General features: G+C 73.9%; 42 protein-coding genes and 2 pseudogenes (2 of these 44 only partly in view). 17 read left to right on the top strand and 27 right to left on the bottom strand.

Annotated features, from left to right (window positions below; translation table 11 throughout):
- The 3 genes in view from ACZ45Z_RS12615 to ACZ45Z_RS12605 are tightly spaced (at most 46 nt apart) and all read left to right on the top strand, a layout consistent with a single transcriptional unit that may run on beyond the window.
- Positions 1–7,488 carry the 3' portion of a type I polyketide synthase gene (locus tag ACZ45Z_RS12615; RefSeq protein ID WP_468360495.1) on the top strand. The gene continues 1,686 nt to the left of window position 1, outside the view, so only the last 7,488 of its 9,174 coding nucleotides appear in the window; the start codon falls outside the window, past its left edge; it ends in the stop codon at positions 7,486–7,488.
- 25 nt (positions 7,489–7,513) lie between these two features.
- Positions 7,514–14,209, top strand: coding sequence for an amino acid adenylation domain-containing protein (locus tag ACZ45Z_RS12610; RefSeq protein ID WP_468360492.1), 6,696 nt, complete (start codon positions 7,514–7,516; stop codon positions 14,207–14,209).
- A 46-nt stretch (positions 14,210–14,255) separates the two neighbouring features.
- Entirely contained in the window at positions 14,256–15,386 is a 1,131-nt protein-coding gene (locus tag ACZ45Z_RS12605; RefSeq protein ID WP_468360489.1) for an acyl-CoA dehydrogenase family protein, read from the top strand.
- Between the two features lie 20 nt (positions 15,387–15,406).
- Here ACZ45Z_RS12605 and ACZ45Z_RS12600 read toward each other — a convergent pair whose 3' ends face one another.
- On the bottom strand, positions 15,407–15,778 hold the full coding sequence (locus tag ACZ45Z_RS12600; RefSeq protein WP_468360486.1) for a hypothetical protein: 372 nt from the start codon (positions 15,776–15,778) through the stop codon (positions 15,407–15,409).
- Positions 15,775–15,954 carry a hypothetical protein gene (locus ACZ45Z_RS12595; RefSeq protein ID WP_468360823.1) on the bottom strand — a complete coding sequence of 60 codons (180 nt, stop codon included), beginning with the start codon at positions 15,952–15,954 and terminating at the stop codon, positions 15,775–15,777. Before ACZ45Z_RS12595 ends, ACZ45Z_RS12600 begins: the two co-directional genes overlap by 4 nt.
- An 87-nt stretch (positions 15,955–16,041) precedes the next feature.
- Here ACZ45Z_RS12595 and ACZ45Z_RS12590 point away from each other — a divergent pair, with 87 nt between their 5' ends.
- Complete coding sequence (locus ACZ45Z_RS12590) at positions 16,042–16,755, top strand: TetR family transcriptional regulator (protein WP_468360483.1); 714 nt, start codon at positions 16,042–16,044, stop codon at positions 16,753–16,755.
- Here ACZ45Z_RS12590 and ACZ45Z_RS12585 read toward each other — a convergent pair.
- Positions 16,725–17,981 (bottom strand): M6 family metalloprotease domain-containing protein, encoded by a 1,257-nt coding sequence (locus ACZ45Z_RS12585; protein WP_468360480.1) that lies wholly within the window; start codon positions 17,979–17,981, stop codon positions 16,725–16,727. The two genes, ACZ45Z_RS12590 and ACZ45Z_RS12585, sit on opposite strands and share 31 nt — an antisense overlap.
- A 231-nt stretch (positions 17,982–18,212) precedes the next feature.
- On the opposite strand from ACZ45Z_RS12585, the gene ACZ45Z_RS12580 reads away from it, so the two are divergent.
- Both ACZ45Z_RS12580 and ACZ45Z_RS12575 read left to right on the top strand, forming a co-directional pair.
- A complete protein-coding gene (locus ACZ45Z_RS12580) occupies positions 18,213–18,881 on the top strand; it encodes a TetR/AcrR family transcriptional regulator (RefSeq protein WP_468360477.1) in 669 nt (222 codons plus the stop codon).
- A gap of 205 nt (positions 18,882–19,086) precedes the next feature.
- The gene (locus ACZ45Z_RS12575; RefSeq protein WP_468360474.1) at positions 19,087–20,643 is read left to right on the top strand and encodes an MFS transporter; all 1,557 of its coding nucleotides are present in this window, start codon (positions 19,087–19,089) and stop codon (positions 20,641–20,643) included.
- A gap of 145 nt (positions 20,644–20,788) precedes the next feature.
- Here the strand turns inward: ACZ45Z_RS12575 and ACZ45Z_RS12570 are convergent, their stop codons facing one another.
- Entirely contained in the window at positions 20,789–21,286 is a 498-nt protein-coding gene (locus tag ACZ45Z_RS12570; protein ID WP_468360472.1) for a MarR family winged helix-turn-helix transcriptional regulator, read from the bottom strand.
- A 190-nt stretch (positions 21,287–21,476) separates the two neighbouring features.
- Between ACZ45Z_RS12570 and ACZ45Z_RS12565 the strand changes: the two genes are divergently transcribed.
- Positions 21,477–22,244 carry a dioxygenase family protein gene (locus ACZ45Z_RS12565; RefSeq protein ID WP_468360803.1) on the top strand — a complete coding sequence of 256 codons (768 nt, stop codon included), beginning with the start codon at positions 21,477–21,479 and terminating at the stop codon, positions 22,242–22,244.
- A 26-nt stretch (positions 22,245–22,270) separates the two neighbouring features.
- Here ACZ45Z_RS12565 and ACZ45Z_RS12560 read toward each other — a convergent pair whose 3' ends face one another.
- Complete coding sequence (locus ACZ45Z_RS12560) at positions 22,271–23,971, bottom strand: PQQ-binding-like beta-propeller repeat protein (protein WP_468360469.1); 1,701 nt, start codon at positions 23,969–23,971, stop codon at positions 22,271–22,273.
- A gap of 159 nt (positions 23,972–24,130) precedes the next feature.
- A complete protein-coding gene (locus ACZ45Z_RS12555; protein ID WP_468360466.1) occupies positions 24,131–24,754 on the bottom strand; it encodes a hypothetical protein in 624 nt (207 codons plus the stop codon).
- Between the two features lie 493 nt (positions 24,755–25,247).
- Here ACZ45Z_RS12555 and ACZ45Z_RS12550 point away from each other — a divergent pair, with 493 nt between their 5' ends.
- The 4 genes from ACZ45Z_RS12550 to ACZ45Z_RS12535 all read left to right on the top strand — a co-directional run bounded on the left by ACZ45Z_RS12550 (position 25,248) and on the right by ACZ45Z_RS12535 (position 30,405).
- Positions 25,248–26,249 carry a sigma-70 family RNA polymerase sigma factor gene (locus tag ACZ45Z_RS12550; RefSeq protein ID WP_468360463.1) on the top strand — a complete coding sequence of 334 codons (1,002 nt, stop codon included), beginning with the start codon at positions 25,248–25,250 and terminating at the stop codon, positions 26,247–26,249.
- A 244-nt stretch (positions 26,250–26,493) separates the two neighbouring features.
- Positions 26,494–27,261 carry a DeoR/GlpR family DNA-binding transcription regulator gene (locus ACZ45Z_RS12545; protein ID WP_468360460.1) on the top strand — a complete coding sequence of 256 codons (768 nt, stop codon included), beginning with the start codon at positions 26,494–26,496 and terminating at the stop codon, positions 27,259–27,261.
- On the top strand, positions 27,258–28,205 hold the full coding sequence (pfkB, locus tag ACZ45Z_RS12540; protein ID WP_468360457.1) for a 1-phosphofructokinase: 948 nt from the start codon (positions 27,258–27,260) through the stop codon (positions 28,203–28,205). Before ACZ45Z_RS12545 ends, pfkB begins: the two co-directional genes overlap by 4 nt.
- A 166-nt stretch (positions 28,206–28,371) precedes the next feature.
- Entirely contained in the window at positions 28,372–30,405 is a 2,034-nt protein-coding gene (locus tag ACZ45Z_RS12535; RefSeq protein ID WP_468360454.1) for a PTS fructose transporter subunit IIABC, read from the top strand.
- Between the two features lie 80 nt (positions 30,406–30,485).
- Here the strand turns inward: ACZ45Z_RS12535 and ACZ45Z_RS12530 are convergent, their stop codons facing one another.
- From ACZ45Z_RS12530 to ACZ45Z_RS12520, 3 genes are all read right to left on the bottom strand, one after another.
- A complete protein-coding gene (locus ACZ45Z_RS12530; RefSeq protein WP_468360451.1) occupies positions 30,486–30,788 on the bottom strand; it encodes a DUF397 domain-containing protein in 303 nt (100 codons plus the stop codon).
- Positions 30,789–30,919: 131 nt separating this feature from the next.
- The gene (locus ACZ45Z_RS12525) at positions 30,920–32,269 is read right to left on the bottom strand and encodes a L,D-transpeptidase (RefSeq protein WP_468360448.1); all 1,350 of its coding nucleotides are present in this window, start codon (positions 32,267–32,269) and stop codon (positions 30,920–30,922) included.
- A gap of 81 nt (positions 32,270–32,350) precedes the next feature.
- A complete protein-coding gene (locus ACZ45Z_RS12520) occupies positions 32,351–33,544 on the bottom strand; it encodes a CaiB/BaiF CoA transferase family protein (RefSeq protein ID WP_468360446.1) in 1,194 nt (397 codons plus the stop codon).
- A 282-nt stretch (positions 33,545–33,826) separates the two neighbouring features.
- Here ACZ45Z_RS12520 and ACZ45Z_RS12515 point away from each other — a divergent pair, with 282 nt between their 5' ends.
- On the top strand, positions 33,827–34,087 hold the full coding sequence (locus ACZ45Z_RS12515; RefSeq protein WP_468360443.1) for a hypothetical protein: 261 nt from the start codon (positions 33,827–33,829) through the stop codon (positions 34,085–34,087).
- A 19-nt stretch (positions 34,088–34,106) separates the two neighbouring features.
- Here ACZ45Z_RS12515 and ACZ45Z_RS12510 read toward each other — a convergent pair whose 3' ends face one another.
- From ACZ45Z_RS12510 to ACZ45Z_RS12485, 6 genes are all read right to left on the bottom strand, one after another.
- Positions 34,107–34,709 (bottom strand): YIP1 family protein, encoded by a 603-nt coding sequence (locus ACZ45Z_RS12510; protein WP_468360440.1) that lies wholly within the window; start codon positions 34,707–34,709, stop codon positions 34,107–34,109.
- A gap of 24 nt (positions 34,710–34,733) precedes the next feature.
- Positions 34,734–35,915 carry a P1 family peptidase gene (locus ACZ45Z_RS12505; RefSeq protein ID WP_468360437.1) on the bottom strand — a complete coding sequence of 394 codons (1,182 nt, stop codon included), beginning with the start codon at positions 35,913–35,915 and terminating at the stop codon, positions 34,734–34,736.
- 32 nt (positions 35,916–35,947) lie between these two features.
- The gene (locus ACZ45Z_RS12500; protein WP_468360434.1) at positions 35,948–36,763 is read right to left on the bottom strand and encodes a L,D-transpeptidase family protein; all 816 of its coding nucleotides are present in this window, start codon (positions 36,761–36,763) and stop codon (positions 35,948–35,950) included.
- A 424-nt stretch (positions 36,764–37,187) separates the two neighbouring features.
- Complete coding sequence (locus tag ACZ45Z_RS12495; protein WP_468360431.1) at positions 37,188–38,345, bottom strand: low temperature requirement protein A; 1,158 nt, start codon at positions 38,343–38,345, stop codon at positions 37,188–37,190.
- 14 nt (positions 38,346–38,359) lie between these two features.
- Positions 38,360–38,704, bottom strand: a complete 345-nt coding sequence (locus ACZ45Z_RS12490; RefSeq protein WP_468360428.1) for a nuclear transport factor 2 family protein — start codon at positions 38,702–38,704, stop codon at positions 38,360–38,362.
- A gap of 237 nt (positions 38,705–38,941) precedes the next feature.
- Entirely contained in the window at positions 38,942–39,973 is a 1,032-nt protein-coding gene (locus tag ACZ45Z_RS12485; RefSeq protein ID WP_468360425.1) for a methyltransferase, read from the bottom strand.
- A gap of 190 nt (positions 39,974–40,163) precedes the next feature.
- Here ACZ45Z_RS12485 and ACZ45Z_RS12480 point away from each other — a divergent pair, with 190 nt between their 5' ends.
- The gene (locus ACZ45Z_RS12480; RefSeq protein WP_468360422.1) at positions 40,164–41,423 is read left to right on the top strand and encodes an amidohydrolase; all 1,260 of its coding nucleotides are present in this window, start codon (positions 40,164–40,166) and stop codon (positions 41,421–41,423) included.
- Between the two features lie 69 nt (positions 41,424–41,492).
- Here the strand turns inward: ACZ45Z_RS12480 and ACZ45Z_RS12475 are convergent, their stop codons facing one another.
- Genes ACZ45Z_RS12475 through ACZ45Z_RS12465 form a run of 3 tightly spaced genes read right to left on the bottom strand, consistent with a single transcriptional unit; the run spans position 41,493 to position 44,357 of the window.
- The gene (locus tag ACZ45Z_RS12475; RefSeq protein ID WP_468360419.1) at positions 41,493–42,707 is read right to left on the bottom strand and encodes an NAD(P)/FAD-dependent oxidoreductase; all 1,215 of its coding nucleotides are present in this window, start codon (positions 42,705–42,707) and stop codon (positions 41,493–41,495) included.
- Positions 42,708–42,741: 34 nt separating this feature from the next.
- Positions 42,742–43,566: a sulfite exporter TauE/SafE family protein gene (locus ACZ45Z_RS12470; protein ID WP_468360416.1), complete on the bottom strand. Its 825-nt coding sequence runs from the start codon at positions 43,564–43,566 to the stop codon at positions 42,742–42,744.
- Positions 43,551–44,357 carry a GntR family transcriptional regulator gene (locus ACZ45Z_RS12465; RefSeq protein ID WP_468360413.1) on the bottom strand — a complete coding sequence of 269 codons (807 nt, stop codon included), beginning with the start codon at positions 44,355–44,357 and terminating at the stop codon, positions 43,551–43,553. Before ACZ45Z_RS12465 ends, ACZ45Z_RS12470 begins: the two co-directional genes overlap by 16 nt.
- 194 nt (positions 44,358–44,551) lie before the next feature.
- On the opposite strand from ACZ45Z_RS12465, the gene ACZ45Z_RS12460 reads away from it, so the two are divergent.
- Positions 44,552–45,937 (top strand): rhodanese-like domain-containing protein, encoded by a 1,386-nt coding sequence (locus ACZ45Z_RS12460; RefSeq protein ID WP_468360410.1) that lies wholly within the window; start codon positions 44,552–44,554, stop codon positions 45,935–45,937.
- Between the two features lie 174 nt (positions 45,938–46,111).
- Positions 46,112–46,633: an AMP-binding protein gene (locus ACZ45Z_RS12455; protein WP_468360407.1), complete on the top strand. Its 522-nt coding sequence runs from the start codon at positions 46,112–46,114 to the stop codon at positions 46,631–46,633.
- A 10-nt stretch (positions 46,634–46,643) separates the two neighbouring features.
- Here ACZ45Z_RS12455 and ACZ45Z_RS12450 read toward each other — a convergent pair whose 3' ends face one another.
- From ACZ45Z_RS12450 to ACZ45Z_RS12440, 3 genes and pseudogenes are all read right to left on the bottom strand, one after another.
- Entirely contained in the window at positions 46,644–48,446 is a 1,803-nt protein-coding gene (locus tag ACZ45Z_RS12450; protein WP_468360800.1) for an ABC transporter ATP-binding protein, read from the bottom strand.
- A 107-nt stretch (positions 48,447–48,553) separates the two neighbouring features.
- A pseudogene (locus ACZ45Z_RS12445) lies at positions 48,554–49,096 on the bottom strand (ABC transporter permease); the annotation flags it as partial.
- Positions 49,097–49,107: 11 nt separating this feature from the next.
- A pseudogene (locus tag ACZ45Z_RS12440) lies at positions 49,108–50,235 on the bottom strand (ABC transporter substrate-binding protein); the annotation flags it as partial.
- On the opposite strand from ACZ45Z_RS12440, the gene ACZ45Z_RS12435 reads away from it, so the two are divergent.
- Positions 50,132–50,953 carry an alpha/beta hydrolase gene (locus ACZ45Z_RS12435; protein ID WP_468360404.1) on the top strand — a complete coding sequence of 274 codons (822 nt, stop codon included), beginning with the start codon at positions 50,132–50,134 and terminating at the stop codon, positions 50,951–50,953. The pseudogene ACZ45Z_RS12440 and the gene ACZ45Z_RS12435 sit on opposite strands and share 104 nt — an antisense overlap.
- 1,078 nt (positions 50,954–52,031) lie before the next feature.
- Positions 52,032–52,334, top strand: a complete 303-nt coding sequence (locus ACZ45Z_RS12430) for a hypothetical protein (protein ID WP_468360401.1) — start codon at positions 52,032–52,034, stop codon at positions 52,332–52,334.
- A gap of 40 nt (positions 52,335–52,374) precedes the next feature.
- On the opposite strand, the gene mscL is transcribed toward ACZ45Z_RS12430, so the two are convergent.
- The 6 genes from mscL to ACZ45Z_RS12400 all read right to left on the bottom strand — a co-directional run.
- Complete coding sequence (mscL, locus tag ACZ45Z_RS12425; RefSeq protein WP_468360398.1) at positions 52,375–52,878, bottom strand: large conductance mechanosensitive channel protein MscL; 504 nt, start codon at positions 52,876–52,878, stop codon at positions 52,375–52,377.
- A gap of 165 nt (positions 52,879–53,043) precedes the next feature.
- A complete protein-coding gene (locus tag ACZ45Z_RS12420) occupies positions 53,044–53,238 on the bottom strand; it encodes a hypothetical protein (RefSeq protein ID WP_468360395.1) in 195 nt (64 codons plus the stop codon).
- 352 nt (positions 53,239–53,590) lie between these two features.
- The gene (locus ACZ45Z_RS12415; protein ID WP_468360392.1) at positions 53,591–54,436 is read right to left on the bottom strand and encodes an S-methyl-5'-thioadenosine phosphorylase; all 846 of its coding nucleotides are present in this window, start codon (positions 54,434–54,436) and stop codon (positions 53,591–53,593) included.
- Between the two features lie 282 nt (positions 54,437–54,718).
- Positions 54,719–55,060, bottom strand: coding sequence for an FmdB family zinc ribbon protein (locus ACZ45Z_RS12410; RefSeq protein WP_468360390.1), 342 nt, complete (start codon positions 55,058–55,060; stop codon positions 54,719–54,721).
- 68 nt (positions 55,061–55,128) lie between these two features.
- Entirely contained in the window at positions 55,129–56,487 is a 1,359-nt protein-coding gene (locus tag ACZ45Z_RS12405) for an MFS transporter (RefSeq protein WP_468360387.1), read from the bottom strand.
- Between the two features lie 287 nt (positions 56,488–56,774).
- Positions 56,775–57,671, bottom strand: the 3' portion of a protein-coding gene (locus tag ACZ45Z_RS12400) for a potassium/proton antiporter (RefSeq protein WP_468360797.1). The gene runs 663 nt beyond the window's last position; the window shows 897 of its 1,560 coding nt (coding positions 664–1,560); its start codon lies off the right edge, out of view; its stop codon occupies positions 56,775–56,777.

The following is a 57,671-nucleotide window of genomic DNA, read 5'->3' as shown; positions in this document are numbered from 1 at the left end:
TGGTCGCCGATCGATGTCCTGCGCGGTGTCCCCGGTGCGCCGCCGCTGGAGGGCGACGAGGTGATCCAGCCCGCGTTGTGGGCGGTGATGGTGTCATTGGCCGCGCTGTGGCGCTCGGCCGGGGTGGAGCCCGCCGCCGTGGTGGCCCACTCGCAGGGCGAGATCGCCGCCGCCACCGCCATGGGCGCCCTGTCGCTCCAGGACGGCGCGCGGATCGTGGCCCTGCGCAGCCGGGTGCTGAACCGGATCGCGGGCCGTGGCGGGTTGCTGTCGGTGGAACTTCCCGCCGAACGCGTGGGGCGGGACCTCGCGGTGGTGGCGGCTTCGCTGTCGATCGCGGCGGTCAACGGCCCCGCGCACACGGTGGTCGCGGGTCCGGTCGCAGCGCTCGACGCGCTGGCCGCCCACTACGGGCAGGAGGCGCGGACCCGTCGGCTTCAGATCGACTACGCCTCGCACAGCGCGGACGTCGAGGAACTGCGGGAGGAACTGCTCACCGCCTTCGCCGGGACAGCCCCGCGCTCCATCGGCGTGCCGTTCTACTCGACCGTCACCGCCGCATCGATCGACACCGCCGAGCTGGGCCCCGGGTACTGGTTCCGCAACCTGCGCGAGCCGGTGCGGTTCGGACCGGCCGTCGAGGAACTGCTGAACGCGGGCCACTCGACGTTCCTGGAGATCAGCCCGCATCCGGTGCTGGCGATGGGCATCCGACAGGCGATCGACACGTACGGCGGGGACGGCGCCGCGCTGAGCACGCTCCGGCGCGGCCACGGGGACCGTCACCGGTTCCTCACGGCGGCGGCCGAGGCGTTCGTGCGCGGCGTCGCGGTGGACTGGGCCGCGCTGCTGCCCGGTTCGGCGCCGCTGACCGACCTGCCGACCTACCCGTTCCAGCGCCGCTCCTGCTGGCCGTCCGGGATACCCGGGGCCACCGAGCAGATGCCGGACGCGACCCCGGCCCCGGCTCCGGTCGTGGACCGGCGATCGGCGCTGGAGCTCGTCCGAAGCCTCACGGCGGTCGTGCTGGGCGCCGGGTCGGCCGGCGACGTCCGGCCCGGCCGGACGTTCCGGGAGATGGGCCTGGACTCGGCCATGACGCTCGAACTGCGCGACCGGCTGTCGGCGGCCACGGGGCTGAAGCTGGAGAGCACCGTCCTGTACGACCACCCGAGCCCGGCCACCCTGGCCCCCGCCATCGATGCGCTGAAGGCGGGCGCGTCCACCGGCGCCTCCCCCGCGGTCGCGCGGGAGCGGGCGGACGCCGACGACGCCGACGACCCCGTGGTCATCGTCGGCATGGCCTGCCGGTTCCCCGGCGGGGTGCGCTCGCCCGATGATCTGTGGAACCTGGTCGACTCCGGAACCGATGCGATCGGCGACTTCCCCGACGACCGCGGCTGGGACCTGGCGACGCTCCATCACCCGGATCCGGAACGGATCGGGACGTCCTACGCCCGCCAGGGCGGCTTCGTACCGGACGTGACGGACTTCGACGCGGAGTTCTTCGGGATCAGCCCGCGCGAAGCCCTTGCCATGGACCCGCAGCAACGGCTCCTCCTGGAAGTCGCGTGGGAGGCGCTGGAGCGTGCCGGGATCGACCCGTCGACGCTCAAGGGCAGCCGGACCGGCGTGTTCGCCGGGGCGATGCACTCCGGCTACGGGCCGAGCATGGAGGCGGCCGGGCACGGCGTCGCGGGACACCTGCTGACCGGCACCAGCGCGAGCGTGATCTCCGGGCGGATCGCCTATGTCCTCGGCCTGAACGGGCCCGCGCTGACCGTGGACACCGCTTGCTCGGCGTCGCTGGTCGCCCTGCACCAGGCGGTGCGGGCGGTGCGGGCCGGAGAATGCTCGCTCGCCCTGGCCGGCGGGGTGACGGTCATGGCGACCCCCGGCATGTTCGTGGAGCTCTCCCGCCAGCGGGTGCTGGCCGCCGACGGCCGCTGCAAGGCGTTCTCCGCCCAGGCGGACGGCACCGGGTGGGGCGAGGGCGCGGGCATGCTCGTGGTCGAACGGCTCTCCGACGCCCGGCGGCACGGCCACCCCGTCCTCGCGGTCATCGCCGGAAGTGCCATCAACTCCGACGGCGCCTCCAACGGCCTGTCCGCGCCGAGCGGCGTCGCCCAGCAGCGCGTCATCGCGGACGCCCTTGCCGACGCCGGGCTCGCGCCGCGGCAGGTCGACGCCGTGGAGGCGCACGGGACGGGCACCGCCCTCGGCGACCCGATCGAGGCCAACGCCCTGCTGGCCGCCTACGGGCGTGAGCGGGACCGGCCGCTGTGGCTGGGGTCCCTCAAGTCCAACATCGGACACGCACAGGCGGCGGCGGGCGTCGGCGGCGTCATCAAGATGGTCCAGGCCCTCCGGAACGCGGCCCTGCCCGCCACCCTGCACGTCGACGAGCCGTCCCCGCACGTGGACTGGTCGGCCGGGGCGGTGGCCCTGCTCGACCGGGCCCGTCCCTGGCCGGACACCGGCGAGCCCCGGCGCGGCGGCGTCTCCTCGTTCGGAATCAGCGGCACCAATGCGCACGTGATCCTGGCGGAGCCGCCGGCCGAGCCCGAGCCCGCCGTGGAGCCGGTGCGGCCGCCCGTGGTGCCGGTCGTCCTGTCGGCCCGGACACCGGACGCGCTGCGGGAGCAGGCCCGGGTGCTGGCCGCCGGGCCGCTCGACCCGGTTGGCGCGGCGCCGGCCCTGACCGCGAGGGCCTCCCTCGCCGAGCGCGCGGTAGTGATCACCCGGGACCGGCACGAGGCCGGCCGGGCCCTGGACGCGCTGGCCCGTGCCGAAGAGGTCCCCGGCGTCGTCACCGGCCGTGCGGGCGAGCCCGGCCGGACCGTTCTGGTCTTTCCCGGACAGGGCGGCCAGTGGCGGGGCATGGCGTCGCGACTCGCCGCCGAAAGCCCCGTCTTCGCCGCACGTCTGGCCGAGTGCGAGCGCGCCCTCGCGCCGTACATCGACTGGTCGCTGGCCGATGTCCTGGACGGGGCGCCCCTGCTCGACCGGATCGACGTCGTGCAGCCCGCTCTGTGGGCCGTGATGGTGGCGCTGGCCGAGCTGTGGCGGTCGGCCGGGGTCGTCCCGGACGCCGTGGTCGGCCACTCCCAGGGCGAGATCGCCGCCGCCGTCGTGGCCGGCGCGCTCTCTCTTGACGACGGCGCCCGCGCCATCGCGTTGCGCAGCGGCATGGCCGTCGACCTGATGGGCAAGGGGGCGATGGCCGTGATCCCGCTGCCCGCGGAGCGGGTGCGGGAACGGCTCGGCACGCTGAGCATCGCCGCGATCAACGGACCGGCCACCACGGCCGTGGCCGGGGCCCCGGACGCGATCGCCGAGCTCGTCGCCACCTATCAGGCCGAGGGCGTCAACGCCCGCGTGATCCCGGCGGCGTTCGCCTCGCACTGCCCGGCGGTCGAACCGCTCCGCGAGAAGATCCTGGCCGAGCTGGCGTCGCTGGCGCCGCGCACCGGCGAGATCCCGCTGATGTCCTCGGTCACCGCCGACTGGCAGGAGGGCGGTGAGCTCGACGCGGCCTACTGGTACCGGAACCTGCGGCACACCGTGCGTTTCCAGGAGGCGGTCGAAGCGCTCATCGCGTCCGGCCACACCACGTTCGTCGAGGTCGGGCCGCACCCGGTGCTGGCCGGCAGCATCGGCCAGATCCTTGAGGAGGCCGAAGCCGACGGGATCGTGACCGGTTCGCTGCGCCGCGACGACGGGGGCCTGCGCCGGTTCCTCACCTCCGCCGCCGAGGCGTACGTCCAGGGCCTGCCCCTCGCGTGGGAACGGCTCACCGGAACCGCCGTCGCCCGCGTCGACCCGCCCACCTACCCCTTCCAACGGCGCCGCTACTGGCTCACGAGCACGGCCGGGCCGTCCGCTACGGCCGACCTCGGCCAGGCTCCGGCCGGTCATCCCCTGCTCGGCGCGGCCGTCGAACTCGGCGACGGTGAGACGGTGTTCACCGGGCGGCTGTCCACCCGCACCCATCCCTGGCTGGCCGACCACACCCTGTCGGGGACGGTCGTCGTACCGAGCACCGCGCTCGTGGAGATGGCGCTGCACGCGGGCGCGCGGTCCGGCACGATGGGGGCACCCCCGGCCGAAGGCTGGGGGAGGATCGAGGAACTGACGGTCTCCACGCTGATGGAACTCCCGGCGGACGGCGCCGTCGACCTGCGCGTCCGGGTGGCGGGCGAGGACGGCGACGGGTCGCGGACCTGCCGGATATCGGGCCGGGCCACTGGCGGGGAGTGGATCGAGCACGCCACCGGCACCCTCGGCCCCGACACGGCCACGGCACCGGCCCCCCAGGACTGGCCTCCGGCCGGTGCGCGGCCGGTATCGCCGGCCCGCGTGCGGGAGGACCTCGGCCTGCGGGGGTACGAGCACGGTCCGGTGTTCCAGGGGCTGCGAGCCGCCTGGCGACTCGACGGCGAGCAGTTCTCCGAGGCCGCCCTGCCCGAGCCGGAGGCCGCGCACGCCGGGGCCTACCACCTGCACCCCGCCCTGCTGGACGCGTCCCTGCACGGCCTGATCGCCGACGCCTCGGGCCGCGAGGGGCAGCGCGCGGCGCCGCTGCGCTGGCGCGGAGTGTCCTTGTTCGGTACGGGTGGCCGCGCGTCCCTGCGGGTGCACGCGGCGCCCGCCGGGGACGGAGGCCGCCCGCTGACCCTGTTCGACGCCTCCGGAGACCCGGCGGGCCTCGTCGATTCGCTGGAGTTGTGCCCGGTCGCTGCGGGCCGCCCGGCCGATCCCGCCGCCGTGGCGCGTGATTCCCTGTTCGCGCCGGCCTGGGAAACGCTGCCCGGGCCGGCGGCCGGAGCGCCGGGCGGAGAGGTTCCGGTCCCCTGGGACGCCCTCGGCCCGGACGCGCTGCTCGCGGCGGGCGAGGCGCCCGAGCACGTCGTCGTGGCCTGCCCGGCCGGCGAGGACGCGACCGACGCGGCGACGGCGGCGAGGAACGCGGTCCACCGGACGCGGGAGCTGCTCGGCCGATGGCTTGCCGACGACCGACTCGGCGGCTCCTGCCTGGTGCTGGTGACTCGTGGGGCCGTTGCCGCCCGGCCCGGCGAGACGGTCCGGGACCTCGCGCAGGCGGCGGTCTGGGGCCTGGTGCGGACCGCGCAGGTCGAGCACCCGGGCCGGTTCGCCCTGGTCGACCTCGCTCCTGAGGCGGCCGAGGTTCCGGCCGGGGCACTGGCGGCGGACGAGAACCAGGTGGCGGTCCGCGACGGCGCCGTCCTGGCGCCCCGGCTCGTGTCCGCAGCGGGTGACCCCGCGCTCCGGCTCCCCGAGGACACCGGTGCCTGGCGACTCGACCTCACCGAACGCGGCACCCTCACCGCCCTGGAGGTCCGGCCCTCCCCCGAAGCCGCCGCCGAACCCGGCCCCGGCCAGGTCCGGATCGCGGTGCGCGCCGCCGGGCTCAACTTCCACGACGTCCTGGGCGCGCTCGACATGCACCCCGGCGACCCCGGCCCACTCGGCCTGGAAGGCGCGGGCGTGGTCACCGCGACCGGGCCCGGTGTCACCGGCCTGGCCACAGGCGATCGGGTCATGGGCCTCTTCCCGGCCGCGTTCGCCAACGTGGCCCGGGCCGACCACCGCACCCTCGTCAAGATGCCCGACGGCTGGTCGTTCACCCGGGCCGCGGCCGTACCGGTCGCCCACATGACCGCCCTGCACGCTCTGACCGAGCTGGGCGGCGTGAGCGCCGGCGACCCCGTCCTGATCCATGCCGGGGCGGGCGGCGTCGGCATGGCCGCCGTCCAGTTGGCCCGGCACCTGGGCGCGGAGGTCTACGCGACCGCGAGTCCCGCCAAGTGGCCCGCACTGCGGGCCCTCGGCGTCGACGACGACCACCTCGCCTCGTCCCGCGAGCCCGGATTCGGGACACGCTTCGGCGCAACCGGCCGGCGCATGGCGGTCATCCTGAACTCGCTGACCGGCGAACTCGTCGACGAGTCGCTGCGGCTGCTGCGTCCCGGCGGGCTCCTGGTCGAACTGGGCAGGACCGATCCGCGCGATCCGGCCGAGGTGGCCGCCGCCTACCCCGGTGCGCGCTACGAGGCGTCCAACCTCCTCCAGTTGCCGCCCGAGCACCTCGCCCGCCTCCTGAACCGAGCGGTCGAGCTGTTCGCCGAGGGCGCGTTCACCTGGCCCGCCGTCACCGACATGGACGTCCGGCACGCACCCGAAGCCTTCGGCCTGCTGCGTCAGGGCACCCACGTCGGCAAGGTCGTGCTCACTGTCCCGCCGATCCTCGACCCGGACGGAACCGTGCTGGTCACCGGCGGGACCGGCGCCATCGGCCGGGCCGTCGCACGGCACCTGGTCACCGAACACGGCGCGCGACGGCTCCTGCTGGTCGGACGCCGGGGCGGCGACGCGCCCGGAGCGGCCGAGCTGGCGTCCGACCTGAACGGGCTCGGTGCCGAGGTGACGTTCGCGGCCGTGGACGTCGCCGACCGGGACGCCGTCGCCGCGATGATCGAGGCCGTCCCCGACCGGCACCCGCTGACCGCCGTGATCCACGCCGCGGGCGTCGTGGACGACGCGCCGATCACCTCGCTCACCGCCGAACAGATCGACCGGGTGATGCGGGTCAAGGCCGACGGGGCCTGGCATCTGCACGAGTTGACCGCGGGCCACCCGCTCACCGCGTTCGTCCTGGTCTCCTCGATCATGGGGACGCTCGGCGGGGCCGGGCAGGGCGGCTACACCGCCGCCAACGCGTTCCTCGACGCGCTCGCCCGGCACCGCCGTACGCGGGGCCTGCCCGCCCTCGCGCTGGCCTGGGGCCTGTGGGACGACCCGGACGGCATGATCGGCGCCCTCACCGCCGCCGACCGGGCCCGCTTCGCCCGGGCCGGACTCGTGGAGATCGCTCCCGACCACGGCCTGGCTCTCCTGGGGGCGGCACTGCCGTCACCGCACGCGGTCCTGGCGCCCGCCCGGCTCGACCGCGAGATCCTGCGCGACCTCGGAGCGGACCTTCCGCCGGTCCTTCGCGGGGTCGTGGCGGCCGCCGGAGCGGGGCGTCCCGGGCACGTACCGGAACACCGGCAACGCCGGCCGCTGCGGGACGAGTTGGCCGGTCTGACCGCCGGTGGACGCGCCGGGATCCTGGCCGACCTGGCCCGGACCCACCTGGCCGCCGTCCTGGGTTCCCGGCCCGAGGCGATCCCGGACGACAGGCCGTTCGGCGAGCTCGGGCTCGACTCGCTCACCTCGGTCGAGTTCCGCAACCGCCTCAACACGGCGACGGCCCTCAAGCTGCCCGTCACCCTGCTCTTCGAGGCGCCGACGCTGCCCGAACTCGTCGCCGTCCTGGACGCCGAACTCCTCCCCTCCCAGGAGGTACCGGCCGCCCCGGCGGACACCTCCGGGGACCGCGAAGCGGACGTGACGGCGCTCGTCGAAGCCGCGACCGCCGAGGAACTCCTCGACTTCATCGACCGTGAGCTCTCCCCCCGCTCCTGACCCGCCTACGGAGGACCGATCCGTCATGGGATCAGAAACACACGAAAGACTGCTCGGGTACCTCAAGCGCCTCACCCTCGACCTGCACCAGGCACGCGAGCGCGTGCGCGAGCTGGAGGAGGGCGACCGCGAGCCGATCGCGATCGTCGGCATGGGGTGCCGGTATCCGGGCGGGGTCGACTCGCCGTCCGCCCTGTGGCGGCTGCTGGCCTCGGGCGGGGAGACCGTCGGCGCGTTCCCCCGCGACCGGGGCTGGGACGACGGCCTGCACGACCCCGAGAACGGCGGCCGAAGCCTGACGGGTTCCGGCGGCTTCCTCTACGACGCGGCCGACTTCGACGCGGGCTTCTTCGGCATCAGCCCGCGCGAGGCCCTGGCCATGGACCCGCAGCAGAGGCTGCTGCTGGAGACCGCCTGGCGAGCCTTCGAGGACGCCGGGATCGACCCGGAGTCGGTGCGCGACACCGAGACCGGCGTGTTCACCGGGCTGTCCTGCAACGACTACGGGCTGGGGTGCGGCGACGTGCCCGAGGAGGCCGAGGGCTTCCTGACGACCGGGACGGCCGGCGGCGTCGCGTCCGGCCGGCTCTCCTACACGCTCGGCCTGCGCGGCCCGGCGATCACCGTGGAGACGGCCTGCTCGTCCTCGCTGGTCGCACTGCACCTGGCCGTCCAGTCGCTGCGCCGCGGCGAGTGCGCGATGGCGCTGGCGGGCGGCGCGACGATCATGGCCACACCGCAGCTCTTCACCGAGTTCACCCGCATGCAGGGGCTGTCACCGGACGGCCGGTGCCGCCCGTTCTCGGCCGCCGCCGAAGGCAGCGGGCTCTCCGAGGGCGTGGGCGTGCTGCTGGTGGAACGGCTGTCGGACGCGCGGCGGCTCGGCCACCCCGTGCTGGCCGTGGTGCGCGGCAGTGCGGTCAACCAGGACGGCACCAGCAACGGCTTCACGGCACCGAGCGGGTCCGCGCAACAGCGGGTCATTCGGCAGGCGTTGAAAGACGCGCGGCTGTCGCCCGGTGACGTCCAGGTGGTGGAGGCGAGCAGCACCGGCACCCCGCTCGGCGACCCGATCGAGGCGCGCGCCCTGCTGGCCGCCTACGGGCGTGAGCGGGACCGGCCGCTGCGGCTCGGCTCGCTGAAGCCCAACATCGGGCACTCCCAGGCGGCGGCGGGTGTGGCCGGGGTCATGAAGACGGTGCTGTCGATGCGGTACGGCAGGCTCCCCGCCACCCTGTACGTGGACGAGCCCACCCCGCATGTCGACTGGTCGGCGGGCGCGGTCGAGCTCGTCGCCGAGGAAACCGCGTGGCCCGAGACGTCGGGGCCGAAACGCGCCGCGGTGTCCTCCCAGGGCATCAGCGGCACCAACGCACACGTGATCCTCGAAGAGGCTCCCGTCGACGTCGAAGAGGCGCCGGCCGGCAAGGAGGTCCGGCCCGCCGAGCGGGACGGGCCACGCCTGCTGGCCCTGTCGGCCAAGACACCGACCGCGCTCGCCGAGCTCACCGCGCGCTACGCCGAGCTGCTCGCCGACGGCGATCCGCTCGCGTCGATCTGCCGGACCACGAGCCTCGGGCGGGCGCACTTCGCGCACCGGCTCACCGCCGTCGCGTCCTCGCGCGCCGAACTGCGGGACCTCCTCACGCGGACGCGCCCGGACCAGGCGCCGCCGCCCGGCGTCCGCGTCGGCGTGCGGGCCCCGGAGACGAGCCGGGGCCCGGTGTTCCTCTTCACCGGCCACCCGGACGCGCTGTCCGCCGACGCGACCGCCGAGCTGGCCGAGGCCGAGCCGGTCTTTCGCCGCGCCTTGGACCGATGCGCCCAGGCGTGCGGCGGCCGGCCCTCGCCGTTCGCCGTCGCGTACGCGCTCGCCGAGCTGTGGCGGTCGTGGGGCGTGGCGCCCGCCGCCGCCCTCGGGCACGGCGTCGGCGAGTTGGTGGCCGCGTGCGTCACGGGCACGATGAGCCTGGAGGACGCGCTGCGGGCGGCGGCCCGGACTCCGGCGGATGCCGGTGAGCCGGAGTCGTTCACCGGCAAAATCGCCGCGCTGCTGCGTGACGGACACCGGACCTTCGTGGAGATCGGGCCCGCCTCGCCGCTCCTGGACCGGGTTCGGACGGCCGAGCACACCGTGTTCCTGCCGTCGCTGCGCGAGGGAGAAGAGGCCCGGCGCACTCTCCTCGACAGCCTCGGCGCGCTGTACACCCGAGGCGCCCGGATCGACTGGACGCGCGTGCACGGCGAGTCCGCCGGGCCGCCCGCGTCGCTGCCCGGATACCCGTTCCAGCGCGAGCGTTACTGGCTCTGGACGGGAGGCGGCCGCCGGGAACAGGCACCGGCTCACGGCGGGCCGCTGGTCGCTCAGGTACGGCTCGTCGGCGCCGACGGCACGCCCGTGGCGCTCGCCGACGGCGTACGCCTGGAAGCGGCGCCCGGCGCGGCCGAGCCCGCCGCGCCCGCGACGGACGGGTCCGCCGCGCCCGAGACCGAGAACGCCGCCGAGGTGGCGATCGGCATCGTCGGCCGGGCGCGCGGCGCGGCCGTCACCGGCGACGACCTGCACCTGTCGCTGCGGAGCCTGGGCATCGACTCGCTGATCGCGATGGACATCCGGCAGACCCTCGCCCGGCGGCTCGGCGTCGACCTTCCGCTGCCCGATCTGCTGGACGGCCGGAGCGTCGCCGAAATCGCGCGGTCCGTCCAGGCGGCCCGCGGCGGCGCGGACCGGACCGGGGAGCCCGGGACGACGCCGGTCGCCGACCCGGCGGCCCGCCACGAGCCGTTCCCGCTCACCGATCTCCAGCGGGCCTACCTGGTCGGCCGGACCGACGCCTTCGAGCTCGGCAACGTCTCCACCTCCTTCCTCGTCGAGATCGACCTGGAGGAGACCGACCTCGACCGGCTCGCCGCCTCCTTCCGGCACCTCATCGGCCGGCACGACATGCTCCGCGCGGTCGTGTCCGGGGACGGGCACCAGCGGGTGCTCGCCGAGGTCCCCGACTTCTCGCTCGCCACGGTCGACCTGCGGTCGTGCGACGACGCCGAACGGGCCCGCCGCCTGGCGGAGATCCACGACGAGATGCGGCACCAGGTCTTCGACACCGAGGTCTGGCCGCTGTTCGACGTCCGGGCGACCCTGCTCGACGCGCGCACGACCCGGCTTCACCTCAATTTCGACGCGCTGATCATCGACGGCCGGAGCTCCGGGCTGCTGTTCCGGGAGTGGGCGGAGACCTACCACCGCGGGACGCCCGCGGCGCCCGCCCCGGCCCTCACCTACCGCGACTACGTGCTCGCCGCCGCCGGGACGGATGCCGCGCGGCGCGAGAAGTCGCTCGCCTACTGGCAGGCCCGCGTCGCCTCCCTCCCGCCCGCGCCCCGCCTGCCGCTGCGACCGGGATCCGCGCCACGGCAGCCGGTGTTCACCCACCGGACGGCCCGGATCGAGCCCGAGGCATGGCAGCGCTTCAAGGAAAACGCCGCCGCGGCGGGCATCTCCCCCTCGGCGTCCCTGTGCACCGCGTATGCGCAGGTTCTCGCGGCCTGGAGCGCCTCGCCGCGCTTCACGCTCAACCTGCTGGCGTTCAACCGGCGGTCGCCGCACGAGGACGTCGGCAGGATCGTCGGAAACCTCAGCGCGACCGTCCTGCTGGAGGTCGACGCCACCCCCGCCCAGGACTTCGCCTCGGGCGCCGCGCGGTTGCAGAACCAGTTGCTGACCGACCTCGACCATGGGCACGTCAGCGGCGTCGAGGTGCTGCGCGAGCTCAACCGCACCCGGGGCGGGACCGGCCTGGCGAGCATGCCCGTGGTCTTCACCAGCACAATCGGCTTCTCCGGGCGGGGCGACGGTGAGCGCGGCGCGCTCACGGCACTGACCACGCTCGGCACCTGCGGCAGGCTGGCGTCCAGCTCGGTACGGACGCCTCAGGTGTGGCTCGACCACCAGGCCCTGGAGGAGGCCGGGGAACTGGTCCTCAACTGGGACGTGGTGGAGGAGATGTTCCCCGACGGCGTCGTCGACGGGATGTGGGACGCCTACCTGGATCTGGTGGGGGACCTGTGTGACGAGGGGTCGTGGCGCCGCCCGCCGTCCGTGCCGGCGCCGACGGCCGACCTGGAGATGCGGAGGGCGGCCAACGCCACGGACGCTCCCGTCCCCCGCGAACTGCTGCACGACGCGTTCCTGCGGCACGCGGAGCGTCGGCCGGACGCGCCCGCCGTCATCACCGCCGCCCGGACCCTCGACTACGGCGAGGTGGACCGCCGCTCCGACCGGATCGCCCGGTGGCTGATCGACCGCGGCGCGGGTCCGGGCGTTCTCGTCGGCATCGTGATGGACAAGAGCTGGGAGCAGGTCGTCGCGGCGCTGGGCGTCCTCAAGGCCGGGGCCGCCTACGTGCCGGTGGATGCCGCCACGCCCGGCCGCCGACTCCGGATGATCATGGAGAGCGCCGGTATCGAGCTGGTGCTGACGCGGTCGGTGGTCGCGGACGGGCTCGACCTGCCGGACGGAACCCGCTCGCTGCGTGTCGACACCGAGCCGGAGGACACCGGTGCGGGCGGCCCCCTGCCGCCTTCCCCGGCCAGGCCCGACGATCTCGCCTATGTCCTTTTCACCTCGGGTTCCACCGGGGTTCCGAAGGGCGTGATGATCGAGCACGCCGGCGCGGTCAACACGATCCAGGACATCAACGACCGCTTCGACGTGACCGCCCGCGACCGCGTCCTGGCCTTGTCCGCGCTCCACTTCGACCTCTCGGTCTACGACGTGTTCGGCCTGCTCGCGGCCGGCGGAGCCCTGGTCCTGCCCGACGCGTCGGCGCAGCGCGAACCGGCTGCCTGGCTGGAACTGGCCAACCGGCACCGCGTGACGATCTGGAACAGCGTCCCCGCGCTGATGGACATGTTCGTCGAACACGTGCGGGCCCTCGGCGGCCCGCCGTCGCTGCGCGTGGTGATGATGAGCGGCGACTGGATCCCCGTCACCCTCCCCGGAGCCATCGCCTCGACCCTGCCGAACGCGCGGACCTGGAGCCTGGGCGGCGCGACCGAGGCGTCCATCTGGTCGATCCAGTACCCGATCACCCAGGTGGACCCGGACTGGACGAGCATCCCGTACGGCAGGCCGATGCGGAACCAGCGATTCCATGTGCTGGACGAGGCATTGCGGCCGCGCCCGACCTGGGCCCCCGGCGACCTGTACATCGCCGGTGCCGGCCTCGCCCGCGGATACCTCGGCGACGAGGCGAAGACGCGCGCGGCGTTCCTGCGCCACCCGGTGACGGGAGAGCGGCTCTACCGGACCGGTGACCGCGGCCGCTACCTGCCGGACGGCACCATCGAGTTCCTGGGGCGCGTGGATTCCCAGGTGAAGGTCCAGGGGCATCGGATCGAGCTCGGCGAGGTCGAGGCGGCGCTGCTGCGCCGGCCGGACGTCCGCGCGGCGGCCGTGGTGGCCGAGGGCGAGCGGGGCGGCCCCCGCCGGCTCGTCGGGTACGCCGTGACGGCCACCTCCGAGGACGAGCTGCGCCAGGCGCTCGGCCGGGAACTGCCCGGCTACATGGTGCCCGCCCGCATCGTCGCCCTGGACGAGCTGCCGCTGACCGGCAACGGCAAGGTGGACCGCCACCGTCTGCCGTCCCCCGAGGAGACGGCCCCGCGCTCCGGTGCGGCGGTCGCACCGCGCGATGCGACCGAACGGCTTCTCGCCGAGATCTGGGCCGAGTTCTTCGCGCCCGCCGCCGGGTCCGTCGGCGTCACCGCGAACTTCTTCGACCTCGGCGGCGACTCGATGCTCGCGGTGCGGATGATGGCCCGGATCCGGCAGCGCACCGGCCGGTCGATGCCGGTGGCCACGCTGCTCGCCCGGCCGACCGTCGCCTCGCTCGCCGAGGCGCTGCGCGATCGGCTCGGCGACGAGGGCCGGGCGGCCCTGGTCACGCTCCGGGACACCGGGACCCGGCCACCGCTGATCCTCGTCCACCCGGTCGGCGGCGACGTGCTCTGCTACGCCGGGCTCGGCGCCCTCCTGGACGACGACCAGCCGCTGCACGCCCTTCAGTACCCGGACCTCGAACCGGCTCCGCGGACCGTCGCCGACCTGGCCGCGCTCTACGCCGACGCGATCACCGAACGGTTCCCGGACGGCCCGTACCGGCTCGGTGGCTGGTCCATGGGCGGCGTGATCGCCCTGGAGACCGCCCACCTGCTCACCGGGCGTGGCGGGACGGTCGAGCTCGTCGCGGCCGTGGATCTGCTCGAACCGCCCGGCCGCGCCGCACCCGCCGCCGACGCGGCGCTGCTGGCTCGGTTCGCCCGCGACCTGGCCGGCGTCGCGGGAAGCGGCTGGAACCCCGAGCCGGCCGAGTTCGAGCCCACGGGCGACCGGTCCCCGGTCGAGGAACTGCTGACGCGGGCCCGGCACGCCGCCGTCCTGCCGGACGATGTCGACGCCGCCACCCTGGAACGGCTCGCGGACCGGTTCCTGCGCCTGTGCCGCGCGCTGGCCGACCACGAGCCCGCCGCGTACCGGGGCAGGGTCCGGCTCCTGCAAGCCATGGACGGGGCCACCGCCGCGACCACCCGGCAGTGGCTGGACCTCCTCGGCGACCAGGCCGAGAGCGTCGACGTGCCCGGCGACCACTACAGCGTCATGCGCTCCCCGAACCTCCAGACGCTGGCGGCCGAGCTCGGCAAGGCCCTGGACGACCTGTGAGCCGAACCGGCCGAACCAAGAGAAGCAGCCGAACCAGGAGGACCGGATGACCGCCATGAAACTGCCGACCCGGGCCGAGGCGGGCCGCACCGCCGCATCGGTCATGGACCGCGTACGGGCGTACGCCTCGGGCCTCCCGGGGCGCGCGCCGGAGATCGAACGGGTGGGCCGGATTCCCGGTGACGTCCTCGACGGTCTGAAGGCCACCGGGCTGCTGCGCGCCGCCCTGCCACCGGCGCTGGGCGGTGTCGAGATGACCGTGCCGGAGATCACGCGGGCCGTCGACCTGCTGGCGGAGGGAGACGCCTCGGTCGCCTGGTGCGCGGCCGTGGCGCTGAACGCCGCGCTGGCCGTGGTCGCGCTGCCCGCGGAGGTGTTCACCGAGCTGTTCCCGGACCCGGACCTGATCACCGCGACGGTGCTGCCGCCGGCCGGGTGGGCGGTCCGGCGGGAGGGCGGCTACCTCCTGTCGGGCCGCTGGACCTACGGCAGCGGGATCGCCCACGCCGATCGCGTGATGGCCGGGTTCCGGACCCCGGAAGGCGCCCCGAGGATCGCCGTCTTCGACGCCGTGCACGCGCGGGTGCTCGACACCTGGAACACCACCGGGCTGCGCGGCACCGGCTCCCACGACTTCGAGGTAGCCGACCTGTTCGTCCCGGAACGGCACACGTTCGGGCTCGCGCCGTCCGGCACCCGGCAGGAGCCGCTCCACCTGCGCGCCGACAACCTCGCCCTGAAGATGGCGGGCGTGCCGCTGGGCATCGCCAGGTCCGCGCTGAACGCCGCCAGGGAGATCCTCGCCGCCAGGCGTGGCGCGCTGCCCCGGCCGGGCGTCCCGGCCGACCTCGCGCACGCCGAGTCGCTGATCGGCGCGGCGGACGCCTACGTGTACTCCACGCTGGAGGATGTCTGGGCCGCACAGGCGGCGGGCCTGGCGCCCGAACGCGGTACGGCCGCGCTGGCCCGCCAGTTCGCGCACCGGGCCTGCCGGGACGCCGTCCAGCTCCTGTACGACGCCGTGGGATCGGCCGCGGTCTATACCGAGCGGACCCCGCTCGACCGGTGCCTGCGCGACCTGATCACCGCGGGCCGCCATGTCGCGTCCTCGGAGAAGATCCTCGACGGGGTCGGCGACCTGCGGCTCGGGGGCGACCCTGCCTCGCCCCACCTCTGATGGGAGGCTGGGTGGATGTGTCAGCCCCCGATGTGCCAGCTCACGGTGCCGTCTGTGGTGACCAGGACGGCGAGGATGATCAGGTCGGCGAGGCCGAGGGTGATGCCCAGGAGGGCGCGGCCGCGGCGGTTGGTGCGGTGGGCCAGGGCGAGGCCGCCGAAGATCACGGCGCAGGGGCCCAGGACGATGTTGCCCACCAGGGTGCCGAGCAGGCCGAAGATGAAGGAAGCCACCGCCATGCCGTCGGCCCGGGAGCGGGAGGGCGACGCGGAGGGGCCGGTGGCGGGGGGCTGTTGGGTGGACGACGCCGACGCCGGCGTTGCCGCGGGTTCGGGCGTGGCCTTCGCGCCGGTGGTGTCGGGCTTGGTGCGGGGCTTGGTGAGGGTGTTCATCGGTTGGTCCCTTCGGCCTTGTGGTGGCGTTCGCGGACGTAGAAGACGAGCAGCCAGCCGGCGATGGCGGCGCCCGCCACGAGGGCTACGGGGACCGGGAGGTGTGCCGCGGTACCCAGCAGAACCCCCAGGAGGAGCAGGGCTGCGACGAGGAAGAGCATGATCTGCCTTTCCAATTGAGAGGACAGTTGTTCACTGACTTCCTCCAGTCTACGACCGCCCACGGGTGGAGGACTTCGGAGAACGGTTGTTTACTGGATGACATGAGTCACACCCTTGGAGTCCGGCAGGCCCAGAAGCAGAAAACCCGTCAGGCGCTGCTCGACGCGGCGCTCGGCCTGCTGGAGGAGCAGAGCCTGAGCAGCCTCGGATTGCGGGAGGTCACGCGGGTGGTGGGCATCGCCCCCACCGCGTTCTACCGGCACTTCCGGGACTTGGGGGAGTTGGGCGTCGCCCTCGTCGAGGAGGCGTTGGGGAGTCTGCACGCGATGGTGCGCGCGATTCTCGCCGAGCAGGCCGCGGCGGAGGAGCGGATCGACTCCACGGTCGCGGTAGTTGAGCGCCATGTGCGCGAAAACCCCGCCCACGTACGGTTCGTGGCGCGCGAACGGCATGGCGGCGTGCGGGCCGTACGGCTGGCCATCGCGGCGGAGCTGGACCGGTTCGCGACCGAGGTCGCGGCCGCCCTCAAGTCGCAGTCGGTGTCCGAGGGCTGGCGGGACGAGGACGTGCGGATGCTGGCGGAGCTGTACGTCGACCGGCTGGTGGCGACGGCCGCGGCGCTGCTGGACGCGGAGGACGGCGTCGCGCTCGCCGAGGCGGGGGAGCGGGGGGCCGAGGGGTATCGGGAGCGAGTGGTGTGGGCGGCCCGGCAGCAGTTGCGGCTGGTCAGTATCGGGCGGCGGCACTGGCGGGAGGACGCGGTGGATTCGGACCCCGGCGCACCTCAGCGCGCCGGCGTCACGCGTATGCGATAGGCGCCGTTCGGGCCGGTGTCCAGGACGGTGACGGCGGCGCCGCTCGCGTGGTCGGTGTAGGTGGCGCCGGGGCGGAAGGCGGCGTCGCTCAGTTCGCGGTCGACGTACTTGTCGCGGGCGAAGCAGCCGCCGCTGCGCGGGGTGGCGTCCAGGACGCGGAGCGGCCCGCGGCCCGAGGGGACGTGGGTGGCGACGCGGTAGATCAGGACGCCGGGGCGGCAGACCGTGGGGTCCAGCGGGCCGCGGGTGCGGGCTTCGGCGACGAGGGCGGTGCGGCGGGAGGTCGGGATGACGACGATCTTCGTGCCGCCCGCGGTGGGGGCGGGCGTGAGGGTGTGCTCGGTGGGTGCGCCGCGGCGGGGTGCGCAGTGCGCCTGGTCGGGCGCCAGCCAGCCGAGCTTCCACTTGTGCCAGCCCAGGAAGTCGTTGGCCGGCCCCCAGTCCTCGTTCATCGGGTCCCAGTGGCCGGCCGCCGCGGTGGAGGCCCCGCGGCCGTCCGTGGAGTAGAGGTCGGGGAGTCCGAAGGAATGCCCGTTCTCGTGGTTGATGACGCGGAAGGCGCCGGCGCCGGCCTGCCGGCTCCAGATGAACGACGCGTTCCGGAACGGCACCCCGTCGGCGGTCCGCAGGCCCATGTCGCCGCCGCTGAAGGTGACCGACAGGACCGTACGGGTCGCCGGGGGCCCCGCGTTGGGCGCGGCGAGGACGTTGATCAGGTCGTACTCGCGGAAATCCACCGAGGGGTCGACGGCGCGGACGATCTCGCGGGACAGGGCGTGGTAACCGCTGTCGGACGCCGGGTCGAAGGTGCCGCCGCGCTGGATGCCGTACGCGGCGAGGGGTCGTGACATGCGTATCCACCGCAAGAGGGGCGCGGGGCGATAGCTGAGCCTCCCGTAGGAGCTGACGCGGAAGAACTCGGTCGCCGCCGGGAAGAACTCGGCGAAGCGGGCGCGCGGGGTGATCGTGGCGCGGGCGTCCGGGAAGTCGATGAAGATGGTGAGCGCCTTCACGGTGCCGTGTGAGCGGGCGTAGCCGGTGGGGGTGACCGCGGATTCGGCGACGTTGTCCGTGATGCCGCGCAGCGCGCACCGGCCGGTCGGGCGCGCGCCGGCCTCCGGTGGGTCGGCCGCGGCGGTCGGGGGCCAACCCAGCGCCACGGCGGCGGCCGCGCCGGCCGCCGCCGCCGCGCCTGCCGCCAGGGCCGCCGATATCTTCTGCTTCATATCGATCACTGTGTGTGAGGGAGTGATCGCGCGCTCGGGGAATTGCGGCATATGGAGGTGGGTGGGGCGGGTGGGGTGGGTTGCCGGGGCTGACGGGGGGCGAGGGCGAGTGACGTACGTCATATCGAGGGGGGAAATTTCCGGGGAGGGAGTCCCCGTTTAACCAGGCGTCGGTAGAAACGGGGAGACGGTCCCCGGTTCGCCGAAGCGCCAGGAGAGGAGTGTGCCGCTGTGACCGCCGCCGCCAGTCGTACGGAGTCCGCGCGGCGTGGTGCGTCCGCGCAGCCCCGTCTGCGGGCCGATGCCGTGCGCAACAGGGAGCGGATCATCGCGGCCGCCCGCGAGACGATGGTCGAGTTCGGGGCCGATGTCCCGCTCGATGAAATCGCTCGACGCGCGGGGGTCGGAAATGCGACGCTCTATCGTCACTTCGCGGATCGCCTGGAGCTGATCCACCACGTCACGCTCTCCGTCATGTCCCGCACCGCGGACTGCGCGGAGAGCGCACTCGCCGAGGAGCCCGATGCTTTCCACGCGCTGAGGCGCTTTGTTCACGCCGCCGTGGAGGAGCGCATAGGGGCGTTGTGTCCCCTGCTCTCGGACGGTGTCGACCTGGCGCATCCCGAACTGCTCGCGGCGCGCGAGCGGTTGGAGGCGGCCGTCGAGGCCGTCATGGGTGCCGCGCGCGACAGCGGCCAACTGCGCACCGACATCGCCGTCGGTGACCTGATGGTCGCGCTCACCCAGCTCACGCGGCCCCTTCCGGGCAGCGGTTGTGTCGACTTCGACAGGTTCGTGCACCGGCACCTCCAGCTCTTCCTGGACGGCCTGCTGGCGCCCGCCCGCTCCGAACTGCCGGGCGCCGCCGCGACGTTGGACGACCTCAGGCGTCACGCGTGAGCCCGTTACGTCGTCGCGGCCGCGCGCCGTGACGCACCGGCCCAGCCGCCCTTTGACGCACGGCCCGCACGACCCCGTACGACCGGCGCGATCCCGTACCACCGACACGACCCCGTACGACCGGCACGACCGGAACGACCCCGTACGTCCCGCACGACCCGTACGTCCCATCATTCGCTCACCGCACCACCAGGGGGACCTCTCCATGCCTGAAACAGCCACGACCGTCGATCCGAGGCGCTGGAAAGCGCTGATATTCATCGCCCTGGCGCAGTTGATGGTCGTCCTCGACGCGACGATCGTGAACATCGCGCTGCCTTCCGCCCAGACCGACCTCGGCATCAGCGACGCCAACCGCCAGTGGGTCATCACCGCCTACGCCCTGGCCTTCGGCGGCCTGCTGCTCTTCGGCGGACGCGTGGCCGACCTGTGGGGCCGTAAGCGCACCTTCATCATCGGCCTCGCCGGCTTCGCGCTCGCCTCCGCGCTCGGTGGCGCCGCGGCCAACCAGGGGATGCTGCTGGGCGCGCGTGCCCTCCAGGGCCTCTTCGGCGCACTGCTGGCGCCGGCCGCCCTGTCGCTGCTGGCCGTGACGTTCACCGAGGCCAAGGAGCGCGCCAAGGCGTTCGGGATCTTCGGTGCGATCGCCGGTGGTGGCGGCGCCGTGGGGCTGATCCTCGGTGGCGTACTGACCCAGTACATGAACTGGCGCTGGACCTTCTTCGTCAACATCCCGTTCGCCGTGGTCGCCGCGGCCGGCGCCGTTCTGGTCATCCGGGAGCCCTCGGGCAGCCGTAACCCGTCGCGTCTGGACATCCCCGGCGTCATCCTGGCCACGCTCGGACTGGTCTCGCTGGTCTACGCGTTCACCCGTGCCGAGTCCGACGGCTGGCTGGCCGGCCCGACGCTGGGCCTGTTCGGCGCGGCCGCGGTCCTGCTGCTGGCGTTCGTGCTGGTGGAGTCCAAGGTGAAGGCCCCGCTGCTGCCCCTGCGGGTGGTCGCGGAGCGGAATCGCGCCGGTGTCTACGCGTCGCTGGGCCTGGCCGTGATCGGAATGTTCGGTCTCTTCCTCTTCCTGACCTACTACCTGCAGATCGTGAAGGGCTACACCCCGGTCATGACCGGTCTGGCCTTCCTCCCGATGATCGTGGGCATGATCACCGGATCGACGCAGATCGGCGCCCGGCTGATGACCCGGGTCCGCCCGCGGCTGCTGATGGCCCCCGGCTTCATCGTCGCCGCACTCGGCATGCTGGTCCTGACGCAGATCGACCTGGGTACGTCCTACCCGGCGCTGATCCTGCCCGCGTTCCTGCTGCTGGGGCTCGGTATGGGTACGGCGTTCATGCCGGCCATGTCGATGGCCACGCACGGCGTCCAGCCGCGCGACGCCGGTGTCGCCTCCGCGATGGTCAACACCTCGCAGCAGGTGGGCGGCGCGATCGGCACCGCCCTGCTGAACACCATCGCGGCCAGCGCCACCACGGCGTACGCCGCCTCGCACGCGGCCGGCGCCCCGTCGCGCAAGCTGCTGGAACTCCAGTCGATGGTGCACGGCTACACCGCCGCCATCTGGTGGGCCGTCGGCATCCTGGTCCTGGCCGCGGTCATCGCCTTCACCTTCATCAACACCGGGCACCAGGGCGGTTCCACGGCCGTCGCGTCCTCCGACGACGCGAGTGCCGAGGGCGGCCAGGCCGGTGGTGGAGCCGATGGCGAGGCCGACGGTACGGACGTTCCGGTCCCGGTGATGGTCCACTGAGCGGCACCGACACCGACACCGACACGGTGAGCGGATGAGCGGGTAGCGGGCTTCGGTGGCCCGCGGCCAACCCCCGCTCGTGCCGCGCGGGCCGAAGGCGTCGGCCTCCTCCGGTTCCCCTGACGGGTCCAGGTTCTCCGGACGGTCAGCGGAGCCAGGGGAGGTCGGCGCCTTTCGGCTGGAGTCCTTCGGTCACCACGCGGCAGATCTCGGCGAGCTGGCCGACCTGTTCGGGAGAGAGGCGGTCGAACATCGCGGCCCGGACGGCGGCCACATGGCCGGGTGCGGCCTTCTCCAGGACCCGCAGGCCCTCGTCCGTGAGGAAGGCGTTCTGCCCGCGTTTGTCCGAGGGGCAGTCCTCGCGCCGCACCCACCCGTTCTTCTCCAGGCGGGCCACCGCGTGCGAGAGCCGGGAACGCGTGATCTTGGCGTTCTGGGCCAGCTCGGTCATCCGCAGCCGGCGGCGCGGCGCGCGGGAGAGCTGGACGAGCAGGCCGTAGTACGTGTGCGGCATCCCCGCGTCGCGCTGCAACTGCCGGTCGAGGTGGTCCTCCAGGAGCGTGGTCGCGTGGAGGTACGACTGCCAGGCGTATTGCTCCTCGTCAGTGAGCCAGCGCGTCGCGGCTGCGGGTTCGTTGCTCATGCCATCCATGCTCTCACCGCAGTGCAAATCATTGAAGATTTAACGATATCGGGGTTATGGTGGAGGGGTCTGCTTGAAGTTTCAAGTACGACCATTGAGGTAGGGACGTACGCCTCGTACGCACCCCGCGCCCCTGCCCTGTTCACGCATCCCCCGTCCCCGCCATGTTGTGGAGTCCGCGATGTCCCTGATGCCGGCCCTCTACCTCAGCCACGGCGCGCCGCCGCTCGCGGACGACCCCCAGTGGCCCGGCCAACTGGCCGCCTGGTCGGCGCGGCTGCCGCGCCCCCGGGCCGTACTGATCGTCTCCGCCCATTGGGAGGAGGCCCCGCTCGCACTCGGCGCGACCGAGACGGTGCCGCTCGTGTACGACTTCTGGGGGTTCCCCGAGCACTACTACCAGGTCCGCTACGCGGCGCCCGGTGCCCCGTGGCTCGCCGAACGGATCCGGAAGACGCTGCGTACGGCCGGCACGCCGGTGCAGGACATGCCGGGCCGGGGGCTGGACCACGGCGCGTACGTGCCGCTCGTCGAGATGTTCCCGGACGCCGACATCCCCGTACTCCAGGTCTCGATGCCCACGCTCGACCCCCGCGCGCTCTACGAGATCGGCCGCAGGCTGGCGCCGCTGCGCGAGGAAGGTGTGCTGATCGTCGGCAGTGGCTTCTTCACCCACAACCTGGCGGCGCTGCGCCACGTCGGTGCGGGGGTGCCCGCGTGGTCGGCGGAGTTCGACGACTGGGGGCGGCGCGCCCTGGACGCCCAGGACGTCGACGCCCTCCTCGACTTCACGCACAAGGCGCCGGCCGGCCGGCTGGCCCACCCGCGTACCGAGCACTTCGCGCCGCTGTTCGTGACGCTGGGGGCCGCGGACGCCCATGGGCAGTTGGACGGCGGCCGCAGCGTGATCGACGGGTTCTGGATGGGGCTGGCGAAGCGGTCCGTGCAGTTCGGGTGAGGGGTCCGGCGGGGGGGGGGAGTCGCTCAGAGGGCGCAGTCGACGATGCGGCCGTCGACGGTGCCGATCAGCAGATGGTCCGGGGCGGTGACGGTGAGGGCGAGCGGATCCGCGGGCCGACCGTCGATACGCAGGTGGCGCCGCTCGCGTACGGTCCCGTCCGCGGCGCGCAGGGCGATGACCTCGCCGGAGTTGTACGCCACGTAGACCGTCTCACCGTCGGTGTCCATCGCGGTGGCCTGGGCGTCGGTGGTGAACGCCCACGCCGGTGTCCCGTCCGGCAGGCCGCGTCGGACGACGAAGGCGTCGCCGGGGCGCAGGCCGTGGGGGTGGGGGCGGAAGCCGGCGTGGATCAGGGCGGGGCCGTGCGCGTCGTCCAGGTGGACGGCCGGGCCGCCGGTCGGGTCCGCCGAGGAGGCGGGGTCGGTGGGGTCGGCGCGGTCCCATGCGAGGGGGAAGAGCCGCTGTATCCGGGGGACGGTGGGGAAGGGGCGGCCCTGCGCGGACGCGGGCGGGGCGTAGAGCGGTGGGTCGAGCCGCACGATCCACTTGTCGCGGGCCGGGGCGTGCGGATCGCCTTGCAGGAAGAGGAGTTGGGGGCTGTGGCGTACGGGGAAGTGGTGGCTGAAGAGGTTGTAGCCGCCCAACTCGCAGCGGGCCGCCTCGCGGTGGTCCGGTCCCACCAGGACGGTGACCGGGCGTTCGACGGAATGCCGGCAGTCGCGCAGGGCCAGCCAGCCGTCCTGGCGCGCGGTGCAGGCAACGGCGAAACCGGCGTCGACGCTGTCGAGCACGGCGCCGCTGTCCACGGACAGCCGGTCGATCGGATACGGACGCTCCTGCCAGCCGTCTCCGTCCCACCGCGTCCGGCCGCTGGTGTTGACCCACGCCGACCGCCGGTCCGGCGTGAGGACGATCTCCCGGCCGCCGTCCTCCGTGGCCAGCGACCAGCGCCGCGTCCCGTCCGGGTTCCAGCACTCCAGCTCGGTCCGTTCGAGTGCGGCGAGGATCCGGCCGTCGGGCAGCGGCTCCACGGCCCACACCAACTGCCGGCGCGGCGCGGAGCCACCGGCCAGTCGTGCCGCTTCGGCGCGGGCGCGGGCGCCGTCCTCCGGCGCGGGCACCGCGCACCGCCCGGAGTCCTCCGGCAGATCCTCCACCGCGATCATGCCGGCGGCGGCCGTCGTCCAGTCCTCGCGCTCGACGACGAGACGGACGGCCCCCGGGCCCGCGTCCTGCGCGCTCCCGCCCCCGGAGGCGTCCCCGAAACCGTCCCTGTCGTAGTCGTGGTCGTCGTCGTGGCCCGGCAGGAAGATCTCCAGCGTCCGGTCGTCGCGCCAGCGCAGTGCGTGGACGCAGCGCTGTCCCGCGAACAGGGCGACGGCCTTCCCCGTCTCCAGGTCGAGCAGCGACAGCTCACCCTCCTGGCTGTCGCCGCCGGTTCCGATCGCGAGCAGCGGCAGGCTCGGGTGGAACGCCAGGGGGCCGACCGGCCAGCGGGTGCGCAGCAGGTGGCGGCAGCGGGGACGGTCCGCGTCGTAGACGCCGAGCCGCGACCGGGTCCAGCCACGTGCCGCGTCCCAGCCGGGCCACTGCGGCCATCCGAGGCTCCCGCCGACCGCCAGCAGGCCCAGCCGCTCGTCGCGGACGGCCACGCTCGGACGGCCGACCTCCGCGTAAGGCCGGTCACCGAACACCCGGTGCACGGTGAGCGGTTGCTCCGGCACATCCGCTGTCGACGCCGTCGATGCCGCCGTTGCCGTTGATGCCGCTGCCGCCGTCGAGGCCGCCGATATCGCCACTGTCTCCCCCGGTGCGAAAACTGCCACGGGTGCACCATTCAACATCAGGGTCGTAGCCGGTGCCCGGCCCGGTGGTCGCGGGTCTCAGTGAGCGCCGTGCGGGCGGCGGGGGCCGACCGGGCGGGGTGCGGTGTCGGTGCGGCGGACCAGCTCGGCGCGGTGGCGGCCGTGGGGCTCGCGGACCCGGTGGGAGCGGAAGATGTAGAGCGAGACGACGAACATCACGGCGCCCATCCCCAGGCCCCAGCCCGTCGACTTCAGGACCGACGGTCCGCTGATGCTGTACAGCCAGCCCATGGCGCAGCCGAAGAGCACCCCGTACGCCAGCGCACGGGTCTCGGTGATCATGGACGACTGGTAGTGCACCAGCAGCAGGCCGAGAGCGCCGGAGACGACGGCCGCGATCAGTCCGAGCAGCGCGGCCTGGGCGCCTTTCGCTCCGCTGGTGTGGTCGAGCCAGATCGTGTAGCAGCCGAAGGCGAGGGCCGCGAGGACGGGCAGCAGGACGGTGTTCGGGAGGCGGCGACGCCCGGCCGCGGGGGCCGGCGCGGATTCCGTGGCGGCCCGAGGAGCGGCTTCGGCGCGTGCCGTCGGCTCCGTCGCCCGGGCGGAGGCGGTGCGCTCGGAAGCGGCCGTCGCGCCGTGCTCGGGTTCGATGGTGCCGTGTGAACGGGCGGCCCTGGCGTGGAAGCGCGTCTTCTTCTCCATGGCGGGCTCCTCTCGATTCCCCTCCCGTCCAGGCGACACCCCGGGACTGCCCCCGTCAACTGGATCAGCGGGCAATCAGGAGACGGGGCAACCAGGAGACGGTGTGGGCCGTCTTGGGGGGAGGAGACCCACCGACGGGCGACGCTGCTCGGGGTGAAGGTTCCGTGCCGAAGGTGCGCGGAGTCTCGTGGACGTACTAGTTCTCGCAGACGTCCGTGAGAGCGGCGAGGTCCGGCGAGGTCCGCTTCCTCTGCCGCTCTGACCTGGCTTTCCGTGCCCGGAGCCGGCATGTGACCCGCTCGGTGGGCGTGCAGGGTACTGCATGATCACAAAAATAGGGCGGAGACATGGGAATTCTGTCCGGATTCCAGCCGTTGTTTCCTTCGGACGGGCCAGTAGGTCAACCATCGGTATTCGGTGAGCCCGGTATTCGGTGAACCGACCGGTCCGCTCCAACGTCCCGCGACCCCGACATCGCAAAGGGAGCACACGCATGGCAACCCGTGCCGTCGCCCGTCGTCAGGCCAGCAGCAGCGGTTCTGACGGGGCCAGCAGTGTTCGCGCCGTAGGCGGGGAGATCGCCGACCGTGACCTGGTCGGCATGTACCTCGACGAAATCGCGCGTACGCCCCTGCTCGACGCTGCGAAGGAGGTCGAGCTGTCCCAGACCATCGAAGCGGGTGTCTACGCCCAGCGAATCCTGGACGGCGAGGTCACCGACGGCAACGCCGCAGGCGCCAGCCGCCAGGAGCTTGAGGCGCTCGCCGCCGAGAGCGCCAAGGCCAAGGACATCTTCATCCGTTCCAACCTCCGGCTGGTCGTCGCCGTGGCCCGCCGCTACCCGCGCGCCGGGCTGCCGCTGCTGGACCTGATCCAGGAGGGCAACGCCGGTCTGGTGCGGGCCGTCGAGAAGTTCGACTACGCCAAGGGCTTCAAGTTCTCGACGTACGCGACGTGGTGGATCCGCCAGGCCATCACCCGCTCGATCGCCGACCAGTCACGCACCATCCGGCTGCCCGTGCACCTCGTCGAGGAGCTCGGCCGCATCCGCCGCGTGCAGCGCGAGTTCAACCGGGAGAACGGCCGCGACCCGGAGCCGGCGGAGGTCGCCGGCGAGCTGGGCAGCACCCCCTCCCGCGTCATCGACGTGCTGGACTGGGCCCGCGACCCGGTCAGTCTCAACATGTCGGTGGACGACGACGGCGACACCCAGTTCGGCGACCTCCTGGAGGACACCTCGGCGGCCTCGCCCGAGCAGTCCGTCCTGTCGCTGCTGCGCAGTGAGGAGCTGGAGGGGCTGATCGACCGCCTCGACCACCGCACGGCTTCGATCATCAAGGCGCGCTACGGCATCGAGGACGGCCGCGAACGCACCCTGACCGAGGTCGGCAAGCAGCACGGCCTGACCCGCGAGCGGATCCGGCAGATCGAGAAGCACGCGCTGCTGGAGCTGAAGCGGATGGCGAGTGACACCGGATTCGACGCGGCCGCCTAGACCGATCACCACCGCTGCCACCCTTCCTTTTCCTTGACTACCGTGAATCGGGCCCCGGAGCCGCCTGTCGGCGCCGGGGCTCCTTTGTGTGTGGATTGGCGCCTGCGAACGGATTGCCGTCCCGGCCCGATGCCCGTTTGAGTCTGTCCGTCGCCCGTTTCTGTTTACTTTCCGGTCATCGCGGCGTAGCCTCGCGGCGAAATCACAGATTCGGGCATGGAAACGGGAACGGACAGACACGCTGATGTACGCACCGGAGCGCCAGCAGGAGATCCTGCGGCTCGCCCGTGAGGGCGGGCGGGTGGATGTGCTCTCCCTCGCCGAGGAGTTCCAGGTCACCGCCGAGACCGTACGGCGCGACCTGAAGGCCCTGGACCGTGCCGGACTGGTGCGCCGGGTGCACGGCGGCGCCATCCCCGCGGGCCGGCTGGACTTCGAGCCGGACCTCGCCGAGCGGGACGTCGTGGCCGCCGACGAGAAGCAGCGCATCGCCCGCGCCGCGCTCGCCGAACTCCCCGGCGGGGGCAGCGCCAGCGTGATCCTGGACGCCGGCACGACCGTCGCCCGGCTCGCCGCCGAGATCCCGCTGGAGGCCGAGCTGACCGTCGTCACCCACGGCCTGCCGGTCGCCGCGCGGCTGGCCGACCACCCCGGGCTGACCCTGCACCTCGTGGGCGGCCGCATCCGGCACCGCACGCGGGCCGCGGTCGACGACTGGGCGCTGCGCGCCTACCGCGAGATCAACGCCGACGTGGTCTTCCTCGCGACGAACGGCTTCTCCCTCGACGGCGGCCTGACCACCCCCGACCTCGCGGAGGCGGCCGTCAAGCGGGCGCTGATCCGCGCCGCCCGCCGCGTCGTCCTCCTCGCCGACTCGGCCAAATCCGGGCAGCGGCACTTCGCCCGCTTCGGCGAGCTGTCGGACGTCGACCTGCTCATCACCGACACCGGGCTGAGCCCCGAGGACGCCCTCGCCATCGAGCGCGCGGGCACGAACGTGGTGCGCGCATGATCCTCACCGTCACGCCCAACCCCAGCCTGGACCGGACGTACGAGATTCCGGCGCTGGACCGCGGCGCCGTGCTGCGGGCCACCGCCGACCGGATCGACCCGGGCGGCAAGGGCGTCAACGTCTCGCGGGCGGTCGCCGCGGCCGGGCACCGCACCCTGGCGGTGCTGCCGCTGGGCGGCCCCGCCGGTGCGGCGCTGGCCGGGCTGCTGGGCGGCGAGGGCATCGAGGTGGCGGGCGTGCCGGTGGCAGGCCAGACCCGCTCGAACATCTCCGTCGCCGAACCGGACGGCACCCTGACGAAGATCAACGCGACCGGCCCGGAGCTGACCGCCGACGAGTCGGAGGCGCTGCTCGCCACGGTCGGCGCGCGTGCGGCCGGGGCCGACTGGATCGCCTGCTGCGGCAGTCTGCCGCGCGGGCTGGCGTCCGAGTGGTACGCGGAACTGGTCGCGCGGGTGCACCACGCCGGCGCCCGGATCGCCCTGGACACCTCCGGCCCGTCGCTGACCGCGGCCCTGCGGGAGCGCCCGGACGTCGTCAAGCCCAACGCCGAGGAACTCGCCCAGGCCGTCGGCCGCCCCCTGGCGACGATCGGTGACGCCCTCACGGCCGCCGAGGAACTGCGCGGCGCGGGCGCCCGCGCCGTACTCGCCTCGCTCGGCGCGGACGGGCAGTTGCTGGTCGACGCGGACGGCGCCCACTTCGGCGGCGCCCGCGTCGCGGCGGTCCGCAGCAACGTCGGTGCGGGCGACGCCTCGCTCGCCGGCTTCCTCACCGCGGGCGGCGCGGGAGTGCGCGCGCTGGCCGCGGCGGTGGCGCACGGCGCGGCCGCCGTGCGGCTGCCCGGCAGCCTGATGCCGACACCGGCCGATCTGGACCCGTCCGCGGTGACGACGACCGACGACGTCCCCGTCGACCGTCCGCTCACGGAGCCGGTCCGGTGAGCGCGGCGGGCGCGGCCCCTGTCGCCCACGCCACCCCGGCCGTCCTCCCCGCCCGGCCCGTCCTCCCCCTCCCGCCGCCCCTCCCCGCCCCCATCACCTCCCCGCTCCACACCCCCGTCCCGTCCCCACCGCCCGTAGGGCGGTAACGCCCGCAAGGGAGCCCGCGATGAGTGAGCTGATCAGCGCGGAACTGGTCGACCTCGACCTGTCCGCAGACACGAAGGACGCCGCCGCCCGGTCGCTGGCCGAGCGGATGGCCGCCGCTGGCCGGGTCACCGACCTGGAGGGCTTTCTCGCGGACGTGGCCGCGCGCGAGGCCCAGATGCCGACCGGCCTCGACGGCGGCATCGGCATCCCGCACTGCCGCAGCGCGCACGTCACGGAGCCGACGCTGGCGTTCGGACGCAGCGCCGCCGGCATCGACTTCGGCGCGCCGGACGGGCCGGCCGACCTGGTCTTCCTCATCGCGGCGCCCACGGGCGGGGACGCCGACCACCTCTCCATCCTCTCCACGCTCGCCCGCCACCTGATGGACGAGACCTTCACCGGCGCCCTCCGCGCCGCCTCCGATCCGGCGCGCGCGGCCGCCCTCATCCGCGGCGACGGGCCCGAGCCGGCAGCGGAACCTCAGCCCGAACCGCCAGCGGAACCTCAGCCCGAACCGGCAGCGGAACCTCAGCCGGAGCCCGCAGTGGAGCCTCAGCCGGAGCCGGCCGCTCCCTTCCGCATAGTCGCCGTCACCTCCTGCCCCACCGGCATCGCGCACACCTACATGGCGGCCGAATCGCTGGAGAAAGCCGGCCGGGAGGCCGGCGTGGAGCTGACCGTCGAGACGCAGGGCTCGGCCGGTTTCGAGCGGCTGGACGCGCGGCTCGTCGCGGCGGCGGACGGCGTGATCCTCGCCCACGACGTCGAGGTGCGGGACAAGGAACGGTTCGCCGGCAAGCCCACCGTCGATGTCGGCGTGAAGGCGGGCATCAACCGGCCCGCCGAACTCATCGCCGAAGTACGCGAGAAGGCCGCGCGCGGCGAGACGGGCGCCCCGGCCCGCGCGGCCGCACCCATGGACCAAGGCGGCGACGAGGCCGACGGCTTCGGCACCCGGCTGCGCAAGTGGCTGATGACCGGCGTGAGTTACATGGTCCCGTTCGTGGCGGCGGGCGGTCTGCTGATCGCCCTCGCCTTCGCCATCGGCGGCTACACGATCGACAAGGCGCCCTCGGTCGCCGAACACTTCGTGTGGGCCGAGTCCACCAGTTGGGCGGCCCTGCTCTTCCAGGTCGGCGGCGTCGCCTTCGGCTTCCTCGTCCCCGTCCTCGCCGGCTACATCGCGTACGGCATGGCGGACCGGCCCGGCCTCGTGCCCGGCTTCGTCGGCGGCTCGATCGCCCTCGCCATCGACGCCGGGTTCCTCGGCGGCCTGATCGCCGGCCTGCTGGCGGGCGCTGTGGTGAGGGGGATCCAGCGGGCCTCCCTCCCGCCGGTGCTGCGCGGGATCATGCCGGTGGTGGTAATCCCGCTCCTGTCCTCGGCGATCGTCGGCTTCCTGATGTTCCTGGTGGTCGGCAAGCCGGTCGCCACGCTCCAAAAGGCCCTGACCGACTGGCTGTCCGGCCTTTCCGGCGCCAACGCGATCATCCTCGGCGTGATCCTGGGCCTGATGATGTGCTTCGACCTCGGCGGCCCGCTCAACAAGGTCGCGTACGCCTTCGCGGTCGGCGGGCTCGCCCATCCCAACGAGGGCGGCCTGAAGGTCATGGCCGCGGTGATGGCGGCCGGTATGGTCCCGCCGCTGGCGATGGCCCTGGCCACGACCGTGCGCGGCCGGCTCTTCACCAAGGCCGAACGCGACAACGGCAAGGCCGCCTGGGTGCTCGGCGCGTCCTTCATCACCGAGGGCGCCATCCCCTTCGCCGCGGCCGACCCGCTGCGCGTCATCCCGTCGGCGATGGCGGGCGGCGCGGTCACCGGCGCCCTGTCCATGGCCTTCGGCTGCACCCTGCGCGCCCCGCACGGCGGCGTCTTCGTCGTCCCCCTGATCGGCAGCCCCCTGCTGTACGTGGTGGCCGTCGCCGCCGGCACGGCCGTCACCACGGCCCTGGTCATCCTGCTCAAGAGCCTGCGCACGACGCCGTCCGCGCAGCGGCCGCAGGCCGCGGGGTCCGCCCCCGAGGAGGGCGCGGTGACGGTCGCCGCCTGAGCGCGTCCACCGCGGGAACGACAGCGCCGGGCCGCCACCGCGCACGGGTGGCGGCCCGGCGCCGTCGCGTGCGACCGGTCTCAGTCCGCCGTCAGCCAGGCGACGAAGAGTCTCCAGGCCGGTGCGGTGAAGGTGAGGTGGCAGGCGGGGGCGGGAGGCGAGGCGTCCCGGAGGTGGACGGCGGTGGGGGTGGTGGCGATTTCCAGGCGGGTGGCGGCGTCGCCGTGGTCGGCGTCGGGTGTCCGCCAGGAGAGGGCGGGACGCGGGGCCGGGCGGGCGGAGGCGCGGGGCGCTTCCGGCGCGTCGTCGGCGGGGGAGCGGGGGCCGCCGACCCGTGGCGTGTGAGGCGGGGTGCGGGGCGGCCGGGCGTTGGTCGCGGTCATGTGTGCTGCCTCCCCGGTGGCGCGGGCGGGTATCCCCGTGCCGGGCCGGCGGCGGCCGGGAAACGCGCACGAGAAAGGTGGCCGGCTCCTCCCCAGGGACCGGCCACCTTCGTCTCGTCGGCGGGTGCGGATCAGACCGCGCTGCCCGCCTGCCACTCGGCCCAGGACAGGTTCCAGCCGTTGAGCCCGTTGTCCGGCTTGATGGTCTCGTCCTTCGAGTTCTTCACGATGACGACGTCGCCGATCAGCGAGTTCTCGAAGAACCACTTGCCCGGGGTGTCACCGCCGCCGCCCTTGGCGTCCCTCAGGCCGACGCAGCCGTGGCTGGTGCCGGACCGGCCGAAGATCGACGGGTCGCCCCAGTAGTTGCCGTGGATGAACGTGCCGGAGGACGACAGGCGCATGGCGTGCGGGACGTCCTTGATGTCGTACTCGCCCTTGCCGTCCTTCTTCGTGAAGCCGACGGTGGAGCCGTCCATCCGGGTCTGCTCGAACTTCTCCGAGATGACCATCTGGCCGTTGTAGGTGGGGTTCTCGGGGCTGCCGCCGGAGATCGGGATGCGCTTGAGGGTCTTGCCGTCCCGCTTGACGGTCATCTTCTGGGTGTTCATGTCCACGGTGGAGACCTGCGAACGGCCGATGGTGAAGGAGACCGTCTTGGACTGCACGCCGGTGATGCCCGTGCCGCCCTGCACGCCGTCCAGGTCGATCCGCATGGTGACCTTGGAACCGGCCTTCCAGTACTCCTCCGGCCGGAAGTCCAGGCGCTGGGCACCGAACCAGTGGCCGACGACCCGCTGGCCGCTGCTGGATGTCACCTTGATGTGGGACTGGACGTCCTTCTTGTTGGTGATCACCTTGTCGAAGTTGAAGGACACCGGCATGCCCACGCCGACGGTCTTGCCGTTGTCGGGGGTGTAGCTGCCGATGAAGCTGTTGGCCGGGGAGACCGTGGTGAACGTGGCGTTCTCGGTGGCCGGCCGGCCCTTGGCGTCCTTGGCGTTCACGACGATCTTGTACTTGGTGCCACGCTCCAACTGGACACCGGGCTTCCAGGAGGAGCGGTCGGCCGATATGGCACCGGCCACGACCGCGCCGGAGTCCACGGCGGTGAGCTTCACATCCGTCAACTTGCCGCCGGTGACCTTCACCCGGGTGTCGTTGATGCTGGCGTCCGTGGCGCCGTCCTTCGACGAGACCTTGATCTTCGCGTCGGAGGCGTCCTTGGCGGCCGCCGCGTCCGCGCCGGCCTGGCCGTTCTTGCTGTCGTCATGGCCGCCGGCCTCGGCGTCCCCACCGCAGGCGGACAGGGTCAGCGCCCCGGCCGCGAGGAGGGCGGTGACCGCCAGGGTGCGGCGCAGTCGGCGAGAGTGGCGCGGGGCGCCCGGCTCCTGCTGCTCGGCAGACGGGAGCAGCAGCTTGTGCGGGGTGCGGGACCGAGCGGGCGCGGTGTTGTCCGGCGATGTCACGAGCTGCTCCATACAAGGGTGTGGTGATTCCGTGCTGGTAAACAGCACCAACGGGCGGAATTGGTTGCGGGTTCCGGGTCGTTGTGACCAACGTCACACTCTTGGGGGGAGGGGGCGGTCGGACGGTCCGGACAACCAGGTTCGCAGTGCCGGGCCGTGTTCGTCCAGGCCGGGCGGCGCGGCGGGTTGGGTGACGGGCGTCCCCGAGAGGCGGAGCGGGCTGGTGACTTGGGGAATCCGGCCCTCGCCCACCGGGGTGACCGGGTCGAGGCCGAGCCGCGCCGCCAACTCCAGGGCCTGCGAAATCGTGTTGACCGGACCGCACGGCACCGACACCGCCGCGAGCCGCTCGCTCCAGCCCCGCGGCGTGTCGGACGCCAGCCGCTCCTCCAGCGCCTTGGCCAGGTCGGCGCGGTGCCGTACGCGGTCCTGGTTGCGGGCGAACCGCGCGTCGTCGGCGAGTTCCGGCGCGCCCAGCGCCTCCGCCAGCGCCCGGAACTGACGGTCGTTGCCGACCGCCACCGCCAGCAGCCCGTCCCGGCACGCCAGCGTCTCGTACGGGGCGATGCTCGGGTGCCGGTTGCCCAGCGGCCCCGGATCCTGACCGGTGGCCAGATGGCCCGACGCCTGGTTGACCAGCGAACCCAGGAGGGAGGACAGCAGGTTGACCTCGACGAGCTGGCCCTGCCCGGTGCGGTCGCGGTGCCGCAGCGCCGCCAGGATGCCGGTCGCGGCGTCCTTGGCGGTCAGCACGTCCACCAGCGCGACACCCGCCTTCAGGGGCGCGCCGCCGGGCTCGCCGGTGATGCTCATCAGCCCGCCGACGGCCTGCACGACGAAGTCGTAGCCGGGCAGGCGGGCGCCCGCGCCCGAGCCGAAGCCGGTGAGGGAGCAGTGCACCAGGCCGGGGTTGGCGGCCAGGGTGGCCTCGGGGTCCAGGCCGTATGCGGCGAGCGCCCCGGGGCGGAAGTTCTCGATCAGTACGTCGGCCCGGCGCGCCAACTCGCGGGCCGCCGCCGCGTCGCCGGCGTCGGCCAGGTCCAGGGCCAGGCCGCGCTTGGAACGGTTGGCCGCGTCGAAGTACGCCGCGGTCCCGCCGGGCCCGAACGGCGGGCCCCACGCACGGGTGTCGTCGCCGGTGCCCGGCCGCTCCACCTTGATCACCTCGGCGCCGAGGTCGGCGAGCGTCGCGGCGGCCAGCGGGCCGGCGAGCACCCGGCTGAAGTCGGCGACGAGGACGCCGTCCAGGGCATGGGCGGGCGGTCGGGGCGGCTGCGGCTGCGGCACGTGCGTACTCCTCACGTCGCGGACGGGGTGCCGCCATCGTCCGGGGCGCCCTTCGCCCGGGGGAAGCGTCCGGGGTGTCCAACGGGGCGTGCCGGACCCTGCCGGGGCGGACGGTTGAGAGGAACGGTCCGGGCGGGGCCACCCACCCTGTCGGAAATGGACGGAAATGTCATAGGAGATGCGTCACTTCGAGGCTTTAGTCCCAAGATCCACCTGTCGGAGGGCCCAAAAGGTGGTGTCTACTGGGCTGGACCCGGCGCCACACCCGTCCTGGAGGACCGCATGCTCCCCTCCGTTGCGCTTCTGCAGCAGATCGGCTTCGCCGTACTTCTCGTCGCGGGCGTCGTATGGGTCGCCGGACTGATGCGACTGCTGCGCCGGGACCGGGCCGAGGCCGCCGCCCGCCGGAACCGGCAGGGCCTGCTCGGCTCGGTCCCCCGCCAGACCGGACCGGCCGGACCGCCCTCGGAGAGCGTGGAGTTGAGCGCCGCCGAACGCGAGGCGTTCGCGGGCCTCGTACGGCAGCTCACGAGCCGTAGCTGACCGGGGGCCGCGGACGGCCTCAGCGCACCGGGCCCAGCCTCAGCAGGGCCAGCGCGGCCAGCATCTGCACCGACACCGCCGCCGCCGACTTGTGGCTCGGCAGATGGTGTTGGCCCCTCACCAGCAGCACCGCCAGGACGTAGCCGAAGCCCCACGTCGTCCACGTCGCGGCCTGCGTGAACGTCGAGCCGGCCGGCAACCAGGCCGCGATCGCCAGCCGTGGCAGGTCCGTCACCCAGAACACCACGATGAACAGGCTCGCGGTCGGCGCGAAGCGGCCGTTGCCGCCGAGCGTGCGGGCTATGGCGTGGGTGACCACGCCCAGCGCCAGGCTGGCGGCCAGCACCCCCGCCTCGGCCATCCCGGCGAGCTGGAGCGCCGCTGCGCGGTCGACCGCCCACTGCTGCCGGAACGCGTCCACCGACAGCACTCCGACACCGCCACTGACCAGGCACAGCAGCACCGCCGCGCTCCACGCGCCACGATCGCGGGCCTCATCCATGACCTCCACCGGCCGGTACCACAGCCCCAGGATGAGCCGGTGCCACCACAGGCGGCGACGCGGCGCGGGCTGGGGGCGGCCGGGCTGGACAAGCGTGGGCGGAGGTGGCGGTACGGACATAAGGCCGTTCTACCACCGGTTACTTCACGAGGGCGCGGGGGCGTCGGGGACCGCCCCGTACAGATCCGCGTAGGACGGGAAGAGGCCGCCGGGGCCGTCGACCGTCTCCGCCGCGAGCGCGGCCTTCACCACGGCACGGGTCACGGCATCCGCACCGGCGGCCAGTATGTCGTTGAGCGCCCCCGCTTCCCGGTGCACTCCGAACGCCGGGTCGGCGTACGCCTCCTCGGCCACCAGCGACCGGTCGCCGGTCGACAGCGCGAAGACCGTGTCGCCGTCGGACAGCAGATGCACCGGGCGGACGGCCCGGGCCAGGCCGTCGTGCGCGGTGCCGGCCAGCTTGTGCGCCTGGGCGCGGGTCAGGGCGGCGTCGGTGGCGACGACCACGAGAGTGGTGTTGAGCGGCGGGCGCACGGAGGCGGCCGAGCGGGCCCCCGAGACCTCCCGCGCCTCGGCCAGTTGGCGCCGGGCCGCGGCGTGCGCCGCGGGGGAGGGGAAGGCGTCCGGACCCTCGGGCAGCCGGCCGTACAGGGCGCCGGTGTCCGGGTCGGCGAGCGAGCCCGCCGCGTTGACCGCGACCAGCGCGGCCACGGTGACGTCCGAGGGCAGGACCACACTCGCCGTCCCGATACCGCCCTTCATGCCGCCGGCCACCGCCCCCGTGCCGGCGCCGGTGTTGCCCTCGCCGACCGGCGCCCCCGGCCCCGTACCCGCCGCGGCCTCGACCGCCGCCCGGCCCAGCGCCGCGTCCGGCCGGGCCCGCCAGTCACCGCCGCGCCCCAGATCGAACAGCGCCGCCGCCGGCACCACCGGCACCACCTGCGCCGGATCGGGACCGACCCGGAAGCCGCGCCCGCGCTCCTCCAGCCACCCGGCGACGCCCGAGGCCGCCTCCAGCCCGAAGGCGCTGCCGCCGGTCAGGACGACCGCCTCGACGCGCGGCACGAGATTGCGCGGGTCCAGCGCGTCGGTCTCCCGCGTGCCGGGCCCGCCACCGCGCACGTCGACGGCGGCCACGACACCGCCCTCGGGGCCGAGCACGACGGTGGTGCCCGTCAGCCAGCCGTCCCCGGCCCGCCCGGCATGCCCCACCCGCAGTCCGGCCACGTCCGTCAGCGCGTCGCGCGGACCGGACCGAAGGCCCGCCCGCGCCGCCCGCTCCCGCCGCCCGTCCTGCCCGTCCGGTCCCCGCCGCGCGTCAGCCATGCGTCATGGGTACCACGCCGCCCGGCGGACGGTCAGTGCGCGTCCGGACCCATCACGATGACCGGGTGCTGGGCCGGGTCGAGGAGGCGCAGCAGTTCCCTCATCGCCTCGGGCTTGAGGCTCACACAGCCCTGGGTGGGGCCGTCGTGGTCGACGTGCAGCCAGACGCCGCCGCCCTTGGCGAAGCCCTGGGGGCGGCGCGTGTCCAGCGGCGAACTGCCCGGGACCCGGTTGTAGTTGATCGCGATGACGTAATCGAACGCGCCGGCCAGCGGCTCGCCCTCCACGCCGGTGCCGTTGGCCACGAAGTTGCCGTTGTGGTCGTAGGGCAGCTTGGTGCCCGGGGGAGCCGGCAGCCGGCCGCCCGCGTCGGTGAGCGTGAAGACGCCCTGGGGGGAGCGCAGGTCGCCGTAGTGGTGGTCGTCGGTCCAGCCGTGTGCGGCGTTGTGCGCCGACCAGGTGGGGCCCGGCCGCCAGTCCTCGGAGTCCTTCGCCCGGGTGTAGAGAACGACCCGGGAGTCGTGCGATTCGGTCCCCTTGCCCGTGACGACCAGCACCTGGCGCGTGGTGGCCGGTATCCGCTTCCGGGCGGCCTCGCTCAGCTCCGGGATCCGGCGCGGGGCCTGCGCCGCGTTTGGTACGGCCCGCATGGCGGGGGGCCGATGGGAGGCGCTGACGGACTTCGGCGCACCGTTCTTCGCCTCGGCCCGGCCGTCGTTGTCATCACCCGACGCCGGCCAGGCCCACAGGGCGGTACCGACCAGCGTGGTGAGGGCGAGACCGCCGACTGCCTTGCTGCGCCGGGACAGTCTCTTGCATACGCGGGACTGAGCGTGGCGGGCGGCCATGGCTGGCTTCTCCTCAGGTACGGACGGGTGGACAGCCCGTGCGGGATGTCCCTGTGAGGGATACCCGCAGGCATAAATAGGGCAATCTGCACCCTACCTCGTTCGCGCCGCCGTCCCGCCGCCGCTCTCCGTGAAAGGAGGGGAGCGAGAGGTCGGCGTTCCCGGAAGTCGGGCCGCCCAAAGGGGAATTGAGGTGCGTCGCGGGGGCGGGGGTGCAGGTGGGGGCGATGCCGCGACCTCCGCTGAAGATGGCCGAATATTCACCCAACTGGAGCCATCCGCTCGCAGGTTGACGCACCGTGACTGGCCGTCAGCCACGCGGCGCGTAGGGAGGGCACCCGGCCGGCGGACGGGCCCCGCGCCGCCCGCCACGTACGGCCGTTCGGCACGCTTACGGGGGAACCGGGCCCGGGCGCCGGGCGCGCTACGCCTCCAGGGCCGTCCCCTGCAACGCCGTCAAGGTCGCGCCGACGGCCACCGTGACGGAGGCCACCAGGCCCGCCGCCAGCACCGCGTAATGCCCGCCGAACGTGCACGCCAGCACCAGCACCGACGACACCGGCAGCACGAGCTGCTGCGCCACGCCCCGCTTCTGGTGCCGGGAATGGATCAACCACACCGTGAACAGGAACAGCGCGGCCGGCACCGTCACACACGCCGACGCCGCGAACGTCGACAGATGCGCCTTGCCGACCGACTCCTCCACCGCGATCTCGATGCCCGCGCCCACCGCGGCCGCCGAGCCGTACACCAGGTAGTGGCCGTAGCCCCATACGAACGCCTGGCGGTTGGAGCGCAGGTGAAGGTGGATGGGCACCGCGAAATAGATCCAGTACGCGGCGAACACCAGCAGCAGGCCGCCGCCCGCGAGCGGCAGCAGCGTGCCGAGCTCGTCGTTCTCGTCCAGCGCCGACTGCACGGCGACCGTCGCCGCCGCGATCGTCTCGCCCAGCACGATGATGGTGAACAGGCCGTAGCGCTCGGCGATGTGCCGCGGATGCCAGGCCGTCTGCCGCCCCCACTCGGCCAGCGCCGGAACGGACATCTCCAGCAGGGCCAGCGCCAGGAACGCCCACGGGGTGGCGTCCTCCGGCAGGAACAGCAGCGCCAGCCAGCCGGCCTGGCACAGGCTCACCCCCAGCGCGTAGCGCAGCGCGGTACGCCGCTCGGTGCCCTCGCTGCCGTGCGCGGCCCGCAGCCACTGGGCGACCATCGCCAGCCGCATCACCACATAGCCGAACCAGACCACGGCGAAATCGCTGTCGTTGAAGGCGCGCGGCACGCCCGCCGCCAGGATCAGCACGCCGGCGATCTGTACGAGCGTCACCACCCGGTAGAGCGCGTCGTCGGTGTCGTACGCCGACGAGAACCAGGTGAAGTTCATCCACGCCCACCAGACCGCGAAGAAGAGCATGACGTAACCGGTCACGCCGTGGCCCGGGTGGCCCTCCGCCAGCGCGTGCACGAGCTGGCGGCCCGCCTGGGCGATCGCCACGACGAAACACAGGTCGAAGAACAGCTCCAGCGGGGTGGCGGCGCGGTGCGCCTCGGCACGGCTGCGCGCCCGCATCACGACCGGCACGTCGGCTCCTCCCGTCAGCCGGTGATGCGCATCAGGGCGATCCGGTCGCCGTCCACGGTGAACGCGAAATCGGACGGGCCGTTGAAGCCGGCGCCGCCGACCTGGGTGCTGACGGTCGTCGTGGCGCCGTGGACGCGTGCGCCGGTCACGTCGAGGGTGACCCGCTTGCCGATGAACTCGGCGTCGCTCCAGCCGCGGATCGCGTCGTGGCCGTGGAACTCGCGCCCCCAGTCGTCGACGACCCCGTCGTCTGCGAACGCCGCGACGAATCCGTCGGCGTCGCCACCGTTGGCACAGTCCAGCGCGCGCCGGACGGGGGCGGGCAGTTCGGCGCCGACGGGGGTGGAGGCGCTGGCCATACGGGCTCCTTGCGGGGCGGTGTGGGGGCGGGGACCGGGCGGGGCGGGGTCGGGGCGGGGGTGTGGGATCAGTACAGCCTGGGTGGGCGGCGGGGGCGGTCAGGTGGCGTGGGGGCGGCGTGTCGTGTCGTGAGCGGTTGGTTGTGGCGGGGGTGCCGCCGGGGGCGGCGGGGTCGGTGTGCGTCCCCTCCGGCCCCCCGCCCCACCAACCCACCGCGCCGTCGGCCCGGCCACGCCTCACTCCGCTACGGCCTCCAAGATCGACGGAAAGGCCGGCGTCGGCCGTATTCGGGTCAGGCGGAAGCCGCCGGCGGACAGGAGGAGGGCGAAGTCCTCGGCGTTGCGTTCCTGGCCGTCGGCCAGGGCCATCATGGCGACGTCCATCGTCTTGCCGAAGTGGGGCGCGTTGCCCGGGGGCAGGACGCAGTCGATGATCAGCAGGCGGGCGCCCGGAGCCGTGGCGGCGTGGCAGGTGCGCAGGATGCGGCGGCACGCCTCGTCGGGCCAGTCGTGCAGGACGTGCTTGAGGAGGTAGACGTCGCCGCCTTTGGGGACGGACGTGAAGAAGTCGCCCTCCTGGGTGCGCCAGCGCCCCTTCAGGTCGTCGGTGTCGAGCAGGTGGTGGGCCAGCGGCGGTGCCTGGTCGAAGAGGATGCCGGTCAGGCCCGGGTGGCGGCGCAGGACGGCGCGCAGCAGGCCGCCGCGGCCGCCGCCGACGTCGACGACCGTGCCGGTGGCGGGGAAGGGGTAGGTGGCGACGACCGCGTCGTCGACCGGGCCGGCGAGTGAGGACATCCCGTCGTCGAAGAGTTCCCGCTTGTCGGGGTCGGACAGCAGATGGTCGAAGAACGGCGTCCCGAAGATCCGCTCGAAGGACGCGCCGCCGTGCCGTACCGCCTCCGGCATGCCCGCCGACGTCCGCTGGAACAGCTCGTCGGTGAGCATCATGACGGCGGGGTGCAGGGAGCCGGGCGCGTCGGTGCGCAGCGGGGCCGCGGACGGGGTGAGCTGGTAGGCGCCCATGGCGTCCTCGCGGAAGATGCCGCGCGCGGCGAGGTAGCGCAGGACGCGGCGCAGGTGCGGGGCGTGCGTGCCGGTGGCGGCGGCCAGTTGTTCGGGAGTGCGGGGGCCGGCGGAGAGGTGGTCGGCTATGCGGTAGTGGGCCGCGGTGCGCAGGGCGGCGGAGAAGAGATGGCCCATGGCCTGGTCCATGAGGTGGGCCGCGATGTCGTGGGGCTCGCCGGTCGGTAGGTTGGGTGTAGTGGCCAACGTCAGCCTCCGGTCATCGTCTTGGACAGACTGATCCACGGTCGCAGCAGCGTGCCGCGCTGTCACGGGAAGGGCCCGGGCCACCAGCGAAGTCCGGCCAGCGGCGGGGTCGCGCGGGGGGTCGCGGCCGGCCGGACGGGGGCGCGGGGGCACCCGCGCGGGGCGGGGCGTTTCGTGGTCGAATGCCGGGATGAGCGACAGTGACCGCACCTCTCCCGCTTCCGTCCTGGCCCCGCTCGGCGCCCGCCTCGCGGACCTCGTGGCGCTCTACGAAGACCTGCACCGCCACCCCGAACTCGGCTTCCAGGAACACCGGACGGCCGCGGAGGCCGCCCGCAGGCTGACCGCGTACGGCTACGAGGTCACCACCGGCATCGGCGGCACCGGCGTGACCGGTGTGCTGCGCAACGGCCCGGGCCCGGTGGTGCTGTTGCGGGCCGATATGGACGCGTTGCCCGTCGCCGAGCGCACCGGCCTGGAGTACGCCTCGACGGTGCCCGGCCGGATGCACGCCTGCGGGCACGACGTGCACGTGACGTGTCTGCTGGGCGCCGCCGATCTGCTGGCGGGGGGCCGGGAGCGGTGGTCGGGGACGCTGGTCGCGCTGTTCCAGCCGGCCGAGGAGGTCGGCAACGGTGCGCGGGCGATGCTGGACGACGGCCTCTACAGCAAGAACCTGGTGCCCACGCCCGATGTGGTGCTCGCCCAGCACGTCGCGCCGTTCGGGGCGGGCCTGATCGCGTACTGCCCGGGGGCGTGCATGGCCGCCGCCGACAGTCTGGAGATCACCTTCCACGGCAGCGGCGGGCACGGGTCGCGGCCCGAGACGACCGTCGATCCGATCGTGATGGCGGCGTCGTTCGTGCAGCGGGTGCAGTCCGTCGTGGCCCGGGAGGTCGCGCCCAAGGACCAGGCGGTCGTCACCGTCGGCTCCTTCCACGCCGGGGACAGCGCCAATGTCATTCCCGACCGGGCCGTGGTCCGGCTCAGTGTCCGCAGTTTCGACGAGGCGGTACGCGAGCGGCTGCTGGCGGCCGTCGACCGTGTCGCGCGGGCGGAGGCCGCCGCCTCGGGCGCGGAGCGGGCGCCCGACACGGAGATCCTGGATTCGTTCCCGGTCACCGTCAACGACGCGCGGACGCTGCGGAAGGTCAACGAGGCGTTCACCGAACTCTTCGGTGAGCAGCGGCTGTTCGCCTACGATCCGGCGTCCGGCAGTGAGGACGCCGGACTGCTGGCGACGGCCGCTCAGGCGCCGCTGTATTACTGGTGGCTGGGCGGCTGGGACCCGGAGGAGTTCCGTACGGCGCTGGCGGCGGGCCGGCTGGCGCAGGACGTGCCGTCCAACCATTCGGCCCGGTTCGCGCCGCTGCCCCGGCCGACGCTGGCCATGGGCGTCGAGGCGCTGACGGTCGCGGCGCTGAGCCGGCTGGAGCCGGCGGACGGGTGAGGCCGCGCCCTCCCGGCGGGCCGGCGCTCCGGGAGGGGTGTGTGGCGTGGCCGTCCGGCCACCGGTGGCTCAGGCCACGCCCTTGAGCATGGCCTTGAAGTAGAGCTGCGGCAGCCCGTAGCGCTTGAGGAACCACATGTCGGTGCGTTCGCGGGTGGTGTCGAGGAACGGGATCGAGGGGGCCGGCCGCAGGTCGTAGTCGAATTCGGCGAGCAGCATTTTGTGCCGGGCGGTGACCAGGGGGCAGGAGGTGTAGCCGTCGTAGCGGGCGGTGGCGGGCCGGCCGCGCAGCCCGGCGAGGAGGTTGGCGACGACGACGGGGGCCTGTTTGCGGATGGCGGCGCCGGTCTTGGAGGTGGGCAGGTGGGCCACGTCGCCGAGCACGAAGATGTCGGGGTGGTCGGGGTGCTGGAGGGTTTCCCGGTCGGCCTTGACGTACCCGTGGGGGGAGTCGGGGTCGGCGAGCGGGCCGTCGGCCAGCCATTGGGGGGCGCGCTGCGGCGGCACGGCGTGCAGCAGGTCGTAGCGGACGGTCTCGGTGGTGCCGGTGGCGTGATCGGTCAGCCGCGCCTCGCGGGCCGCGCCGTCCAGGCCGGTCATCTCCGAACGCAGCCGCACCTCGATGCCGTACCGCCGGGCTGTCTCCTCCAGGACCCGTGAGAAGACCGGCACCTTGAACAGGGTGGGCTCCGGAATCACCAGGATCACGCGAATCGCGTCCAGGACGCCCCGCTTGCGCCAGTGGTCGGCCGCCAGGTACGCGATCTTCTGCGGCGCCCCGCCGCATTTGACCGGCCCGGACGGCATGGTGAACACGGCCGTGCCGCGCCGCATCCGGCGGATCAACTCCCAGGTGAGCGGGGCCAGGTCGGGCCGGTAGTTGCTGCTCACGCCGCCGTGGCCGAGGGCGCCGGCCAGGCCCGGCACGCCGTCCCAGTCCAGGCTCAGTCCGGGGGCGAGGACGAGGCGTTCGTAGGACAGGACGCGGCCGGAGGCGGTGGTGACCGTGCGGGCGTCCGGGTCGACGGCGGTGGCGCGCTCGCGCAGCCAGCGGACGCCGGGCGGGATGACGTCCGCCTCGGTGCGCAGCGAGGCACGCAGCGGGGCCTGCCCGCCGCCGACGAGCGTCCACAGCGGCTGGTACCAGTGCGTCTCGGACGGCTCCAGGAGCGCGATGTCGCGGACGCCGGCGCGGCGTAAGCGGGCGGCGACCGTGATGCCGGCGGTGCCGCCTCCGACGATGACGACGTGGTGGTGGGCCGGGCCGGCGGGGGCGGGCGTCATGGGGTCCTCCTGGGGACGGGCGGGATCGGTGGGGTCACAGGTGCGGGAGGGTGGTCGCCGCCAGGGTGACGGCGAGGACGGTGACGACGGCGGCGAAAGCGGTCGTCAGGACGTGCGGGGGCAGCCGGGTGGTGAGCCGGTTGCCGAGGTAGCTGCCGGCCGCCGCGCACGCCGCGAGGCCGGCCAGCAGCGGCCAGTCCAGTGCGCCTCCGCCGGCCCGGGCGGCCAGGGCGGTGGCGGAGTTGACGAGGATGACCAGGAGCGAGGTGCCGATGGCGACGGGCATCTCCAGGCCCAGTACGAGGGTGAGGGCGGGGACGACGACGAAGCCGCCGCCGACGCCGAAGAAGCCGGTGAGCAGCCCGACGGCCAGGGCGGTCACGGTGACGCGGGCGGCCCGGGAGGCGGGAGCGGCGGCCGGGCCCGGCGGCGGTGCGGGCGCCGTCCGGGCGCCGCCCGGTGGCGACGCGGCGACCGCCGGCCGCCGCTCCCGCCGGGCCCGGGTGAGCAGCGCGGCGGCGACGGCGACCATCAGCCCGGCGAAGGCCGCCATCAGCACCGTCGCCTCCAGGGACGCGCTCCACCGGGAGCCGAGGTAGGTGCCGGCGGTGCCCAGCGCCCCGAAGGCGGTGCCGGCCGCCCACCGGACGCGGCCCGCGCGGGCGTGGCAGGCCAGCCCGGTGCCGGCACCGACCGCGACCACCACCAGCGCCCCGGCCGTCGCCTCGTGCGGCGACTGGCCCAGCAGATAGACCAGCGCGGGCACCGCGAGGACGGAACCGCCGCCGCCGAGGGCGCCCAGCAGCAGGCCGATCAGCAGCCCGCACGGGAGCGCCGTCGCGGCTAAGACGACGGACATGAGGCCCGCGGGGCGAGCGCCGCGGCCCGGCTGTCGTCGGACCACTCGGAGACGAACGCGAACCGGTCGCCGCGGACGACCGTCTCGCGCCACTCCACCGGCCGCTGCCCGGCCCGGCCCAGCCGCTCGATGCCGAAGGCCGCCTCCCGGTCGGCCAGCCCCAGCAGCCACGCCTGTCGGATGTCCGGCAGGAACGGATGGACGCGCTCGCGGCCGCCGGTGACCTTCACCCCGCAGCGCCGCGACAGCTCCCCGTAGAGCGAGGTGTGCCCGAAGTCGGCGTCCAGCAACGGCTCGGCGACCTCCGCGGGCAGGTACGCGGTGTCGTGGGCGAGCGGTTCGCCGTCCGCGAGCCGCAGCCGCTCCAGCACGATCAGCGGCGCGTCCGGGACGAGGCCCAACTGCTCGGCGACCGTCCCGTCGGCCGTCCGCTCCAGCCGCAGCACCTCGCTGCGCTGCTCCACGCCCTGCCCCTCCAGATCGCGGAAGAGGCTGTAGAGGGAGCCGAGCGGCTGCTGTATGCGCCGGGTGTCCAGCCGGCTGGCGCGGCCGCGCTCGGCGATCACCAGGCCGTCGGCGCGCAGTTTGCGCAGGGCCTCGCGGACGGTGTGCCGGCTGACCTCGTACTCGGTGGTGAGCCGGTGCTCGGCCGGGAACTCGTCGGTGAACGCGCCCGCTTCCATGCGGCGGCGCAGGTCGGCGGACAACTGGGCCCACAGGGGCAGCGGCGAGCGCCGGTCCAGGGGACGCGGCCCGTGTGCGCCGGCCGGCGGCTCGGCGGCGGTCGTCATGGTTCGGTCCCTCCGGGACTGTCACGCTGCTGATACGGCATCAACGCGGGCGGCGAGCAGGTGTGTTGGGCGGCTCGGACTTGTCGCCGTCGCCACGGGCTCCCTAATGTACGTACATCCGTGCATCCGCACAACGCACCCTGCCCGAGCGGGCCGAGCCGCGCACGGGCGCCGCGCACCACTGGAGGCCGACCGTGCATTTCGCGCAGTACTACCTCGACTGCCTCTCCCAGGCGTCGTATCTGATCGGCGACGAGACCACCGGACGCGCCGTCCTCGTCGACCCGCGCCGCGACATCGACGACTACCTGGGCGACGCCGAAGCGGCCGGCCTGCGCATCGAACTCGTCATCGAGACGCACATTCACGCCGACTTCCTCTCCGGCCACCTCGAACTCGCCCGCGCCACCGGCGCCGCCATCGCCTTCGGCGAGGCCGCCACGACCGGCTTCCCCATACGGCGGTTACGCGACGGCGAACGCCTCACCCTCGGCGGCGACGGCCCGGGAGAGGCCGGTGGGGTCACCCTGACCGTCCTGGCCACCCCCGGCCACACCCCCGAGTCGATCTGCCTGGTCGTCCGGGAACACCCCGAGGACGCCGTGCCGTTCGGCGTGCTGACCGGCGACACCCTCTTCGTCGGCGATGTGGGCCGCCCCGACCTGCTCTCGTCCGCCGGCCACAGCCCCCAGGACATGGCGGCACGCCTGCACCACTCCCTGCACACCAAACTCCTCACCCTCCCGGACGCCACCCGGGTCTTCCCCGCCCACGGCGCCGGCTCGGCCTGCGGTCGCAGCCTCTCCACCGAGACCAGCTCCACCATCGGCGACCAGCGCCGTCTCAACTACGCCCTGCAGCCCATGCCCCGGGACGACTTCGTCCGCCTCGTCACCGCCGGCCAGCCGGCCACCCCCGGCTACTTCGCGCACGACGCGGCCCTCAACCGCGACGGCCACCCGCTCCTGGAGACCGCCCCGACGGCCGCCCTGACCCTCGACGAGGCGCTGGCGGCCCGCGACGCACACGGTGCCGTCCTGCTCGACTGCCGCCCCCTGGCCGCCTACACCCGCGCCCACCTCGCCGGCTCGCTGCACACCAGCCTCGACACCCGGTTCGCGGAGTACGCCGGCACCGTGGTGGCCCCCGGCACCCCCATCGTGCTGCTCGCCGACCCCGGCAAGGAGACCGAGGCCCGCCTGCGCCTGGCCCGTATCGGCTACGACCGCGTCCTCGGCCACCTCCGCGACCCGGCCGCCGCACTGGCCCGCGAACGCGCGCTGACCACCCGCAGTCACCGCATCGGCATCGAGGAACTCGCCGACACCGACGGTCAGTTGATCGACGTCCGCAACCCGTCCGAGTACGCGGCGGGGGCCCTGCCGGGCGCCCGTAACATTCCGCTGGCCGCGCTCCCCGAGAGCATCGCGGACCTGGACCCGGACCGCCCGGTCGTCCTGTACTGCCGCAGCGGCAACCGGTCGGTGATCGCGGCGGCCCTCCTGGAGGCGCGGGGCTTCCCCCGCGTGTGCGACGTGGTGGGGGGATACGAGGCGGCGGCGGGCGCGCGCGTCGGATAAACGGGCACCCGCGTCGGGTAAACGGGCACGTGTGAGCGGGTCGAGTTGACGGGCGCGTGTGGGCGGGCGTGGTGACGGGCGCGTGCGGGCGGGCCGGGGCCACCTCGGGGCTGTACAGCGGACGTTCAGCGATCGTTGATCGGTCAACTCCATGCTGATCGCATGTTGCGCCGTGTGAGCTCAGAACGTGCAGAGGACGCCAGGGAGATACCGGACCCGCAGGCGTCGCGGGTCGCCCTGACCTGGTCCGGGGAACCGGGCCGGAGGGAGGAGCTGACGCACGGCATGCTCCTGGACCAGGCGCAGCGGGCCGCCGCCGCGCTGCGCCGGTTCGGCGTGCGGGCCGGCGACCGGGTCGCGGTGCACCTGCCCCTGGTGCCCGAATCGGTGATCGCCACCCTCGCCTGCGGCCGCCTCGACGCGATCCGTACCACCCTGCCCGTCTCGCTGACGGTGCACGAACTCGTCGCCCGGACGCGGGAGTCGGACGCCCGGGTGCTGATCACCGCCGACGCGGCGTTCTGGGACGGCGCCGTGCGGCCCGTGAAGGCGGTGCTCGACCACGCACTGGCACGCGGCGGCTCGGCGCGCGGCGGGCACGACCGCAAGGTGCTGGTGGTCAACCGCTGCGCGCGCCCGGTGTCGTGGACGCCGGGCCGCGACCGGTGGTGGCACGAAGCGCTCTACGAGAACTGAGCGCACCCGCTCACCTCAGCGACGGCTCTCTCCCGGCCGCCGCCAGCAAGGAGGCGGTGAACGGATGGGACGGCGCGGTCAGCACCCGGCGGGCCGGGCCCTCCTCGACGACCTCGCCGCCGTCCAGGACCGCGATCCGGTCCGCCAGCGCCGCGGCCGTGTCCAGATCGTGCGTGATCAGCACCAGCGTCGTCCCGGCCCGCTCACGCGGCAGGGCGCCGAGCAGTGCGACGACGGCCCGGCGGCTCACCGCGTCCAGGCCCGAGGTGATCTCGTCACACACCAGCACCCGGGGCCGGGCCAGCAACGCCCGGGCCAGCGCCGCCCGTTGCAGCTCACCACCCGACAGTAGGCCGGGCGGCCGGGCGCACAGCTCACCGTCCAGACCGACCCGGGCGAACTCCGCCCGCGTCTCCTCCAGAGCCGCGGCCGTCGGCACGCCCCGCAGCCGCACCGCGGTCCGCGCGGACTGCGCCAGCACCGTCCGGTGCTCGTCGAACGCCGCCCGCGCGTCCTGGAACACGTACTGCACCGCCGCGACCTGCGCCGACGACCGGCTACGCACACTGGGCGGGAGGGCGTCCCCGTCCAGCGTCACCGCCCCGTCCCAGTCACGGTGCAGCCCCGCCAGGCACCGCCCGAGCGTCGTCTTGCCGCTGCCGGACCGCCCGACGACGGCCAGACACGCACCGGCCCCGACGTCGAGCGCGACGTCCCGCAGGGCCACTGCGGTGCCGCGGGCGGACGGAGGGGAGCCGGGAGGGGAGCCGGGAGGGTGGCCGTCCGGGTGGGTGGGGCGGTGGGCGTCGGTGCGGCCGCGCGTGCGGTAGCGGGCGGCGGTGATGCGGAGGCGCAGGGCGGGGGCGGTGTTGGTGGTGGGGTCGTGGGCGGGGCGGGAGGTGTCCGCGGGCGCGTACGGGGCGCTGTGCGGGTCTGTGACCGTGGGTGGGGCCGGGCAGGCGACCGCGGCCGGCTCGGGGTGCGGGCGCGGCGGCCGCGGCCGCGGCCGCCCGTCGGGCGCCCCCGACAACTCCGCTTCCGCGTCCACCAATCGGCGCGTCCACGGGTGCTTCGGAGCGTCCAGGACCCGTCGCGCCGGGCCCGCCTCCACCACCCGGCCCGCACGCAGTACCACCACCTCGTCGGCCAGTTCCCGCACCACGTCCAGGTCGTGGCTGAGCAGCACCAGTGCGATGCCGCGGCGTGCCAGGCGGCCCAGTTCCGCCACGATGCGGCGTTTGGTCAGCGCGTCCTGGCCGGTCGTGGGCTCGTCGGCGACGATCACCCGGGCGCCCAGCAGCAGCGCCTGGGCCAGCACCACCCGTTGCTGCTGGCCGCCGGAGAGCTGGTGGGGGTAGCGGCGCAGCAGCGCCTCCCCCTCGGCGCCGCCCGGCAGTTGGGCGAGGACGAGGGCCTCCAGGACGCGGGCGCGGGCCGCCCGGCGGCGCTCGCGGCGGGGGAGCGCGACGAGCCCGGTCCGCGCGATGTCGTACAGCAGCGCGCCGACCCGCCGGGCCGGGTTGAGGACCGCCGCCGGATGCTGCGGCACGTAACCGACCGGGCCGCCGCCCGCCACGCCGACCCGCCCTTCGATCCGCGCCCCGGGCGGGTACTCGCCCAGCAGGGCGAGCCCGGTGGTCGTCTTGCCGCTGCCGGAGGCGCCGACCAGCGCGGTGACACCGCCGGCGCGGACGGCCAGCGAGACGCCGTCGACGATCGGGCGGCCGGCCACCTCGACACACAGCCCTTCGACGGACACGACCGTCCCGCCCGTCGGGTGTGCGCGGCTCGTCACGCCCGTCACGCCCGTCACGCCCGTCACGCTCGGTTCCCTTCGGCGGTCCACCGTCACCGGGCCCGTCCCCTCTCCCTCTTCTTCGTCATACGGCCCGTCGGGCGCCCCGCCCCACGCCCGTCCAACGCCGCGTCGCCGAGCAGGGCGTCGCCGTAGCCGACCGCGGTGGGCGGCAGCCAGCCGAGCCGCAACGCGAACACGAAGATCAGCAGCACGCCGAACGCGAACTCGGGAACGGCGTGGACCCCCAGCGTCAGGGAGCTGATCAGGCGGTCCGCCCGGCCGCCCGCCCGCCGCGCGGCCAGCACCCCCAGGCCCGTGCCGACCGGCAGCAGCAGCGTCACGGTGAGCGCCGCGAGCAGCAGCGTCGGGCCCAGACCCGCCGTCAGATGGTCCGCGACCGGGCGACCGGAGACCAGGGACCGCCCGAAGTCGCCGTGCAGCAGCGCTCCCGCCCAGTGCGCCAGCCGCTCCGGCGCCGGCCGGTCCAGCCGCATGCCGGCGCGGATCGCCGCGATCCGCGCCGGATCGGGCTGGTCACCGGCCAGCGCCACCGCCGCGTCGCCCGGCAGCGCCTCGGTGAGGGCGAACGCCACCAGGACGACGGCCGCGATCTGGGCCGCGCCCAGCAGCAGCCGCCGCACCACGAAGGACCGCAGGCCGCTCACGCGCGGGCCGCTCACACCAGCCAGACCTTGTCGAAGCGCGCCCAGTCCAGCGAGTTGGCCGGCGCCTGCCGCGCCACACCCCGCACCGTGCGCGCCGTGCTGACGATCCAGTCGGCGAACCCCCACACCAGGAACCCGCCCTCGGCGTGCAGCCTGCGCTGCATCCGCCCGTAGAGAGCGGTCCGCTCGGCGCGGTCGGCGCTGGACTGCGCCTGGCGGTAGAGCGCGTCGAAGTCCTTGTGCCGCCAGTGGGTGGCGTTGGTGGGGGAGCCGGTCAGCAGCCGCTGTGAGAGGTGCGTCTCGATGGGCATCGCGCCGGAGCGGTAGGAACACAGGGTGCCGGAGTCGAGGATGTCGCTCCAGTACGTGTCCGGGTCGCGGTGGCGCACCGTCACCCGCACGCCCGCCTTCGCCGCCTGGTCGCGGAAGATGCCGGCCGCCTCGGGGAAGCCGGCCGCGACGTCGGAGGTGTCGAGCGTGACGTGCAGGTTCTCGGCGCCGGCCGCTGTGAGCAGGTGGCGGGCGCGGTCGAGGTCCTGGGTGCGCTGCGGGAGGTCGCCGGCGTAGTAGGCGTAGCCCTTGCCGAACAGGTCGTTGCCGACCTCCCCCGCGCCGGACAGCGCGCCCCGCACCAGCTCCTCGCGGTCCGCGATCAGGAAGAACGCCTCCCGCACCCGCCTGTCGTCGAACGGCGGCCGGTCGGTCTTCATCGCGAACGCCTGCATGGCACTGTTCTTCAGCCGGATGATCCGCACCCGGCCGCCGCGCTCGTGGGCGCGGGCGGTGGTGGGGCTCAGCTCGTGCGCGTACTCCACCTGACCGCCCAGGAGCGCGTTGATCCGGGCGGACTCCTCACCGGCGGCCACGAACTCCAGCTCGTCCAGATACGGGGCGCCGTCCCAGTAGTCGTCAAAGCGGCGCAGTACGGTCCGCTTGCCGGGGGAGAACGAGACGAAGCGGAACGAGCCCGAGCCGACCGGTTGGGCGAAGGACGTGGTGCCCTCGGGCACGATGTACGCGCCGAACGCGGCCAGGATGTCGGGGAATTCGGCGGTGGGCCGCTTCAGCCGGAATTCTATGGTCCGCTTGTCCCGGGCCCGGCTCGCCCGGAGGTCTATCGGCTCCAGATCGGCCCGCGCGCTCCTACGCCAACGCGCCACCCTCTTCACCTGGCTGTCCCGCGACCCCGCCCGCTACCACCTCGGCCGTACGCCGCACGCCGTACGCGCCGCCTACACCCGGGCCAGGCGCGGCCTCGCCGCCCACCCCGCCGAAGGCTTCGGCCCCGCCGCCTTCGACCGCGCCGTCTACCGCGCCCTCGGACGCACGGAACGCTGGGCGGGCCTCGGGGACAGCCTGCACCGCTACCTCACCACCGGCTCCGCCGACGGCCTGCGCCCGGCCGACGACTTCACCGGCCCCGCCTCACGGACGTACGAAGCCGCCAACCGCGCCGTCAAATGCGCCGACGGCCCGGGCCCCACGCCCCGTCGCGTACTCGCCGACCTCCGCGCGCTCCGCCGACTCGACCCCCTGCCGCTCCTGACCGGCCTCGAAGCCGCCGCCTGCGCGTACTGGGAACGGCAACCCATCCGCCGCACCCCTCTCGGCAGCCCCCAGGCACCCCCGGCCCTGCTCGTCACCTCCTCCCACGACCCCGTCACCCCCACCGAGGGTGCCCACGCCCTCCGCCGCACCCTCCCGGGCTCGCGCCTGATCACCCTGGACGACGACTACTCCCACGGCGTCTTCGCCAGCCGCGGCAACTCCTGCGTCGACACCACGGTGGCGTCCTACCTCACGGCCGGCACCCTCCCACCCACCGACGTCCACTGCCCGGGCCCCGGCCTCCCGTAAGCCCCACCCGAGCCGACCCACCACCGCTCCGCCCCCACACCTCTCTTTCCCTCACCCACTGAGCCCCCCAAAACGGGCCCCACCCCCTCACCCCTCCCTAACGTGAGACCGTGCGCCGGCAAGCAGCCCCAGGAGCGGCCAGAGGAGCTGCCAGAGGCCAGCGGCGAGCAGCTAGCGGTGAACGGCGAATGGCGAGCTGCCAGCGGCGAGCGGCGAGCGGTGAATGGCGAATGGCGATTGGCGAATGGCGAGCGGCGAGCGGCGAGCGGCGAGCGGCCAGCGGCGAGCGGCCAGAGGAACGGCGAGCAGCCGGCGGTCAGCGGCGAGCAGGCGGCCGATGACCACTCCACCAAGCCCCCGGTCTCACGATGACCAGCCACCAAGCCCCCGGCCTCGCCGCCGAACCCGCCAACCGAAGGCCCGCCGGCCGAACCCGGCCCCCGAAGGCCCACCAGCCGCACCCGCCACCGCGAAGGCCCACCGGCCGCCACACAACTGGCCAACAGACCGCCCACCGACAGGCAGAAAGGACTGCGACCGATGGCCCGCCAAGAACGGTCCCGCCAACCCCTCCCCGGCACCGACCCGCACCGGCCGCTGAAGCGTGGCCATCCCTCGCAGAGCCCGCCCACGCGCCCCCGCGACGACCACCGCCCGCACCCCATACCCACCCACGACAGGGGACGCTAAGCCCTGTCGTCGAACTCCCTACCCCAGCCTTCAGCCGGGAGGCGGCTTGGGCCGGGAGGTGCCCTCAGCCCCGCGACGCCCTGCACGCGGCCCCCAGTTCTCGGCTTCGCTCGAACAGGGAGGGATCTCCCCCCGCCGCACCGGGCACAGACTTACGCACACCCAGCACGAGGGCCCGCGCCCGGCACGCCGAGAGCACGCTCCCCGCGCCCGGCTCCGCTCGCGCGGGACGTGCCCCGACGCCGCCGGGCGTCCCCTCCCGCCGGCCCCTCTTTCCGCCGGCGGCCCTCGGGCGGCCGGCGGAAGGACGAATGAGCCTCGGAGGCCGGTCCTCATGGGCCCTTCGGGCCCGGGCCCGGCTCGTGCGGGGCGCCCGTACTCTGGAGGGGTGAGCCCAAGCCCCGCACCCGACCCGGCACCCGAGCCCGCCTCGGCGCACGAGGTACCCGCGCCCCCCGTGGCGAACGAGGTACCCGCGCCCCCCGTGGCGCAGCCGAGCGCCCCCGCCGTCGCGCCTGCCGCGCATCCCCGGCCGACCGCCGTGCCGGCCGCCCTCGTCTTCGACGACCCGCTGAGCCGGCCCTCGTCCGACGACACCGACCGCGGCTGGGGCGAGCGCCCCGCTGCCGGTGGCGGCAGCGCCGCCGACCTCGCCCGCTTCCTCGACGAAAAGCCGCCCCACCACCTCTGAGCGAGGCGACGGGGCGGCGTATGCCGGCCTGAGGTGCCCGCTACTGGTGCTTCTTCTGGGGGACGACGGTGGCGGAAGTCGAGGAAGAGACGGGGAACGAGCCGTTGCGCTGCGCGACCAGGGCGTCGCGGATCTCGGCGAGCAGCTCGATCTCGGTCGGGTCCGCCGGAGCCGGTTCCATCGCCTTCTTGACGTCCTGGCGGGCCTTCCACTTGTTCATGGGAAGGATCATGAGGAAGTAGACGACGCCCGCGGTGATCATGAACGTCAGCGCGGCGCTCAGTACGGAGCCCCACAGGATGTAAATGCCGTCGGTGAATTCGCCCGTCTTGGGGTCGGTCGGGCAGGTCGTCAGGCACGCCTTGTAGTGATCGAGGTTCTGGGAGCCGAGCGCGCCCACGATCGGATTGATGACGCCCTTGACCACGGCGTTGACGATATTCGTGAACGCCGCACCGACGACGACCGCCACCGCGAGCTCGATGACGTTGCCGCGCATCAGGAATTCCCTGAACCCCTGAAGGACGCCCTTGTTCTCGCTCACCTGACAGCCTCTTTCCACGCTCACTACGGACGATGCACCAACCATCAGCACCGCAACTTACGGCAGGGCGGGGCGGAGATGTCCAATCGCGCAACCCGAACCAGCGAACCAGAAGAGCGTCAGTGCGGTTCCGGGGGCGGGCGGGTGCATGGGCCTGACGCATGTCTACCGCCCGCCCGGGAGGGAGGTGGCCGCCGGGCAGCCGGGTGCCGAGGAGGCCGTGCCCAGGGGACCGTTCGAGAGGCCGGTGGCGAGTGCGGCGGCCGTCATCGCCAGGCCGGCGGCCAGTGCCCGCTGCCGTGTCAGCCGCCGCCATCGGCGTCGACCACCGCCCGCCCGGACCGGGGCGAAGTGGGGCACTTCACACCCTGGGGGCGCGGGCAGCGGGGGAGAGGGGAGCGGTAGGGAGGAGGAGAGCGGTAGGGGGGAGGAGGGGAGCGGCACGGTGGGGGGAAGGGGCATGGTGGTCACCGCCTGCGGTGGGGAGTTCGGACCCGGCGATCACCACCGTGCCGGAATCCGCCGCGGCGCGTGCGGGCCTGTGCACAGCCCCGCGCTTGTGGATAACCCGGTCACCCGCCGTACGCGCAGCAGCCCCCGGCCCGCGCGCCAGCCCCAAGCCCCCGCCCTACGCCCTACGCCAAGCAAGCACCCCGCCCTGACGCGCAGCAGGCCCCCGGCCCGGGCGCCAGCCCCAAGCCCCCGCCCCGCCTCAGGGCAGCTCGATGCCCAAGTCCCAGCCGTCGTGGACGTCGACGCACAGGCAGTCGCGGTCGGAGGTGGCCGGCAGGGCGGCCACCGCGTCGAACAGGACGTCGCGCAGCCGGTTCACGTTCTCGGCGAACACCTTCAGGACTTCCTGGTGGGAGACGCCGTCGCCGGTTTCCGTGCCCGCGTCCAGGTCGGTGACCAGCGACAGAGAGGCGTAGCAAAGGCCCAGCTCACGGGCGAGCGCGGCCTCGGGGTGGCCGGTCATGCCGACCACGGACCAGCCCTGGGCGGCGTGCCAGCGGGACTCGGCGCGCGTCGAGAAGCGCGGGCCCTCTATGACGACGAGGGTGCCGCCGTCGACCGGCTCCCAGTCGCGGCCGCGGGCCGCCGTCAGCGCCGCCCGGCGGGCGGTCGGGCAGTACGGGTCGGCGAACGTCAAGTGGACGACGTTGGGGGTGCCGCCGCCGGGCAGCGGTTCGCCGTCGAAGTAGGTCTGAGGGCGGGCCTTGGTGCGGTCGACGAGCTGGTCGGGCACCAGCAGGGTCCCGGGGCCGTATTCGGGGCGCAGGCCGCCCACCGCGCACGGGCCGAGCACCTGGCGTACGCCGACGGAGCGCAGAGCCCACAGGTTGGCGCGGTAGTTGATGCGATGCGGCGGGAGGTGGTGCCCGCGGCCGTGGCGCGGCAGGAACGCGACCCGTCGGCCGGCCACCTCGCCCAGGAACAGGGAATCGCTGGGGCTCCCGTACGGGGTGTCCACCGTGATCTCGGTCACGTCGTCGAGGAAGGAGTAGAACCCCGACCCGCCGATAACGCCAATTTCCGCGCCGGTCTCCGCGTCAGCCATGCCGGTCACACTATCGGGGCACTTCGCCGCCCGGACAGGGGGTGGAGAGGGAGCGGGAAGGGGAGCGGGGAGGGCGGGGCGTGCGCCGACCGCGGAGCGCCCGGCCCGCCCGGTTTCCTTCCCGAGAGCCCGAGCCCGAGCCCGAGCCCGAGAGCCCCCAAAACCCCAAGAGCCCCCAAAGCCCCGCACCCCGCCGTCAACAACGGCGGGGTGCGGAAACGACACAACGACAGGGTGCCAGCGTGCTCCGTGGCGACGGGCGGACCGTCGCGGCGAGAGAGGTCAGGCGGCCGAGCTGCTGCTCGTGGAGCCCGAGGTGGACGCCGTGGCCGCCGTCGACGACCCAGCCTTCGCGGGCTTGTCGGAGCTGCTCGACGAGGAGCCCGCGTCCGAGGAGGACGAGGCTGCCGGGGAGGCGGTCTTGGCGGGGGTGCTGCTGGACGACGAGCCGCGGCTGTCGTTGCGGTAGAACCCGGAGCCCTTGAAGACGATGCCGACGGCGGAGAACACCTTCTTGAGGCGTCCGTTGCAGCCGGGGCACTCCGTGAGCGCGTCGTCGGTGAACTTCTGCACCGCCTCGAGGCCCTCGCCGCACTCGGTGCACTGGTACTGGTAGGTCGGCACTTGACTTCCTCCTGGCACTCTCACTCGTTGAGTGCTAACGACGCTCCATATTGCAGTATTCCCGCCCGTCAGTCCACCGTTACCGGCGTACGGTGACCGACCACACGCTCGGACGCTCCCTCGAACGGCTCCCGCCGGCGGTCGCTCGTCCCCAGGTCGGCGTGGTCGCGGGCACGCGCGTCACGGCCTTCCGCGGCCGAGCCGACGACCAGGGTCGAGGAGCGGGGCAGCAGGTGGGCGCGCAGCGCCAGCAGGACGGTCAGTGCCAGCGCGGTGCCGGCCAGCGGCACGAGGAAGCCGGCGCTCGGCCCGAACCCGTCCGCCAACTGGCCGGAGGCGGTGGCCGCGGCGGCCTGGCCCAGGGCGACCGCGCCGGTCAGCCAGGTGAACGCCTCGGTGCGGGCGGTGGCCGGCACCAGGGACTCCACGAGGGTGTAGCCGGTGATCAGGGCCGGGGCGATGCACAGGCCGACGATCAGGCCGACGGCGCCGAGCAGCGGCACCGCGGTCACCGCCCACAGCGGGGTGGTGGCCAGCGCGAGCAGCCCGTAGGCGACCAGCAGGCGGCGGCGCGGGCCGACCTTCCAGGCGACGGCGCCGCAGACGATGCCCGCGAGCATGTTGCCGCCGGCGAAGATTCCGTAGAGCACGCCGTTGATGCCGGGCTGCCCGATGTCCTGGGTGAAGGCCGTCAGCGAGACCTGCATGCCGCCGAAGACGGCGCCGATGCCGAGGAACGCCACGATCAGGACCCGCACGCCGGGCACCGACAGGGCCGAGACGCGCGGCAGGTCGCCGGCGCCGGCCCGGTGGACGGGCGGCTGGCTGCGCCGCTGGGAGGCGAACAGCAGGCCGCCGGCCAGGGTCAGCACCGCCTCGGCGACCAGACCGGCGGCCGGGTGGACGCCGGTGCACAGCGCGGTCGCCAGGACCGGGCCGACGACGAAGGTGAACTCGTCGGTCACCGACTCGAAGGCGGCGGCCGTCGGCATCAGCGGGCTGCCGCCGAGCCGCGCGGCCCAGCGGGCCCGCACCATCGGGCCGACCTGCGGCGTGGAGGCGCCGGTGGGCACGGCCACCGCGAACAGCGCCCACAGCGGGGCGTGCGTGAGGGCCAGGGTGATCAGCGCCGCGACGCCGGCGACGTGCACCAGGACGCCGGGGAGCAGCACCGCGCGCTGGCCGAAACGGTCGGCGAGCTTGCCGCTCTGCGGGGCGAACAGTGCCATGGAGACGCCGGTGGCGGCCGAGACCGCGCCGGCGGTGCCGTAGGACCCGGTGGTGCTCTCGACGAGCAGGACGATGCCGATGGTCAGCATCGCGAACGGCTGCCGGGCCAGAAAGCCGGGCAGCAGGAATGTCCATGCACCGGGGGTGCGCAGCAGTTGTCCGTAACCAGGACGGGAGTCCTTGACCGCGGATGCCACGGCCGGGCCTTTCTGCTGCCTGGTAGCGCGCCGCCGCGAGGTCGTCACGGGTACGCGCCGAGAGCTGTCCTCTCGCGCAGGACCGAGTGATACCGCGTGGTCCGCACTGGGAAGTGGCTGCGTGTGGCAGTGGACCGCGGCCGCCGAGCGGTCGCGCCAGCTCTGCGTCAGGCAGAGGTGGTTCGTTGGTTTGCTTCTTCATACTACAGGTCGACGTGTGTGAAGTCCTGGGATTTGCCAGGGCTTCTGGCCGATTCCCTTGGGATCTGTGGAGACTTTCGGCACACTCAGGTGTCGCGGCGGGGCGGCAGAGGGGGGCGTGTGCGGTGGGTCGCGCGCCGGCCGGTGCCCCCGCCCGCGTGGTCCGTGCCCAGCCAGCCGGCCAGCTTGCCGCCCCGGGAGACCGCCTGCAGCCGCTTCTCGGCCGTGTCCCGCACCGGGTCGGTGGCCACGACCAGCAGTTCGTCGCCGCGCCGCAGCACCGTCGACGGCGCCGGCACGAAGCTGGCGCCGTCCCGTACGACGAGGGTGACCGCGGCGCCCGCCGGCATCCGCAGCTCGCCGACCTCGACGCCGTGCATCCGCGAGCCCGGGCCGATGGACGTGGAGAGCAGGTGGCCGCGCAGCCGCTCCAGCGGCGCGGACTCGATGCCCAGGTCGGCGGGCTCCTCGCCGTCGCCCAGCCGCAGCCGTCTCGCCAGCCACGGCAGCGTCGGCCCCTGGATGAGGGTGTAGACGACGACGAGGACGAAGACGATGTTGAAGACCCGTTCGCTGCCCGGGACGTCGTTGACCATCGGGATGGTGGCCAGCACGATCGGCACCGCGCCGCGCAGGCCGGCCCACGACAGCAGGGTCTTCTCCCGCCACGGCATCCGGAAGGGCAGCAGCCCGATGAACACGGAGGTGGGCCGGGCCACGATCGTCAGGATCAGGCCGATCAGCAGCGCCGGCACGAAGTCGTCGAGCAGGTTGTGCGGGGTGACGAGCAGGCCGAGCAGGACGAACATGCCGATCTGGCCGATCCAGCCCAGGCCCTCGGCGAAGCCGCGGGTGGCCGGGGCGTGCGGGAGCCGGGCGTTGCCCAGGACCATCGCGGCCAGGTAGACGGCCAGGAATCCCGAGCCGTGCGCCAGCGCGCCGGCCGCGTAGGCCGAGACGGCGATGGCCATGACGGCGATCGG

It is taken from the genome of Streptomyces sp. NPDC031210 (assembly GCF_055570395.1).
The sequence above is the reverse complement of the archived record's forward strand: the minus strand, read 5'-3'. Positions and strand labels throughout refer to the sequence as shown.

What these genes read in the sequence shown, in the direction of transcription:
- ACZ45Z_RS12435 (WP_468360404.1), top strand. Translation starts at nt 50,132, where the DNA reads ATGTCGGGGAATTCGGCGGTGGGCCGCTTCAGCCGGAATTCTATGGTC.
- ACZ45Z_RS12550 (WP_468360463.1), top strand. Translation starts at nt 25,248, where the DNA reads ATGGCAACCCGTGCCGTCGCCCGTCGTCAGGCCAGCAGCAGCGGTTCT.
- ACZ45Z_RS12585 (WP_468360480.1), bottom strand. Translation starts at nt 17,981, where the DNA reads ATGAAGCAGAAGATATCGGCGGCCCTGGCGGCAGGCGCGGCGGCGGCG.
- ACZ45Z_RS12590 (WP_468360483.1), top strand. Translation starts at nt 16,042, where the DNA reads ATGAGTCACACCCTTGGAGTCCGGCAGGCCCAGAAGCAGAAAACCCGT.
- ACZ45Z_RS12605 (WP_468360489.1), top strand. Translation starts at nt 14,256, where the DNA reads ATGACCGCCATGAAACTGCCGACCCGGGCCGAGGCGGGCCGCACCGCC.
- ACZ45Z_RS12525 (WP_468360448.1), bottom strand. Translation starts at nt 32,269, where the DNA reads ATGGAGCAGCTCGTGACATCGCCGGACAACACCGCGCCCGCTCGGTCC.
- ACZ45Z_RS12505 (WP_468360437.1), bottom strand. Translation starts at nt 35,915, where the DNA reads ATGGCTGACGCGCGGCGGGGACCGGACGGGCAGGACGGGCGGCGGGAG.
- ACZ45Z_RS12570 (WP_468360472.1), bottom strand. Translation starts at nt 21,286, where the DNA reads ATGAGCAACGAACCCGCAGCCGCGACGCGCTGGCTCACTGACGAGGAG.
- ACZ45Z_RS12575 (WP_468360474.1), top strand. Translation starts at nt 19,087, where the DNA reads ATGCCTGAAACAGCCACGACCGTCGATCCGAGGCGCTGGAAAGCGCTG.
- pfkB (WP_468360457.1), top strand. Translation starts at nt 27,258, where the DNA reads ATGATCCTCACCGTCACGCCCAACCCCAGCCTGGACCGGACGTACGAG.
- ACZ45Z_RS12510 (WP_468360440.1), bottom strand. Translation starts at nt 34,709, where the DNA reads ATGTCCGTACCGCCACCTCCGCCCACGCTTGTCCAGCCCGGCCGCCCC.
- ACZ45Z_RS12530 (WP_468360451.1), bottom strand. Translation starts at nt 30,788, where the DNA reads ATGACCGCGACCAACGCCCGGCCGCCCCGCACCCCGCCTCACACGCCA.
- ACZ45Z_RS12545 (WP_468360460.1), top strand. Translation starts at nt 26,494, where the DNA reads ATGTACGCACCGGAGCGCCAGCAGGAGATCCTGCGGCTCGCCCGTGAG.
- ACZ45Z_RS12515 (WP_468360443.1), top strand. Translation starts at nt 33,827, where the DNA reads ATGCTCCCCTCCGTTGCGCTTCTGCAGCAGATCGGCTTCGCCGTACTT.
- ACZ45Z_RS12535 (WP_468360454.1), top strand. Translation starts at nt 28,372, where the DNA reads ATGAGTGAGCTGATCAGCGCGGAACTGGTCGACCTCGACCTGTCCGCA.
- ACZ45Z_RS12600 (WP_468360486.1), bottom strand. Translation starts at nt 15,778, where the DNA reads ATGAACACCCTCACCAAGCCCCGCACCAAGCCCGACACCACCGGCGCG.
- ACZ45Z_RS12465 (WP_468360413.1), bottom strand. Translation starts at nt 44,357, where the DNA reads ATGACGACCGCCGCCGAGCCGCCGGCCGGCGCACACGGGCCGCGTCCC.
- ACZ45Z_RS12475 (WP_468360419.1), bottom strand. Translation starts at nt 42,707, where the DNA reads ATGACGCCCGCCCCCGCCGGCCCGGCCCACCACCACGTCGTCATCGTC.
- ACZ45Z_RS12500 (WP_468360434.1), bottom strand. Translation starts at nt 36,763, where the DNA reads ATGGCCGCCCGCCACGCTCAGTCCCGCGTATGCAAGAGACTGTCCCGG.
- ACZ45Z_RS12415 (WP_468360392.1), bottom strand. Translation starts at nt 54,436, where the DNA reads ATGGCTGACGCGGAGACCGGCGCGGAAATTGGCGTTATCGGCGGGTCG.
- ACZ45Z_RS12490 (WP_468360428.1), bottom strand. Translation starts at nt 38,704, where the DNA reads ATGGCCAGCGCCTCCACCCCCGTCGGCGCCGAACTGCCCGCCCCCGTC.
- ACZ45Z_RS12610 (WP_468360492.1), top strand. Translation starts at nt 7,514, where the DNA reads ATGGGATCAGAAACACACGAAAGACTGCTCGGGTACCTCAAGCGCCTC.
- ACZ45Z_RS12480 (WP_468360422.1), top strand. Translation starts at nt 40,164, where the DNA reads ATGAGCGACAGTGACCGCACCTCTCCCGCTTCCGTCCTGGCCCCGCTC.
- ACZ45Z_RS12565 (WP_468360803.1), top strand. Translation starts at nt 21,477, where the DNA reads ATGCCGGCCCTCTACCTCAGCCACGGCGCGCCGCCGCTCGCGGACGAC.
- ACZ45Z_RS12470 (WP_468360416.1), bottom strand. Translation starts at nt 43,566, where the DNA reads ATGTCCGTCGTCTTAGCCGCGACGGCGCTCCCGTGCGGGCTGCTGATC.
- ACZ45Z_RS12555 (WP_468360466.1), bottom strand. Translation starts at nt 24,754, where the DNA reads ATGGAGAAGAAGACGCGCTTCCACGCCAGGGCCGCCCGTTCACACGGC.